Genomic DNA, 57,671 nt, shown 5'->3' on the forward strand with positions numbered 1-57,671 from the left:
GCAGACGTTGAGAAGTTCCTGAAACTCTTCACCATTCTGCCGATGGACGAGATCAAGCGCCTCGCAGTAATGGAAGGTGCCGGGATCAACGAAGCCAAGAAGGTGCTGGCCACAGAAGCAACCGCCCTGCTCCATGGCCGCGAGGAAGCTGAAAAAGCCGCCGAAACCGCTCGCAAGGCCTTTGAAGAAGGCGCAAACGCTGCGGGCCTGCCAACCATCGAGATTGCAAAAACGGAGCTGACCGAAGGCCTCGGTATCCTCAACCTGTTTGTGACAGCAGGCCTGTGCGCATCCAACGGGGAAGTGCGCCGCAACATCAAAGGCGGCGCCGTGCGCATCAACGACAAGGCAGAGCAAGATCACACCCGCACCGTGACACAGGCAGACCTGACCGACGACGGCGTGGTCAAGCTCTCTCTTGGCAAGAAAAAGCACGTTCTTCTAAAGCCGGTCTAACCAGCTGAGCCATAATGAGTTTGAAAAAGCCGGGCCTCACACCCGGCTTTTTTTGTGTCCGCAAGACCCATGCAAATTTATGCAATTACATCCAGCGGCCTGCACTTTGAACTAGGCCATTTATCCTAATCTGCCCCTTTCGTTTTAAGGGAATCCACATGGCCAAGCAGAAGTGGAACGCACAGAACTATCTAGAGTTCGCCGCCTATATCACCAGCTTCGGACGGGACACCTTGGAGCTGCTCGCCATACAACAGGGAGAGAGCATTCTGGATCTGGGATGCGGTGATGGAACACTGGCGCAGGAGATCCAGAGCCGCGGCGCTATCGTGACCGGCATTGACATCGCGCAGGATATGCTTGCGCTGGCAGACGAAAAAGGCATCAAGACCCTTCGCACTTCCGCTGAAAACCTTGATTTCGACGGAGAGTTCAACGCCGTATTCTCCAACGCAGCCCTCAACTGGATGCAGGACTATAGAGGCGTTATTCGCGGCGTGAAGAAAGCCCTGAAACCGGGAGGCAGGTTCGTCGGCGAAATGGGCTCTGACAAGAACTGCCGCATCATCCGATCTGCCATGGAGCACCTGTTCGCGGAAAACCCGGAATTCGGCCCCTACAAAAGCCCTTGGATTTTCCCACCGCCGAGCACCTATATCCGCGCGCTGAAAGAGGCAGGCTTCTCGATCATCTATCACACTGAAATTGACCGCAGAACAACGCTGGAAGCCGATATGAAGGGTTGGCTGGAGCTCTTTACAGATACCCTAACCCAGCAGCTGAACGAACCGCAGAAGAAGCGGTTTTACAGGGACCTCGTCAAACGGCTCGAACCGCAGCTATATTCAAGCGAGAAAGGCTGGGAGGTGGACCACGTCTGCATGCGCTTTGCAGCCTACCTGCCACCCCTTACCTGAACTCAAAGATACGGCGGAACACGCCCGGAGCGATCGCAGAGACCGGATTGACGTGGAACCTTGGATTGTCAAAGTTGCCATCCAGTTTGTAGGTCACCCCAAACAGCCCTTCATCAGACGAACCGCCGCCAAGAATAAGGCCGACCACCGGAAGTTTCGCAAACAGGTTATTGATTGCGTAGGCCGGCACAAACGTACCTGTCACATTAAGATTGCGGCTCTTCAGATTGGCGCTACCACTAAAGGTCCCACCAATAATGGCCCCGCTCAACGTTCCCTTGGAAACATTAATCTCATCGCCACGGCGTGTGAACTGCATCCGCATCTTGTGGAACGAAGCCTCACCGGAACTAACCGCAGCCGAATAAACCTCGTTATTGTGGGCTCCGCGAATATCCTCTGGCCTGATTCCTCTCAGCGCTTTAATCGCAGGATCTTCCGTAATGGAGAAGTCTGTGACCGTCAGCTGCCCCTCCCAATTGGTGTCAGTAGGCATTTGAATATCCAACTGCCCGGTACCACCCCGCATACGTGGGAAGACGTCCACAAACCGCAAAAACTCGCCAGTGTTGTTCATCTTGCCTTTCGCAAAGCGATGCTGTCCAGACCCACCAATGGTAAAGCTGAACTGCCCGCGGCTCGACGTTGCACCTGAAACAGTCAGATCAACGGGGCTCCCGCCGCGCAGTAGGCCATCAACCCGCACATTTTGAGCCTGAACACCTCTAAAGCCGATCAGCCGTGCGATATTCAAAGTAAGCCCAATCGACGCCTGATTATTCTTATCCGAAGCCTTGCCATGGTTCGCCCCAAAGGAATCAAAGAGGGCACGTCCGTCAAACCGTTCAGCATCCATAACAACATTGTAGCCACCGCCAGAACGCGGGCGGACAGTCATCTTGGCCTTATCATTAGGACGCAGGTTAAACGAGGAGAAGTCGGCCAGTGTCAGATTACCGGCCCCATCAATCTTCAGATTGCCCCGCACCTCAACGCCTTCTGCAAGGAAGGAAAAGTTATGAAGCGTCTTGGAATTACCGGATTCTGTCAGGCGGAACCGGGCAATCGCTTGTACACCCGGTGCTTTGCGCCAGCCCACTTCTGGAACATTAATTGTCGCTTTCGACAGGTCCAGCTCAAATGTCTTCGCACCGCTGAGATCTTCATAATTGACCTTCACAGCGCCCGTTACATAGTCTTGAAGATCAACGCCGTATTCTTTCAGATCCTTGGCATCAGCGACAAACGTCACGTCCTGCCTGTCATCGGCACCGCTTCCATCGCGACTGGCGCTAAAATCAATCTCGGACACAAAGCCATTCAGCTTGCCCTTACCTGAGACCAGCGTTTGTTCGTTATCAGCCTGAACAATCAGGTCTGCATTTTCGATTATCTGCCCGGAGATCTTCGCCGTACTGGTAAAATCCTTCAGGTCCAGACTGGCACGCCACTCAACATCGTTTACCGAGACTTGCCTGGTAAGTGGGAACGCGGCTTCTGCCCGAACTTCCCCCGTGCCGGTAAGATCAGCCGGCACCACACTAAAGCCATCCAGCGCGTTAATTGGTTCAGAATCAGCAAGCACAGCCAGATCATCAGCATTCCCCTGCACCCGCACCGACAATTCGGCAGTCTGGATACCAGGGCCAGCAATCCGTTGGACCCCAAACTGAACTTCCGGGATTTTCACGATATTACCGTCTTGCATACGGAAGTGGCCATCATGTCCGGTGATGGAGAAATTCTCATTCTCGATCTTGCCCGTGCCGGTAATATCCCGTGCCACCGGTAAAGAGTTCAGCGCCTTGACCGACCCGTCAATAACGTCAAACGATGCGGTAAGGCCATTGCCCTGCCACGCAGGTGTGCTGCGATCTCCGTCAAAGGCTGCCGGGCCAAGCGCCATATCCAACGAGATGTTATCAGCGCGGCCGGTTCCGATCTGATTAATCAGCCAGGTACGAACCCTTGGAGCAGTAATCGTCGGCCAGACTTGCAGCACTTCTCCAAAACTCAGGCTTGGGCTGAAAACTGAAAGCGCAAGCGACGGCCCTGGCTTGCCATAGTAAAACGAGCCAGCCAGATTGATGTCAGCATCAAGACCAACGGCACGCGCACGTTCAATAGAGATCAGCGAGTTTGTCGGATCAAACGTACCCAATGCATAGGCATCCGGGAACACCAGTGGCGGTGACTTAACATCATCCGGCGCTACCACGATTTCTCGCGAACCAAGCGTATAGTTCCACTCCGCACCTTCTGTGACCGGTGGCTGCAAAACACCGCCAAAGACGATACGGGTGTCCTTGCGGCGCAAATGAGAGCGCCCGATAACAATATCTGGGTTGTCACGCTGCAAACTGAGTGCCAGAAACGCTTCGTCGATTGTAACCGAGTTATCTGGCGCAGTCCGGATGAAGATGGGCGTGGTACGAACGTTCATGTCCGCTTTGACGAATTCACCTGTCGGCCAGAGCTCCGCATTTGCTTCAAAAGACAAACGCGTATTCGCCAGCTTGTTATCCTGCGCAAAGCTATGTGTTGGCAGCAAATCCCTCAAAGAGGCATCGTTCAACGTGACCGAAATGTTTCGCGTCCCGGTTTCCGGTGTCACAGTGCGCTTCAGATCCCAGGACCAATCCCCCTCACTGCCCACGATCTTCGCGTTAACGGCAAAGGACAGGTCATCAAGCAGCACAGCATTGGCATCAATACCGTCGGCAACAAACTCTTCGCTCGGTGTATTGATCACCAACCGGCCATATTCAATATTGACCGTCTCAAGATGCCAGCGTTTCAGCTCTTCAACCGCAATCACACTGAACTTGTCGATTGCCACAACGCGGTTTTGAACCCGTGGCAAAGGCTCGGAGCCACCAGCAAGCTTAATCGTCGCTGATGGGCGTTCAAGTGCAACGCTGGTCACTTCCAGGTTTCCGGTCAAAAGGCCGAAGAGATTCACCCCCACTTCGGCATGCGGAAGCAACACGGTCGCAGAAGTGCGCCCGTTGACACGGACCAGTGAATCCTCAAGGATTATGCTGCTTCCATTTTCACCAAACAGGTCGAATTGCGCGCGGCCAACTGTTACGTTGAGCGCTTGACTTTCAAATTGCCTGATTGCCCAATCCACTACATAAGGGATTGCAATCGGGCCACTCGCCAGCCGATAACCACCAAAAATGAAGATCAGGGCCAGAAAAACGCCTACAAGACCCCATATTACGCGGCGCTTAAAACGACGCGTAACAGAAGAGCTTTTAAGCTCTCTAGAATTTCCAACGTCGACGGCCAGATTCCTCATCCCTGTCTTAGTGGTACGTTCGAGTTTGCCCGAATCATAACCTGCGCTAGCATTGCGTGATCAAAGGTGCTCCGCAAGATAAATTGCTTTATTGCACCATACACAAAAAAGTACCGTCCCGAGAGACCAACTGGCACCCCAGGAGCAAAAAAGAATGCCTGACACGAAAGATGCAACACCGTCCGTACAGCTGGAAGGCATGCCCGCACCGGATTTCACCCTACCCACAGATTCTCAAGAACAATTCACCCTATCAGGACAAATTGGTCGGTTGGTAGTCGTTTATTTTTATCCAAAAGATGACACGCCCGGTTGCACCAAAGAGGCGATTGCCTTTACCGAACACGCAGCTGAGTTCCAAAAGCACGATGCTGTTATCATCGGCATTTCTCCCGATACACCATCAAAGCATGACAAGTTTAAGGCAAAACACGGTCTTACTGTCACACTCGGCTCAGATACCGAAAAAGAAGTGTGCAACGCCTATGGTGTCTGGGTAGAAAAAAACATGTACGGAAAGAAGTACATGGGCGTTGAACGCTCTACATTTCTCATTGATAAGACTGGTAAGATTGCCAAGATCTGGCGCAAGGTCCGCGTTCCCGGCCACGTCGAAAAGGTCTTGGAAGAACTAAAAGGTCTGAGCCAGTAAGAAATGCTAAAAATACCGGGCAACAACGAAGCAGATGCGTTTGCAGGACAAGCGCATCTGTCTCTCCCTGAAAAAACCAGTGTAAAGTCTCTAAGGGATGGCGCCCGCCAGATCCTGGAAACACCTGATCTGGAGTTAAAAGTAGCGCTTGCATACTACGTTGCAAATCAATGGTTTAAAGGCGCACTCTCTATCTCACGTGGTACAGGCGAAAAGCCCATGCCAGACCGCCCGGGTCGCCCGGCAAAACCGGAGTTACTACCACCACGAGATATGCCGAAGCGCGCTGTTGGCGGTAAGAATGGCAAGGTCGCGTTGCTCCACTCGCTGGCGCATATCGAGCTCAACGCCATTGATCTTACATGGGACCTGATTGGCCGCTTCACCCACGTGCCCATGCCCCGCTCCTATTACGATGACTTTGTGCGTGTCGGTCTGGAAGAGGCAAAGCACTTCACCCTTATTCAGGAAAGGCTCGCCCGGCTCGATCATTCCTACGGTGACCTGCCCGCCCATGACGGCCTCTGGCAGGCAGCTCAGTCAACAGGCAAGGACCTGATGGCTCGTCTTGCCATCATCCCATTGGTGCTTGAAGCTCGCGGCCTCGACATCACCCCGTCCATGATTGAGAAAGCAAACGCGACAGGAGATGAGGAAACAGCCAGCGTCCTGCATGTCATTTACCATGATGAGAAAGGCCATGTCGCCTACGGTGCAAAATGGTTCCGTTTCATGTGTGACCGGCACCGTGCTCGTCCTGAACCAAGCTTCCAGCAGCTTGTAAAAAAGCATTTCAAAGGGCCACTAAAACCCCCGTTTAATGACAGGGCAAGATCAGAGGCAGGCCTGACTCCGGGCTTCTATCGTCCGCTCATCAAGCTCACCTAAGGATACACTGCAGTTAGAATTTATTAACTATAACAAACTTTAATTGAATTTAATGAAATCTTTCTAGCGGGCAAACTGAGCAAGTGGTCATCCAATGAACATTTCTAGCTGCAGTGAGTTTCTGAGTAGTTACAAGCAATTGAAGTTGGGCAAGCCTATCCGGTTTGCGCGCATCACATCACAGCTGCGCGCAGTTCCGCCCATTGCCTATTGGGTATCTGGTTTGGTGGTTACCGCACTCGTATCGGCAGTATTAGCTAGCAGTTTTCAGCAATCACTTAACGAGATGCGACTGAGCTCCACATTATCCCGAGAAAGGGCGCTTCGGGAAAACTACGAGAGTGAAATCCGGAACCTGAAACTCCAACTCGGAGAATTACGCGGTCGGCTGGATCAGGATACCTCGGAGCTGAATGCCACCAGCAGCAGACAGCAAGAACTGCTGGAACAGCAATTCCAGGAAATCGAGGCTTTGGTAGCACTGGCTGAGCAGTCAAATCTGCTCCTGTCAGCCATTCCCCCCTCACCAAAGCGAAAGCCATTGAGGCGCGGAGCTGAAGCGGTATCCGCAAACAGCCTGTCATACGCGCCGCAACTCATCAATGCAGCACCGCTGGATTTTCTTACGACGCTCTCGGGTAAGCCCAATAGCACGGTTCAACCGGAAGTAACTAGAGCTCGGGATCCTGCGATTTCAAAGCAGGAGCAAGGCCGCCTCCTGCTCATCGCATACACGCAGGCCGCATTGGATGACGTCAAACGCACGCTGACCCTGCTCAAAAAGGCAGGTGTCTCACATCCAGCCTTGCTTACTCAAAACTCATCCGCCGGCGGTATCTATCAGGATATTGGATCCGCAGATCTGGGCACCAGCATAGTTGCAGCGCGCCGGATGATTGAACAGCGCCTCCAACTGAACGCGAAAGTTAACGCCCTCCCCTTCGGGCGCCCCCTCTCCAGCTTCAACGTATCAAGCTCATTTGGCCCAAGAACGGACCCATTCCTCGGCGAAACCGCAATGCACACCGGCCTTGATTTCAGGGCCAGTCGAGGAACACCGATAAAAGCAACCGGGTCCGGCATCGTGGCCCTTTCAAGGTACAACGGCGGCTACGGCCTTTCCGTGGAGATTCTCCACGACAACGGCTTAGTAACCCGCTACGCCCACATGAAAAAGCTGCTCGTCAGCCAAGGGCAGCGTGTAAACATTGGTGACATCATCGGCACAGTTGGCAACACAGGACGCTCAACTGGCCCCCACCTCCACTACGAAGTGCGCCTCAACGGCAAGCCAGTCAATCCAATGCATTTCATTCGCACCGGTGACAGGCTTGCTGCCATCTTCAAGCGCAAACAGAAAACCAAAATCGCTCTCAATCTTCCATGAGCCTCTTAAGACAACAAAAAGCCCCGAAACTCAGTTCCGGGGCTTTTTCAATTTCATTTCGCAAGTTCTGAGTTAGTCCAGATCTTCGACTGCAGCAGGTGCATTGCCAAAGGCGCGGTGCGCCAGTGTCGCTTCCATGAACTTATCCAGATCGCCATCCAGAACGTCAGAAGGTGCTGTGCTTTCCACACCGGTGCGCAGATCCTTTACCAGCTGGTACGGTTGCAGAACGTAAGAGCGGATCTGATGGCCCCAACCGATGTCGGTTTTAGACGCAGCATCCTTACTCGCCTGCTCTTCACGACGCTGCAATTCAGCCTCATAGAGACGCGCGCGCAGCATATCCCACGCAGTTGCGCGGTTCTTGTGCTGTGAACGTTCGCTCTGACACTGAACCACAATACCGGTCGGATTATGCGTGATGCGCACAGCAGAGTCAGTGGTGTTCACGTGCTGACCACCGGCACCAGAAGCGCGGTAGGTATCAATACGGCAATCGCTTTCGTTCACCTCAATATTGATGCTGTCATCAATAACCGGATAAACCCAGACAGACGCAAAGGACGTGTGCCGGCGCGCATTGGAATCGTAAGGCGAAATACGAACCAGACGATGAACACCGGCTTCGGTCTTCATCCAACCGTAGGCATTCTCACCCTTAACCAGCAAAGTCGCAGATTTAATACCCGCTTCTTCACCGTCATTGTATTCCATCAGCTCGACCTTATAGCCGTGCTGCTCACCCCAACGACGATACATACGCAGCAACATACTGGCCCAGTCCTGACTTTCAGTACCGCCGGCACCGGAGTTGATCTCGATGTACGTATCATTTCCGTCGGCTTCACCAGAAAGCAAAGATTGCAGCTGCAGCTTGTTGACCTGCTCCAGCATGGCCTTCAAAGCAGTCTCAGCCTCGTCAACGACAGACTGATCCTCTTCCATCTCGCCCATCTCAATCAGTTCCTGATTGTCGGCAAGATCCTGCTCAAGCTTGCGAACACCGCCAATGCTGTCATCCAACTGCTGGCGCTCACGCATCAGTTTCTGAGCATTCGTCGGGTCATTCCAAAGATCCGGGTCTTCAGAAAGCGCGTTGAGTTCATCTAGACGGACAAGTGCAGTGTCCCAGTCAAAGATGCCTCCTCAGCAGGCTTATGGCCTGCTTGATTTCGTCGACGATGGCCTCCATTTCGGCGCGCATCGGATACCTCACTTTTTTGAAAAACAATCATGCAGTTAATACTACTGCCTTGGGTGCGAACATAGTCGCAGCAATTCATTTCCGCAATCAGGCAGACCACAGAAACTGTGGGCTGGCCACGCAGTTAACGTGGCCAGCCCGCAATGTGTTTTAGTAAAGTCCGCCAGTACCGGTCATAACCGCTTCTCCAGCTTCAGGAGAAAGATTCTGTCGGATCCCGATCTCGTCCTGGAACCCGATGACAGAATAGCTGTCAGGTGGCGATGTGCCAGGCTTGAAGGATTCCAGAATGGTTCCTGGATCCCCGGCATTCGCCCGCAAGCCCGTACGACGGTTGATGGACACCAAGCTCAGGCCATTTGGAACACGGAACTCCAGAGGAGGAGTATCCTCTAATGCGTCCTCCATGAAGGAGGTGAAGATCGGCGCAGCAACCACGCCGCCCGTCGCACCACGGCCCATTTTGCGGGGCGTATCGAACCCAACAAACACTCCAACAGTCAGCTCCGGCGTAAAGCCAACGAACCATGCATCGCGCTCATCATTCGTGGTACCGGTTTTACCGGCAACAGGACGACCAACCGCTTTAACGCTCGTCGCGGTACCGCGCTGGACCACACCCTCCATCATAGAGGTGACCTGATAGGCAGTCATCGGATCCAGCACCTGGTCACGTGTATCGATCAACTGAGGCTCGGCCTGATGATCCCAGTATTCTCCGGAACAATCGGTGCAAACCAGCTGGTCGTTCTGATAGATGGTCTCACCATACCGGTTTTGAATGCGGTCAATCAGGGTCGGCTTCACACGTCGCCCACCATTGGCAATCATGGAGTAAGCCGCAGTCATGCGCATAACGGTGGTTTCGCCAGCACCGAGGGACATGGACAGTACTGGCATCATATTGTCATCGATGCCAAAGCTACGCGCATACTCGGCGACCAAATCCATGCCCATATCCTGAGCAAGACGAACCGTCATCACGTTACGGGAAAGCTCAATACCTGTGCGCAAGGTGGAAGGCCCATAGAACTTGCCGCCGTAGTTTTGCGGTTTCCATGTGTCCAGCCCCGGCCCCTGCTCGATCTCAACCGGCGCATCCAGCACCACAGAGGATGGCGTATAACCATTATCCAGTGCTGCTGCATAAACGAACGGTTTGAAAACGGAACCCGGCTGACGCCATGCCTGCGTTGCGCGGTTGAACTGGCTGTCTGCAAAGCTAAATCCGCCAACAAGTGCCAGAACACGGCCCGTATGTGGATCCATTGCCACAAGCGCACCGGAAACTTCCGGAACCTGACGCAGCACATACTTGCCGGTCGGCATCCGCTGAACGTAAATCACATCGCCCGGTGTCAGAACTTCCTGCACATTGCGCGGAGCACGGCCATCAACGCGGGCCCACTTCATATCGCTCAGGTCCAGATCAGCTCGCACGCGCTCAGTCGACAGCTTCCGGTTCGCCAACTTTTCTGGACGAAGGCCGACAACAGCTTTCTGATTGCTCACGGAAAGAACAACTGCACTCGTCCACTCGGGTACATCATTCAGCGTTTTAACCTTGTCGAGCGCCGCACCCCAGTCATCGGAGGAGATTTCAATCGTGCTGATCGGGCCGCGCCATTTGCCGCGCTGGTGATCAAAGTTGACCAAACCATCACGCAGAGCCTTACGCGCCTTCAACTGCATGTCCGGGTCAAGCGAGGTCCGAACGGACAGACCATCTTCGTACAGCTTCTCTTCGCCGTATTGAGAGGCAAGTTGCCGACGTACCGCTTCTGAGAAGTACTCAGAGCCTCTCACAAGGTTTCCGGTTGGGCGCAGCTTCACTGTCAGTGGCTTGGCTTTTGCTTCAATGCCTTCCTGAACGGATGCGTATCCATTTTCAACCATCCGGTCGATAACCCAGTTACGACGCTCAATAGCACGGTCCCGGTAACGGTATGGGTGATAGTTCGAAGGTCCCTTAGGAACAGCAGCAAGATAAGCAATTTCTTCCAGCTCAAGCTCATGAACGGATTTATCAAAGAGGATCAGGGAAGCAGCTCCAACGCCATACGCTCCCACACCCAGATAAATTTCGTTCAGATACAACTCAAGAATTTCATCCTTGGTGTAAGCCTGCTCAATACGCAAAGCTAGCAGCGCTTCCTTGATCTTGCGTTCGTACTTCTGCTCGCTGGTAAGAAGGAAGTTCTTTGCAACCTGCTGGGTAATCGTGGACGCACCAACAAGACGGCGCCCGGAACCACTGTTGCGCAGGTTCGTAATCAGCGCACGGCCAATGCCCCACGGGTCAAGGCCAATGTGGTCATAGAAGTTCTTGTCTTCAGCAGACAGGAAGGCTTGCTTGACGCGATCCGGAATAGCCTGGATCGGAATAAACAAACGCCGCTCACGCGCGAACTCATACATAAGATGGCCATCAGCAGCATGCACGCGGGTCATCACTGGAGGCTCGTAGTCCTTCAGTGCGGTATAATCCGGCAGATCCTTGGTTATGTCATTGAGATAAATCCACAGTCCGGCAGCTACGACTAGCCCCAGAACAACTGAAATCCCAAAGAGATATCCAATGAACTTCAATAATAATCTCATATTCGGGCTCGTTTGCTTTCCCGCTAAGAAGGTTCGTTTCGTGAAGCCAGCATTCCAGAGCCAGTTTCAAACGCCGTTCCTGATGCATTTCCCGTGTTGGGTCAAGAGGTCTTGCCCGGAATGAAAGCAGCAGAACCGAATCCAGACTTCACTGTTACAGTTTGGCACTCAATCGCTCTTCATTATGGCAAAGCTGAGGCAAGAACTTAGCCTTTATCCCACCGCAGCAGCGACACATAAGCACCTGAAAAACAATCATACCAAACAGCTACTGCTGCGCAATTTTGGCCCGAAAGAAACTGTTCGTTGCCTGAACAATTGCATCCGACACACGCTCCCTCCACTCATCCGAACCTAACATTTTTTCATCCAGATTATTGGACAGAAATCCAAGTTCGATCAAAACGGAAGGAACATCGTGACTTTTAAGCACCTGAAATCCCGCAGCACGGAGAGGATTTTTAATAACCGTTGTGGCGCTTTTAAGTTCCTCAACCACCAATCGTGCAAAATGAATCGAAAAATTCTTCGTTTCGCGGCGCGTCAGCTCCACCAGAATATCCGTAACCTCTTCTGGTTCATCAGAAAAATCCACTCCGCCGATCACATCGGAGTAGTTTTCGCGCCGCGCTAATGCTGCTGCCATCCGGTCCGATGCCTTCTCCGAAAGCGTGTAGATTGAGGCGCCTCGGGTGGTCTCTGCCCCATTTGTGATCGAATCTGCATGGATCGAAATGAAAAGGTCAGCGCCCTTCCCCCGTGCCAGTTTGGTCCTCTTCCCAAGAGAGAGAAACCTGTCGTCATCACGGGTTAGGTAAACCTCATAATATCCCAGCTTATCCAGTTTTTCTTTCAAAAAGCGACCAAAGTTCAGAACGATCGCCTTCTCCAGCGTGCCGTTGCTACCAACAGCACCTGAATCAACCCCGCCATGGCCTGGGTCAATCACAATCACCGGTAGATTACTTTGGGCGGGCCCTGCCTGCGCCTCAACCCCCTGCCCCTGTGGTACAGAACCAGTCGCGCCCACTGGCAGCGTTTGCGCGATAGCCTTACCAACTGCCTCTTCAAACTCTTCAGGAGAAGATTCGGTCAGGTCAATCACCAACCGCGTCGGCTGCCCCTGCACCCCCGGAAGTAGGAATGTCTTATCCAGCGTAACCGGCGCATTCAGATCAAGCACAACTCGCGAACGGCCTTTGGAGATGGAACCATAGCGCCATGATTTCACGAGCCCGCGCCCTTTTGGCACGAAGTCACCTGGAAATTTAAAGGCAACAGATGGCAGGTCAATCACCAACCGATAGGGACGGGACAAGAACGACAGGCCGTAACCAACCTCGCCGTCCATATCCAAAATAAAACGTGTGCGCGCCATATCACCGGCAACACGGGCATCGGAAACCACGGAAACCGCGTTTTGCGCAAAAGCTGTCGGATTGACGTAAAGAACCGCGACGAGAGAAAACGCTAGACAAAAAAATCTGAGAGCACCGAACCTAATTGCGTGACTGATGCGGCCCACCTTTTCACTCCCCCATTCAAACGCTGGCAATTTAGTTTAAATCAAGTTGAACGATTAAATGACGATTAAGCGAAAGTCACCCTGCCAAACCCATCATTAAGCATTGATTAACAACTGCAGCTTTGGGACCAGTGCACCCTCAGAACGATTTTCCCAAGCTTGCCAAGTGTCTCTATGAATCGTAAAAGGAATATTAGGACTTCGATTTGGAACTGTTCTGTAAAGTTGTGAGCCGTATTCTTTGAAGCAGATATCCTGAGATTTTCGCAGTTTTCAAGCTGCTCAGAATGCTTCAAGACCCTTTATGAGCTAATTGTGCCGTTTCCGGTTTGTTGATGAGGATGCGGTATAAACCAACTGGAAGAGCAGTCTGCTCGAGAACCAAGACAGATTTTTGCCATACCATTTTAGGCTATGGCGGGTTGTGAACAGATTTTCTGTTGCTTGGGATAAATGCTTTTTCTCCGATTTTTCGGTGAGATAAGCCAGCCAGGAACAGGGATAGACGTTTACAGGTTGGAAGCCTGAAGAAGCGCTTCCGTTGGATGCATACCGCCTTACGGGCGGTCAAAAAAGAGATCATTAAGGGCGAACGGTTTGTCAAAGCTACGCGCAAATACAAATGAGCATACTGCAAGAAGCAGTGCGCCGACGATTAAGTCGGCCCCTTCTTGCCGTGGTCATGCGCGCCGCCGTCCCGCCTTTTCTACTAGCAACTTACATAACAAGTTGACCGACCTGACGATGTACAATTCTCAGCGCCACTCGCGCCGTCTTCAGGGTTTGGTCCTAAGGAACTCACTTCATGGCAAACAAGATGCTGATAGATGCGACCCACCCGGAGGAGACCCGGGTTACGGTCGTACGCGGGAATCGGGTTGAGGAATTTGACTTTGAGGCTGCAAACAGAAAGCAGCTTCGCGGAAATATTTATCTAGCAAAGGTTACACGCGTCGAGCCTTCACTTCAGGCCGCCTTCGTTGAATACGGCGGCAACAGACACGGTTTCCTCGCGTTTAGTGAAATCCATCCGGATTACTACCAGCTTCCGAAAGAAGATCGCGAAGCTCTAGAAGCTCAGCTCGCCGCCGAAGCAGCAGCAAATCAGCGCGAACGTGAGCGCAGAGAGCGCGAAGAAGCACAGCGCGAAGCCGAAATCCAAAAAGCAGCATCAGCCAAGGCAGCAGAAGCTTCTGAAGACGTAGCCGCCGAGCTCGTCGAAGCGGAAACCAGCGCACTGGAAGCAGAGCATGAAGCCGAAGCGCTTGCCAGCATGGACGCTCCTTTCCAGGACGACAGTGTCGAAGATATCGACGCTGTAGACGATCTGGACGACAAACCGGCAGCAGACGAGAAAGCCTCCACAGAAGCTCAGGTAGAAGAACAGCCTGTAGAAACCTCTGAGGAAGCTGCGCCTGTAGAAGCAACAGAAGAAGACACAGCCGAGGCTGACGAAACGGAAGAAGCCGAAGACGAAGCACAGGAAGAAGTTGCTGTCCGCCCTCGCCGTCTGCGTGACAACTACAAGATTCAGGAAGTCATCAAACGTCGTCAGCTATTGCTGGTGCAGGTCGTCAAGGAAGAGCGCGGCAACAAAGGCGCAGCTCTGACAACATACCTGTCACTGGCTGGCCGTTACTCTGTTTTGATGCCAAACACGGACCGCGGTGGCGGGATCTCCCGCAAGATCACCAAGCCGGTTGACCGCAAGCGCCTGAAACAAGTCGCGGGTGACCTTGATGTGCCAAACGGCATGGGTGTCATCCTGCGGACCGCAGGTGCAAGCAGAACCAGAGCAGAAATCAAGCGTGACTTTGAATACCTCCTGCGTCTTTGGGAAAACGTCCGCGAACTGACCCTTGATTCAGCCGCCCCTACCCTCGTTTACGAGGAAGGCAGCCTGATCAAGCGCTCTATCCGCGATCTTTACAACAAAGACATCGACCAAATTTTGGTTGCAGGCGACCACGGCTACCGTGAAGCAAAAGACTTCATGCGTATGCTGATGCCTAGCCATTCCAAGAATGTTCAAAGCTATCGCGACGCCACACCAATCTTCACCCGGTTCGGCGTAGAAGCACAGCTTGACGCGATGTTCTCACCGCAGGTCACGCTCAAGTCAGGCGGTTACATCGTCATCAACCAGACCGAAGCTCTGGTTGCGATCGATGTGAACTCCGGTAAAGCAACCCGCGAACAGAACATCGAAGACACCGCCCAGACAACCAATCTGGAAGCGGCTGAAGAAATCGCACGCCAGCTTCGTTTACGCGACCTCGCCGGTCTTGTGGTTATCGACTTCATCGACATGGAGGAAAACCGCAACAACCGTGCTGTTGAGCGTCGCCTGAAGGAATGCCTCAAATCTGACCGCGCTCGCATCCAGATTGGCCGCATCTCACACTTCGGCCTGCTGGAAATGTCACGTCAGCGCATCCGCACCGGCGTGCTTGAAAGCTCATCTGTTGTTTGCCCGCATTGTCACGGCTCGGGCATTGTCCGTTCAGTGGAATCCGTTGCGCTTCATATCCTCCGCTCTCTGGAAGATCAGCTGCTGCGTGGCTCCTCTCATAACCTGAACCTGCGCACACCAAACGAAGTGGCAATGTACATCCTGAACCAGAAGCGCCATCACCTGATGGATCTGGAACGCCGCTTCGGCCTGGAAATCTCCATCTTCGGAGATGACAGCGTAACTGAGCAGCACTTCACGATGGAACGCGGCGAACTGGCAACCCCAAGTGAGCGCACTCAGCCATTGCCTGCGACCGTACAACCGGACACCATTGCTCCGATTGAAGACGAGCAAGACGAAGCAGAAGCTATCGTTGAAGAGACACCGGAAGAGCAGAAACAGGACGCATCGGAAGAAGAAAACAGCGATGGTCGCCGTCGCCGTCGTCGTCGTCGCCGCCGCACAAACGGTGACAAAGCTGAGACCGAGCAGAAGCAGGAAACCGCAGAAGCATCCAATCAGCAATCATCCGAGGAAGAAGCATCTTCTGAAGACAAATCCGAAGACACCGTTGAAGCAACAGAGGATGAAGAAGACCGTCGCCGTAAGCGTCGGCGTGGTCGCCGTGGTGGCCGTCGCTCTCGTCGCAGAAACGCATCTGAAGAAGGCGCTGAAAGCAATGAAGCTTCCGAAGAAGCTGAGCGTTCCGCTGAAGGTACCGCAGACAGCGTTGAAGAGATAATCGCAGAGGCAAAGTCCGAAACGCCTGAGGACGCAGCAGCTTCTGAAGACACCGCAAAAGCTACGGAGACTTCCGAGCCAGCAGAGGCACCAGCAACTTCTCAGCCTGAAGACGCCGCAAAGGAAGAAGCTCCAAGCGAGGAACCAAAGAAAGAAGCCCGCAAACCACGTCGGCGCCGCAGAGCAAAAGCTGCACCTGCGGAGGCAGCAGAGAAGGAAACTTCACCAGAGACAGCTGAAGCACCAGCTGCGAAACCTGAAGCAACCGATACTCCTGCTGCTAAGCCTGAAGAAGCCGCTGATGTGGCTGTGAAGGAAACACCGGCAGAAGAAGCGGAAGCTAAGGCTGAAGAGCCAGCGAAAACTACTGCGGAGCCAGCCAACGAGCCAACTGAAACCGTTGCCGAACCACGCAAGGAAGACGCTCCAGCTGACGATATCAAGACTGAAGCGATCAAGGTTGAAGACGTTAAGTCTGAAACCAAGGAAGAAGCAGCCTCTGCAGCCGAGGCCCCACAGGCTGAAGCAGCCACCGAGGCTCCTCAGATTGTAGAAGCTGAAGTACCTGCCAAGGCAAAGGCGTCAACCAAACCAGTCGTGACCTCTCACAAGGTCGTTGAGGGTGAGACCGTCGCAGTTGATAGCGACGAGGAATCACCACGCCGGACTGGCTGGTGGCAGCGCCGATCCTTCTTCTAAGAAGACCTGAAGTCACAAAAAAGCCCGCTCAACTGAGCGGGCTTTTTTATTGCCTATTATTTGACCCAGTCCTTCAACCGCTCCACCGCAAGTGCAATATCACTCTCCTTACCCGCAAAAGAAAAACGCATATACTGGTGCCCGCGGGTCAGATCAAAATCCACACCGGGCGTCACTGCAATATGGGTCTCTGCCAACATTTTTCGGCAAAATGCCATGGAGTCGTTGGTCAGGTTCGACACACCCGCATAGACATAAAACGCCCCATCAACCGGCAGCACATCAAAACCAAGTTGAGGTAGATGATCGAGCAACACCTGCCTGTTCGCAGCGTAGCCAGCCTTGATCTTCTCGTAATCCGCCACTGCCTCGAATGCCGCAGCCGCTGTCACCTGCGCAAGCTCAGGCGGTGAGATGTAAAGGCTCTGCGCAATCCTCTCAACCGGACGCACAAGAACCTCCGGCAGCACCATCCAGCCAATACGCCAGCCGGTCATGCAGTAATACTTGGAAAAGCTATTGACGATAATCGCTTTATCCGTAAAGCGAAGGGCCGTCTCCTCCTCCATATCATAGGCAAGCCCATGATAGATCTCGTCGGAGATGAACCACAGATCCATCGCTTCACAGGCCTCAGACAACGCCTTCAGCGCTTCAGGAGACATCATGGTCCCGGTCGGGTTTGCAGGGCTCGCCACAAGAACCCCCTTCAGAGGCTTCTCGTTATGCACCTCCTCCAAAATCTCTGGCGTAAGCGACCAGCGCGTCTCCGGGCCAACTTCGATCTCCACGCACTCCAGACCCAAAACCTCAATGATGTTCCGGTAAGCCGGATAGCCCGGAGAGGTAATAGCAATCCGGTCCCCCCGGTCAAACCCTGCTAGAAACGCAAGGTTGAAGCCCGCAGAAGAACCGGTGGTTGCAAATATGCGAGATTCAGGGACGGTTAATCCAAAGGTTTGCTTGTAGTAGCGAGCAATGCTCTTCTTTAGCAATGGAATGCCTTGCGCTTCCGTATAGCCCAACCGGCCAGAAGACAGATAGTCATGCGCAACCTTCAAAACCGAATCTGGAATCGGAGCCCCCGGTTGTCCAACTTCCATATGCAGCACATGCGCACCGTCTTGCTCAAGCCGATTAGCAGCATTCAGCACTTCCATAGCTTGAAAAGGTAGGACTTCACTACGTTTTGATCCCATTAATACTGACAAATATAGTCCCTCTTATTTCTTTGTCTGTGGCCCTGTGCTTTAATTTTTGGGGCTACTTGGCAATTTTGCCTAATAACTGCCTATCTTGGGTGGTTAAGGCTTATTTGAAAGTCTATGTAGTACTTTACGTGCGAAACGCTCTGCGCCTGCCAAGCCAACCAAGGGGACTTGACGTGCAATTTCGAAACTGTGCATTGAAACGCGTGATTGATCCAGTCAAATCACAAGCAACAAAGTTTGCGCGCAATTTTCTTATTACAGCAACCGCACTTTCTCTGGTTGTACCTAATGTGGCAATTACCACAGCTCAAGCTCAACAAAAGACGGGTCTCCCTCTCGTTCGCGATGCAGAAACAGAAGATTTGCTGCGCGAATACGCCAAACCGATCTTCCGCGCAGCGGGGCTTCCAGCCAATCAGGTCGAGATCATTCTGGTCAATGATAAGAGCTTTAACGCGTTCGTGCCCGACAGCCGCAGGATGTTCATCAACCTGGGCGTGATCATGGAAGCCAAAACGCCGGGCGAAGTTATTGGCGTGATCGCACACGAAACTGGCCACATCGCAGGTAACCACCTGGTCCGCATGCGTCAGGCTGCGTCCAGTGCCCAGATCATGTCAGTCATTGGCATGATTTTAGGTGCAGGCGCCATTGCTGCAGGTGCAACAACCGGTAACAGCTCCATCGCCCAGGGCGGTGCAGCAGCCGTAACCGGGAGCGGCGGCCTCGCACAACGAAATTTCCTGTCCTACCGTCGCTCAGAAGAATCTGCAGCCGACCAGGCAGCACTGCGTTACCTTGACCGCGTTGGCGTTTCTGCTCAGGGCATGCTCACAACATTTGAGCGCATGGCAGATCAGGCACTGTTCTCAGCGCAGTACGTAGATCCATACGCCCTCAGCCACCCAATGCCACGCGAGCGTTTCAACGCGCTCCAAACCAAGGCAAAGAAGGGCAAGCACTTCGCAACCAAGGATTCTGAGCGCCTTCAACTCAAGCATGACATGGTCAAAGCCAAACTACTGGCCTTCACCAGTCACAGAAACACAGTTTACAGGGCGTACCCGGAAAAAGACAAAAGTCTGCCTGCGCAATATGCCCGCGCAATTGCCAGCATGAGATCGGATAAGGCGTCAAAAGCCGTCAAAAAAATCGACGCCCTGATCGCACAGGCCCCACAATATCCATATTTTTATGAAGTCAAGGGACAGGCATTGCTAGAAGGCGGGAAACCGCAAGCAGCTATCGCACCGTTCCGCAAGGCTCTGGCTCTTTATCCCGGCAACCCTCAACTCGAGATCTGGCTGGGCTTTGCGATGGTTGCATCCAATGACAAGCGTTATCTGAAAGAGGCGAAAACCCTCCTTACCAGAGCGCTGCGAAAAGATCAGTATTCCATGAATGGATACGCTCAGCTCGCAATTGCCAACGCCCGTCTTGGCGACACGGCTGGTGCAGATCTGGCAACCGCACAAGGTCATATGGCCCGCGGCGATGTCCGCAGTGCACAGCGCTACGCCAAGCGCGCTCAAACAAAATTGAAGGTGGGTTCACCCGCCTGGCAGCAAGCAGACGATATACTGTCAGTTAAAGTTCGCCAGCTCGGACGCCGTTAACACATCAAACAGAACAAGCAGATAAAAGCAAACACCCGAACAGGGTTAGAGGAGACGTCATGCTAAAACTCATTCGCCGGGCTGCCATAACAAGTGCAGCAACGCTCGCTCTGCTGCCAGCATCCTTCTCTGCGCAGGCAGATCCAGTGGACCGGGCCGAAGTGGAAACAATTATCAGGGAATACCTTGTCCAGAACCCCGAAGTCGTCTTCGAGGCCCTGCAGGAACTTGATATGCGCCGCGTCGCCGAAGAGGAAAGTGCTCGCCAGAACGCCATCGCCGAACTTGAAGATGAGATCTACAACAGTGAGTATCAGGTTGTCCTTGGCAACCCGGATGGTGATGTCACGCTGGTAGAGTTGTTCGACTATAACTGTGGCTATTGTAAGCGCGCCCTTGGTGACATGGTTCGCCTCGTTGACGAAGATGACAACCTGCGTATTGTTCTCAAAGAATTCCCTGTTCTCGGTAAACCTTCTCAGGACGCCGCACGCGTTGCAGTTGCTGTTGCCGAAATCGCGCCAGAGAAATACGAAGACTTCCACCTTGCCCTTCTCGGTCAGCCGGGCCGCGCAAACATGGAAAGCAGCATGAAGGTCGCAACCGATCTGGGCATCTCTGAAGCGGATCTCGAAGAGTCCTTGGAATCTTCCCGCGCAGCGGAAACTTTCCAGGAGGTCTTCACCATCGCAGAACAGCTCGGCATCACCGGAACTCCATCTTACATTGTAGGCGATGAAGTGATTGTTGGCGCTGTGGGTTATGATGCCCTGAAAGAGAAAATTGCCGCTGAACGCGAGTAGATTGTCCGCAATCGCGCATTTCAACGCATTTTCGCCGCTTTATCCTTAAGAACTCAGCTCAGAGCGGACAAAGGTCTTTTCCTTGGTCCGCTCTGACCATATAAGAGGGCCTGTTATGTTTATTTGACAGGCCATGCTTTACCAATACGTCAAGTAAACTTAGCTCATTACACAGAGTTCTTGAGAAAAGATTGGTTGCGTATCTCCAACTTCCTCTCAGTACTTCTGGGTAAATTAAAGAAAATGTGCCTTTCTGCGCTGATCAACATGATATTGCCTTATGCGCAGCCTAGGCACCGGATGCATTCTTTTTTGGAAGGCGGCATCTCGCAACTAGAGAATTAATGGCTATCTAAGCAGCTAATGACTAACTGCTTGCTAGTTCATTCAGTCAGAAAATTCTGATTCTGCTCTGAGCAATCGAATTTTCGCAGATTATTAAAAGGCCATCCTTGCTGCACAATCGCTTTGGGGGCCAAACCGAAGGCTTCTGGCATTTACCAGAGCATTTCGAACTGGACGATGAAAACGATGACGAAAGAAACTAAGTTTGATCAGGAACTGATCCGCCAGCTCGCAACTCTGCTGGACGAAACCAACCTGACCGAAATCGAGGTAGAACACAAAGATCTCCGTGTTCGTGTCGCTCGTCAGCTGACAATTAATGCAGCAGCCCCTGTGGCTCCTGCCCCGGTTGCAGCACCTGCACCAGCCGCAGCTCCGGCGCCTGCTCCTGTAGAAATCGCAGTTTCTGCTGATCCTGCAAACCACCCGGGTGCAGTCACCTCCCCAATGGTCGGCACTGCATACCTTGCTCCAGAGCCAGGCGCTTCAGCTTTTATTGAAGTCGGTAAGTCTATCAAAAAGGGTGACACAATTCTGATCGTGGAAGCTATGAAAACCATGAACCAGATCCCTTCACCTAAATCTGGTACCGTGACTGCGATTCTGGTTGAAGATGGTCAGCCAGTAGAGTTCGGCGAACCACTTATCATCATCGAATAACAGGCGAAGTCTCCATGTTCTCTAAGATCCTCATCGCAAACCGCGGCGAGATCGCACTCCGCATCCTTCGAGCCTGTAAAGAGCTTGGCATCCGCACTGTAGCGGTCCACTCTACTGCCGACGAAGACGCAATGCATGTGCGCCTAGCTGATGAAAGCGTATGTATTGGACCGCCAGTCGCGCGCGACAGCTACCTCAATATCCCGCAGATTCTGGCAGCCTGTGAAATCACTGGCGCCGACGCTGTACACCCTGGTTATGGGTTCCTCTCCGAAAATGCCCGCTTTGCGGAAATTCTCGAAGCGCACGGAATCACCTTTATCGGCCCAACCTCAGAGCACATCCGTGTGATGGGCGATAAGATCCAGGCAAAGACCACAGCAAAAGAACTGGGCATTCCAGTTGTGCCTGGGTCTGATGGTGGCATCACCTCTGAAGACGACGTCCATGCAATCGCTAAGGAAATCGGCTTTCCGGTTCTCGTGAAAGCTGCTGCTGGCGGCGGCGGTCGCGGCATGAAAGTGGCAAAGACTGCAGAAGATTTGGACACCGCGATTTCAACCGCACGCTCCGAATCCAAGGCAGCCTTCGGCGACGATGCGCTGTACATGGAAAAGTACCTCGGCAAACCACGCCACATCGAGGTGCAGGTTCTGGGTGACGGTCAGGGCAACGCAATTCACCTTGGTGAGCGCGATTGTTCCTTGCAGCGCCGCCACCAAAAGGTATTCGAAGAATGTCCTTCCCCTGCTCTGAACGAAGAGCAGCGTCAGCAAATCGGCGAGATCTGTGCGGACGCAATGCGTAAGCTCAAGTATCGCGGTGCGGGCACCATCGAATTCCTCTATGAAGACGGCGAGTTCTATTTCATCGAAATGAACACCCGCCTGCAGGTGGAACACCCTGTAACTGAAATGGTAACCGGCATTGATCTTGTGATCGAACAGATCCGCATCGCTGGTGGCTCTACCCTTTCAATCAATCAGGAAGATGTTCGCTTTACCGGCCATGCCATTGAGTGTCGCATCAACGCCGAGCACCCGCTGACCTTTGCGCCCTCTCCGGGCACAATCACCTACTACCACCCACCAGGTGGACTGGGCGTGCGCGTGGATTCCGGCGTTTATCAGGGCTACAAAATTCCTCCGCACTATGACAGCCTGATCGGTAAGTTGATCGTTCATGGCCGCACCCGTGTGGAATGCATGATGCGCCTGCGTCGTGCTCTGAGCGAGTTCGTGGTTGATGGCATCAACACCACTGTGCCGCTCTTCTCAGAGCTTCTGGACAATCAGGATATCGCCAACGGCGCCTATGATATCCATTGGCTGGAGAAGTTCCTGGAAGCACACATCGCAGCACAGAACAACGAAGAAAACTAAGGAGAACCAGAGAGGTCAGCAGCGGTCGCGCATGGAATTTAAGATTACCCCAGAGATTCTGCTTAAAGCATATGCTTGTGGTATCTTTCCAATGGCCGAGACTGCTGGCTCCACTGAACTTTTCTGGATAGACCCCGAGCGGCGAGGCATCTTGCCGCTCGATTCGTTTCATATCCCCAAACGCCTCGCAAGAACCGTACGGTCCGACAAATTCATCGTACGAGCCTCCTGCGATTTCAAGGGCGTCCTCTCCCATTGCGCAAACATCACAGCTGAGCGCAAGGAGACCTGGATCAACGCCGAACTCAAGAAGCTCTACACCGAGCTGTTCGCGATGGGTTTCTGCCACACAGTTGAGGTCTATAACGCGGACGAGGAACTCGTAGGCGGGCTTTACGGCGTCTCTTTGGGCGGAGCCTTCTTCGGGGAGAGCATGTTCTCAACACAGCGCGATGCCTCCAAGGTTGCCCTTGTGCATCTTTATGGCCGCTTGCTCTACGGAAACTTCCAGCTGCTCGATGCCCAATTCCAAACAGAACATCTGGAACAGTTTGGCGCTATGGAAGTCACAAAAGAGCATTATGGCAAACTTCTGCAAAACGCACTGAGGCATGAGGGCGATTTCAACGCCCTGCCCCAGGAGACCTCGGGCAAAGTGGTATTGCAAATCATCGAGGATATGCGACCGCCCCGCGGTAAAAAAAACGGCCTCTACTAAGAGGCCGCATCGCATTAATTCAAGGTCGCAAGCACCTTCGGCCGTGGGACCGGAATTTCACCTGAAGAAACAAAGTCATCGCCAGCCAACTCATCTTCTTCGGAAACGAGCTCAACAGCTGGCCCTGCATATCCTTCTGGCGGAGGAACCGAGGTGGAAGTCTTGCAGTTAATCAGCCAGATGTCATAAACGCTGTGCTCTACCGCATGTACACCCGGATTACTTGCAAACATCCAGCCACTGAAGATCCGCCGAACTTTGCTGTCCAGCGTGAGCTCGTCAACCTCAATAAACGCAGTAGTTTGCGAAGCTTCGGTCAGCGGACGGGAGTTACAAACACGCGGGGTAACCTGCAGCGCTCCAAACTGAACAGTCTCGTCAATATAAACATCAAAAGTGGTGACACGGCCGGTGATTTTGTCCAGCCCTTTAAACACTGCAACCGGGTTCTGGATTGGTGTCTGAGCTTGTATAGGCGATACAAACGCAACCCCACCAATCAACGCAGCAAGTGCGCAAGATGCAGCACGCCCAAGATATCTACGCATTGTAAAACCCATAAAACTTTCCAGCAGCTAATGATTCAATCGCCCGAGCTTTAAAGGGCTTAGCACTGGAATGCTACGGGGAAAAGGCAAGAACGAGGCAAACAAGCGGCAAAGCCTGAGGAATCTCCGCTAACCCACAGGCGTTGCGCAGATGTCACGCAACTTGGCACAGGCACCTCGCAAATTTTACTCAAATCCCAACCTACCAATTGTTCAAATCCTCGTTTGCGGCTGGTTTCATAACCAGTGATGTCAGCAACAACAAGAAATGCAATGCACGCAAAGCAAACCCGACCCGTCACAACCGACCAAAGTAAAACGCAAACCATACTGCACGCAGTTTGCGCGATTTTGCGTTGTTTGTGTCTGACAAAACGTTTTTTTGCGTTTTTTTGCGTTGTTATGTTTGTGACGCTCCCCACGATGGCTTCAGCACAACCATTTAAAGAGTACATCACGCAGCAGCACATGCAGGCACCAGCACCTCCCGAGAAGAAACCCGAGGGTGCGGGCCAAAATCCAAATTTGCAAGAACCGTTGCGCATGCCAGCAGTGCCTTTTATGGAATTTCACGCGGAAGAAATCATTGATCGGTTCCCGCTGACACCCGCCGACACCAGCTCGCCCAGAGCAACACTACAGAGCTTTATCGACATCATGGAGGAGACCAACGATCTCATTATGGAAGCTCACGAAGAGAACGCCGGGATGGTTGGGTTCGCGATGGATGTTATGGGTATGGGAGGAAACCGCAATAATGTTGAAAAGAAAATAGCCATTGCCGAGATCCTTCTGGAACGAGCAAGAGGCTCCTTCGACCTTTCCGAGCTCCCTAGCGCAACACGAAAGCGAACCTCCGTTGAGCTGGCATTGCAGTTAAAGGAGATACTCGATCGTATTCCACTCCCTGCTCTGGAAGATATCCCCGGAAGCGCCGCTGGAACCTACGACTATAACCAAGGTAATCTTGAAGACAGCTGGACGATCCCCTTTACCGAAATCACACTAACCAAAGTGAATGAAGGGCCCAATCAGGGAAAATATCTCTTCTCTGCCCAAACTGTAGACCGCATTCCCGAGTTTTATCATAGCGTGAAAGAGCTCCCTTCCCGGTTCGAACACAACAAAGACCTCTACAGTTTCTACGCATCCAGCCCCGGACAGCTCCTGCCGCCCGCATGGTTCTCATTCATCGAACAGCAGCCTGCATGGATACTGGATCTCTACTACGGACAAGCTGGATGGCAGTGGATCGCGCTGATTATCGTCACCTCGCTCACGCTGATTGTGCTGCTTCTGTTTATCAGCGGCATGCAGCGCATACCCAGCCAAAACAAACCTCTGAGGCGACAGCTGATCAGCATCATCAACACCGGTGTCGTCGTAAGTGCGCTCATGTTCCTGCGATATCTGGCGGATAATCAGATCAATATCGGTGGCCAGCTGCTTCAGGTATACGACCTGACCATCGAAACGCTGGTCTGGATTGGTGTTGCCTTCATCGCGTACAAGGCAATTCGCCTCTTAAGCGAGCTGGTGCTCATCAGGGATCGTGCCGTCGCCTCCATCGACCACAGCCTCATCCGCACAGCAACACAGCTTGTTGCAATCCTGTGCGCCCTGATCCTGCTTACGTTTGGTGCAACCCGCCTGAATCTCCCATTGTATGGAATCATTGCCGGTCTCAGTCTGGGCGGCCTTGCCATCGCATTTGCGGCCCAGCCCACGCTGGAGAACCTGCTTGGCGGGCTCATCATTTATGCAGATGGAATTGTCCGTGTGGGTGACTATTGCGAGTTCAACGAGATCCGTGGTCACGTTGTTTCAATCGGCATGCGCTCAACACGCGTCAGAACCTCCGATAGAACGCTCGTCACGATCCCCAACGCCGACCTCGCAAAAATGAATTTCAAAAACTTCACTTTGAAAGACCACTTCCGCGTCGTTCTCAGGCTCGCCTTAAAGTACGACACAAGCCCCAATCAGCTTGAAAAGCTCGTCAGCAAAATAAAGCAGATGCTTGCAGGCCACCCTCTTTCGCTCCCTGACACAACAAAAGTGCACCTGGAGAAAATTGATGAAACCGGCATCCTGCTGAAAATCGAAGACGGCGTGAAAGTTTCAACCCACGATGAGTTTTTAGTCGCTCAGGAAGACATCCTTCTGCGAACGCTTAAACTCATCTCAATGGAAAATATCGAAGTCGCTCACCCCTTCGTGTCCAACTATGAGGGCGCCGTCAGCCCGCCGCAAAATGATGACACGCCCAATCCGCAGACTGCGGAAAAGACCAAGCCTAAGCCAAAAGCGAAATCCAAAGTAAAGAAGGCCAAATAAAAACGCGGCCCCGAAGAGCCGCGTTTTAAAGAAATCACAATGAGCGAAGTGCCTCAGCCAAGAGCAGCGAGGCGATCAAGAGCCTCAGTCATCTTCTCTTTGCGCTCGGCAAGCTCCACCACTTTTTCTTTTTCAGCTGCAACAACATCTTCCGGCGCTTTTGCAAGGAAGCGTTCGTTTTCCAGCTTCTTGGAGATCTTGGTGAGTTCACCAACGATCTTGTCCAAAGACTTACCAAGACGGGCCTTTTCCGCATCCAGATCGATAACACCAGCCAGCGGCAGACAAACGGTCGCTTCGCCAACAACGATCTGAGCGGAACCCTGCGGAATCTCGTTAGCGGTGGTCACGCTTTCAGCACGCGCGTTCTTGATGATCGCTGCTTCGTGGATTTCCAAACGAGCCTTGGTCTGCTCAGAAGCACCGCACAGCACCACAGGAACTTTCGCACCAGCCGGAACGTTCATTTCAGAACGCACAGAGCGGATCTGAACAATCATATCGATCAGCCAGTTGATCTCCGCAGCCGCTTCCTCGTCTTCACCAATTGGAGTTGGCCAGGAAGAAAGAACAAGCATGTTGTCACGCTTGTTTTCCGTGTCTTCAACGGTACGCTCCCACAGCTCTTCAGTGATGAATGGCATAAACGGATGCAGAAGCTTTAGGATTTCATCGCGAACCCAAGCCGTGGTCGCACGAACTTCAGCCTTCGCGTCTTCATCATCAGAGTAGAAGATCGGCTTGGTCAGCTCCACGTACCAATCACAGAAGGTGTTCCAAACAAAGCGGTAAGCACCACCAGCCGCATCATTAAAGCGGTAGGTATCAATCGCTTCAGAAACCTCGCGAATAGCACGGCTGGCTTCAGTCACAATCCAGCGGTTCACAGTCTGCTTGACCAGCGCAGGATCAAAACCCTCAACCGAATGACACTCGTTCATTTCCGCAAAGCGGCAGACGTTCCAGAGCTTGGTCGTAAAGTTACGGTATCCAGCGACACGAGAGGTTGCCAGCTTAATATCACGGCCCTGAGCAGCCATCGCAGCAAGAGTAAAGCGCAAAGCATCAGCGCTGTATTCTTCAACCAGTGCCAGCGGATCAATCACGTTGCCCTTGGACTTGGACATCTTCGCACCCTTCTCGTCACGGACGAGGGCGTGGATGTACACCGTGTCGAATGGCTCGGTCTTCATGTAATGGTTGCCCATCATCATCATCCGGGCAACCCAGAAGAAGATGATGTCAAAGCCAGTCACAAGAACGGATGTTGGGTAGTAGCGTGCAAGCTCAGGTGTCTTATCCGGCCAGCCGAGTGTAGAGAACGGCCACAGTGCGGAAGAGAACCAGGTGTCCAGAACGTCTTCATCACGGTACATAGCAACAAAGTCAGCTTCGCCTGCATCGTGTGCAGCCAGAGCTTCGTTCTGCTCCATCAGCTTGACAGGCTTGCCGTAGAACTCAGAAGCTGCCGCCAGTGCTTCTTCTTCAGTCTTTTCAACGAAGAACTTGCCTTCAGGGCCATACCATGCAGGGATACGGTGTCCCCACCACAGCTGACGGGAAATACACCATGGCTGGATGTTTTCCATCCACTCATAGTAGGTCTTATCCCAGTTTGCAGGAACAAACTTGGTCCGGCCCTCACGAACAGACGCAATCGCAGGCTGAGCCATGGTCTTGGCGTCAACATACCACTGGTCAGTCAGCATCGGCTCAATCGGCACACCACCACGGTCACCATGTGGAACCATGTTCAGGTGGTCAACAACCTCATCAAGGAAACCGCCCTCTTCGAAGATCTTTACGATGAGCTTGCGAGCTTCAAAGCGCTCCATACCATGAAGCTGCTCCCAGACGCCGCGCTGTAAATCGGTAGGTTCAAGACCTTCCAGATAATCGTCATTTTCCAGAAGCACGATGTTAGCTTCACGGTCCATGATTGAAATCTGACGAAGAGAATGACGCTTACCAATGTCAAAGTCATTGAAATCATGTGCAGGCGTCACTTTCATTGCGCCTGTACCAGTTTCAAGGTCAACATAGTCGTCAGCAATGATTGGAATACGGCGGCCAACAATAGGCAGAATAACATCCTTGCCCTGCAGCTCTTTAAAGCGCTCATCATCCGGGTGAACGATGACAGCCGTATCACCAAGCATGGTCTCCGGACGAGTGGTCGCAATCACGATGTAATCGCGGGTCTCAAACTCGGTCGCCTTGCCTTCGTCGTCAAATGCAACTGGATGCTCGTAGGTCACGCCATCCGCCAGCGGATAGCGGAAATGCCACATGTTGCCCTGCATTTCTTTCTGCTCAACTTCCAGATCGGAAATCGCAGTCAGCAGCTTAGGATCCCAGTTCACAAGGCGCTTATCCTTGTAAATCAGGTTCTCTTTGTAAAGAGAAACAAAGACTTCCAGAACGGCCTTGGACAGACCCTCATCCATGGTGAAACGCTCACGGGACCAGTCACAAGACGCACCAAGGCGCTTGAGCTGGTTAAAGATCATCCCGCCGGACTCACCTTTCCACTTCCAAACGCGCTCTACAAACGCCTCGCGGCCAAGGTCGCGGCGGGTCATGTTACCGCCCTCAGCAGCCATCTGACGCTCAACAACCATCTGCGTGGCGATACCCGCGTGGTCCATACCCGGCTGCCACAAAACATCACGGCCACGCATACGCTGGTAGCGAACCATAATGTCCTGCAGGGTGTTGTTCAAAGCGTGGCCCATATGCAAAGAGCCTGTCACATTAGGCGGCGGAATCACGATCGAGTAGGTCGCAGCTCCATCTTCTGCGCCCGCACCTGCCTCAAAGGCTCCTGCCTGTTCCCAGGCTTCGTAAATCCGCGGCTCAACGGAGGCCGCCTCATATGTTTTATCCAGCATACCTAAAGCTCTTCCACTTATGGAGTTTGTCTGGTGTAAATCGGATGCACTCGCCTAAGTCAACCTTTCATGCCGCCTGCAGACACATTTGAGCGACAAATACCCAAACCGCCCACACCGCAGCTAAGTTTTCCTAAGGTTTCACACGAAGGGAGTCATGAACTCCGGGCAATCCGAGGGGAGCTGACCTCCCCTCTGACCCGAAAGATTATTTGCGCGAGATACGGTCGATCTCTTGGCGCACAAGCCGCTCCACCACACCCGGCAGATGCTGGTCGAGCCAGCCTTTCAGCATTGGGCGTAGCATCTCGGCCACAAGGTCTTCCAGCGTACGGGCGTTCTTGGACAGCACCGTGTTGGCCAGACCATTAAAAGCACTGGACACAACCTGATCCGTGGTGCTTGAAATAAGTGTTTCCATTGGATCTTGCGCATTAGCAGGCTCTAAGATGTCGTCCTGTTCCGCGCTGCTCAATCCAAACGCCTCAGGTCCCAGCGGATCAATAAAGGCGACATCTCCATCACCCCCATCGGCCTTTTCCGCAAGACCTTCAACCATTTTTACCGGGGAGGATTGCTCGTCAATCTTCTCTTTTTGCGTCAGCTCCAAAACTTCACGCTCTGCTTCCTTTGCCTCTTCAGGCTCAGGTGCGGGAGCTGGCTCCAGTGCCGCTGGCGCATCATCAAAGAGTTTATCCAGATCGTCCTGAGACAATTCGCGATTTGCGTCCGCTTCACTCAATACATCATCTGTCATTTGCTTAGCGCCGCTCGCTTCGTCATCCGAAATAATCTTGCGGATCGAGCTAAGGATATCCTCCATGGAAGGCTCGTTACCCTGTGAAACAGCTCCCATGATTGCACTCCACTTCTATTCGCGTCTAATCCGCCGGCTTTCCGACTCAGTTAATTAATAAATACTTACTCAAATATAAGAGAAAAGCCGAGCCGCCCGACAGCCAGACAGCTCGCAAAACGCCAATTCCCACAAGGAAAACTGGCAATCCAGCAGGCACCCCAATAAAAAAGGGAGCATTACCTGCTCCCTTCTCAAAATTCTTCATTATATCAGAGGAACTTAACGTCCATCTGGAGTCCGCAGACCAATCCACTTGTCGCGTACCAGCCGATAGTGCTCCGTTGGATCGTAACGCGCACCACTCAGACCAAGATTATCAAAGTCAAGACGACCAACGGCTGAAAGCACTGCATAAGCAGCAACCACACGGTCGCGCTGAGAGGTTACAAGCGTCACACGCGCATCAACCAGATCACTCTGTGAGTCCAGTACGTCCAGTGTGGTCCGCTGCCCAACACGCTGCTCTTCAATCACACCTTCCAGAGCAAGACGCGCTGCCGCGACTTCTGCTTCTGACGCTGTGATCGAGGCAATAGACGCATTCAGCTGCCCCCATGAGGAGATGGCCTGCGCGCGAATACTGTCGCGGGACACATCAACCATAAGCTCGGTCCGACCCAAATCTTCCTTCGCCTGACGAATTTGAGAGTACTCACCACCGCCTTGATAGATCGGAATGGTCACGCGACCAAAGATTGAAGCTGTCACGCTTTTACCACCGCCCTGAGCACCAATTGGAAGGGAGCGATCATTATAGAAAAATTCACCATCCAGATCTGCGGATGGCAGCAACACGCCCTCTGCAGTCTTCACCGCAAATTGGGCTGCATCAACCATGAACTGCGAGGTCTGGATAGAAGGATGCTCTTCCTGACCAATGGAGATTGCAGCAGATACCGTCTGTGGCAACAAACTGGATATATTGGTGCGTGCACTCAGGTTTGTTGGATCAATGCCAATGACCTGACGAAAGATCGCGCGGCTGGTGTTCAGGTTTGCCAGCGCAGTATTCAACGCAGATTGCGCACGTGCCCGACCAGCTTCAGATTGGGATACATCCGTCCGCGTACCTTCACCCACATTAAAGCGGTCGACGGAAGCCCGGACCTGTTCTTCCTGGAAGTTCAAATCGCTCCGGCGTAGGGAGACCAGCGCGGTATCACGAATAACATCCATGTAAGCGGTTGCAGCCTGAAACAGGGCCGTTTGTTCCTGAAAGCGCAGATCTTCACGCTGCGCACGCACAATCGCCTCAGCCTGACGTGTAGAATTTATCGTCCTGAAGCCCCGAAATAACGGTTGGTTCAACGTCGCGACAAAACGGGATTCAGAAAATGTTCGTGTCGAACGAGAAGCTACACCAAGGGTCTGATCAATAGTATCGGCCTCCTCCCACTGGCCACCATAAAGCGCCGAAGCAGAAAGGGTCGGGCGCCACCCGGACAACGCCTGTGGCACACCTTCATCCGTCACGCGAAGCTGTGCACGCGATGCGTTCAATGTCGGGTTATTTTGATAGGTAGCAGCCAATGCTTCCTGAATAGTAAGGGCATTTGCACCCTGAGCACTCACAAGCAAGCCAACTGCGGCTACTGCACCCGCTAACGTTTTCCGAGAAACCACTTCATATGCCTCAAACAAAGGTCAATCTTACGAACCGCAAACCCAACACGTTTGCCGAAAAATTTATCATATTCGACGTTTTCCGACCCCCGCGATCAAACCGGTTTCGAAAAAAAATAAAAACTGCGACGAACAGGCAACATCTAATTGATGCAATTAACTAGCCCATGCGCAGATATCATTCCCCGAAGGCACACTAATTGAACCATTAAGATTTTACTACTGTTTTTTCACCCAATAATTGATACGTGGATATCTCTTTATGGACGGCAAATCAGTCTGCACCCACTAGCAGCTTTCCCTTGATCCAAACTGAACTGGCCCTGCCTACAAACAGCAGGACCGGCAAACTGTAATTCACATCACGAAAACCAAACTCAAGCAGAAAACTGCACAGAAAAAACAAAAAAGGCGAAGGTTTCCCCTCGCCTTATATCTCCACACAACAAATACAAGTTTTAAAACTCAAAGACTTCCGGCTTCTCAAAACCAGGAAGCGCACAGGCATGCGCATTAAACGCAAATACAGCGCTCACATTATCGCCAGATCGGGTGTAGCACCGCGCAACGCCCGCATTACTTTCACCTTCAACAACAACAAGACGGCCACCGTCTTTCAGCTGTGCAGTCAACGCTTCTGGCAGCACCTCAACAGAACCGTTCACCAGAATAACATCATAGGGGGCGTCAGCCGCATAGCCCTTGGTCAGGTCACCATCAATCACTGCAGCATTCTCAATACCGAGCTGCTCCAGATTGGCAGAGGCAGCTTCTGACAACGCCACATCGGCTTCCAAGCCAACAACAGATTCGGCAAGGTAAGAGATCACCGCAACGCCATAACCAGAAGCAGCCCCCACAACCAGAACCACATCCTTGTCGGTAATATCAGCCAGCTGCACAAGACGACCAAAGATGTGTGGCTTGAGCATCTTGCGCTCACCTTTTTCATCCACCACCACATCTTCGTCTATATAGGCCAGCTCCCTCAGATTTTCCGGAACGAACTTTTCGCGGGGCACCTTGCCCATGGCACCAATAATGCGCAGGTCTGTAATATCATTGGTTCGCAGCTGATTATCGACCATCAGTGTTCTTTGTTCCGCGAAGTTGACCATCCTGTCCTCACTGTCTCGCAAGATTCTTTGGCTGAGAAATATCGTTCATGCAGCACAAACACAAGCTGCCACATCCCTAAAAATAAACGGTACCCTCTGTTGTTTTTCTATTTTTGAATTTTGCAACGCAAATATGAACTTTCTCATGAAGGCAGAAGACAAAAAGAAAGGCAGATTGACATCTACCTAGTCAGGTAAACCCCATAGATTTCGGTGTTTTACACAAGAGTGATAGCAGAATCGAAATTGCCCGCTTGACTATCGGGGCCAAATATCAGAAAAGCCCTCTCACACCACACGGGGCCTCTTGGCGGAGTGGTGACGCAGCGGATTGCAAATCCGTGTACGCCGGTTCGATTCCGGCAGAGGCCTCCACTTTCTTCTCCCCATTGTTTTCATTATATTTATTTGGGTTCTTCCCGCACTTTTAGTGCTATTGGAAAAAGTGAGGGATTTGTGGACGCTTTATGCGCCATGAGCTTGGCGGTCTAGTGCAAAGCAACGTTGCAGACGCAAAATCGGTGGCCACTTCTCAGCGTTATGCGCAAGTATTGAAACTGTGCTCTTTTGGTACCCCTTGCAAATCAAGAATACTCTTCCAAACCATGCAGAGCGCGGCTGCAAATGTCCGCTGGACCAGACCACACTGCCTTTGTCTGATCGATACAAACTAAGGATTAAGATTATTCATTTGAGCCGCTTGGCAAACAGTCCTATCTTCCAACGTGGTTGTCGGTGAAGTCTTGCAGGAACATTGAACGTATGAAGCGGTTTTCGGTTTTTACACTCGTTCTGTCATTATTGCTCGCATCGGCTCAATCCGCCTCCAATGATGAGGATGAACTTGCGAGACAATTCGTAGAGCAATCCCAAATGCTGGAGTTGATGAGTGAGAGAACCCTGCTGGAATTGAGCCCAATCGTCTTCAACATTTACAAGAAGAAAAATTCAGACACAGCTAAGGAACTTACCGACAGCCTCATCTCTGAGATGGCAGAGAGGTTTGCGAGGAGCAGAACTGACCTATCCACACAGCTCATCACACGTCTCACAAACAAGTTTTCAAAGGACGAACTAGAGCAGCTATTACAATCAGGCCATACCTATGAGCAAGATTTTCATCTCTTAAACGTCAAGTTGGAGTTTGACACCAACTCAAAGACTTTCCGCTTAGTTGATGTTCCAGATTAAAACTTCACGTTGCTAAGCTCAACACTAGCACTCCAAATTCGACGCACCATCCCCGTTTCACGGACTACCGAGAAAGAGCTCACGGACGACCTTTGAAGCCCCAGTCACGCTCAGGTGGTTGTTATCGACGTAATAGAACCCACCCGCATCTGCCATTTGGCAGTTTTGCCCCTCACAGAGCACCGACTTCAAATCTGCAAGCTCGACAAAATCATATTTGTCAGCAACCATTTGCAGCGTCCGGTCCAGCCGAAACTGCCTGTCCAGATCATCCATTTCCCTGAACTTGCAAGCAGGTTCATAAACCTCCCTATCCCGATACAGATACAAGATCCGGCATGGCTTGAGCCTTTGTGGGCTGACCGCTTCCGGTACTTGAGTAGCTATCACAACACTCTTTCCCAGGCGCCCGAGAAACTGAAGGCTCTCCTCTAAATGCACAACTTCAGCAGGAAGGATGGAGGACTGTGCGGCGGATACATCCGTCTCCTCCCCTGCACGCGTCAGGTTCAGCAAGGAGTGCCAGCGCGCGGCAATCACCACCGTTTTTGCCTCTGGAAATCTGCCAAGCTGTCGGCCTACGGTTTCCCGGTTAAAATGAGCACACTTGGCAGCAGAGTTTTTGTAGTTGTACAGATACGGACCACAGGCAGGCGTTTGAAAAACAACAGCTCGCAGTTTTGCAGCCTCAAACGCCTCACTCATCCCAAGACCAAGCACGCGCGCATGAGAATCTCCCCAAACAAACAGCGATGGTTTAGCCTCCTCAAAACCAACATCACAGGTAAATGTGCGCTGCGGTCCACTCAGTTGCCGACAGTGGTCTTCCTCAAAAGAATGATCCTGCTGCAACTGTAACGTCATCTCTAAAACATTGTCGGGAATAAACGCACGAAGGAGCTGACTATTGTTGATCACCACAAGGCTAAATAGCACCGTCAACGCCGTCATGGCCGTCAACCACCGCTTATGAACCGGGACCGGTTGCCTCCCACAAACTCTGAACGGTTTCTCAACAAGCCAGTAAAGTAGACAAGCCAGCAGGAGCGAGAGCGCCACCCCCATGTGCGCTCGCACAAACAGGCTTTCCCGCATAGGGTCCATAATGTGCATGAGGACAACTATTGGCCAATGCACCAAGTACAAACTGTAGGAAATCCGGCCCAACGCCCTTACGGGAGACAACTCTAGTGAATATGCGGTCACCTTATTCCCAGCGACACCCTGCCAAAGCAACACGGCTGTTGCCAATGTCGGAACGAGCGCCACAAAACCGGGCCAGCCTGCTTGCGGAGCATAAAAAGCGCAGACAGCAAGCGTGAGGATGCCAAAGGCCGAAACCAGATTTGAGCTGATTGAAGACTGCCTGACGTCCTTCTCTTGCGACACAATCGCGATAAGGCCACCCACGCAAAACTGCCAGAGCCGTGTGAGGATTGAGAAATAGGCAACTTCCGGATCATGCACCGCAAGGATCACAGCGCTGATGAATGATACCAGCGCCACGGAGCCAATCACCGATACCTTAAAAAGCAGCGACCTCTTTGAGATTATAAACAAAAGCAGCGGCCAAAGCAGATAGAACTGCACCTCAACCCCAAGTGACCACAAATGCAGAACCGGCTTCTCAATTGCCGCAATATCAAAGTACCCCGCCCCCGAAGACGGCGCATAGATGTTGTAGGAAAACAGCGATGCATAGAGGAAGGAAACCGGGAAGTCATAGAGAAGAAACTCTGAGGGGTAGCTGAGAAACAACAGCGCAAGAGCCGCCAGTACCACATAATAGGCCGGTGCAATGCGCCAAAATCGTTTCCGATAAAACCTCCCAACCCCATGTAAAGACCAATCAAACTGCCGCCCAAGCACAATCTGTGTCATGAGAAAACCAGAGAGGACAAAAAAGATATCAACCCCGATAAAGCCACCAGCGACACCCGGCAGGTTGAAATGAAAGAGCACGACAAAAGCAACGGCGAGCCCCCGTAAACCTTCAATATCAGGCCGATAGCCCAAGCGCTGGTTCTTTGTGCTCGTCATGAAAATCTTCCAAACTGCAACACGATAGCTATGCCGCAATCATCCGATTTTCATTGTCACGGACAATCTTTCGATTGTGTATGGTGATAATTCCTAGCAAATACCCAGATGGCCCCGAAAAGCCAGAATACCTCACCTACCGCGCATGGAACGCAGCCCACACAGACCCAAAGGTTGCACAATACGAGCCGATCTATTATTTAGCACGCAAAGGTAGCACTTAAGCAAACCCATAGACTCTCGCTTAAAATACCGAGTAGTAGACATGTTTATGTGCACATGAAGAAAAACAACAAATAATAAAAACTTCATACTACTGAACTAGAGGCAGATTCAGATGGCTTCTATTGACAAAAAAATTCAAAAACTGATTGTAAAATTTTTGTGCTTATCAACAAAAGACAAGGAAGCGCGACGATGGAAACGCTCCTTTCTTATGACACTTGGACTTCTTGACCTCTTTCAATCCCCCTTAATGCTCCTGAAAACCATCGGAACGCGGTTCACAAAGCCCGATTGTTACATAATCGAACTGAACCCCTTCCATATGGAATGCTTATACGCAATACACCGCTATATCAAAGACGGGAATCACAGCACCGTCATCTTGACAACACCGCAGAACGCCAGCTTAAACCTGTTCCCAGAAGACGTGAAAGTTATCCCAATACTGCCCGTTTTTGTTAAATTGCTTGATAGGCTCAGCTTTTTTAACGGAACCAGATTTATCTTTGCTGGCTCCTATTACATTACATATAGCCAGACAACTATAGAAAGCTTCCTACCTAACTACATAGCATCAAATGCCAAGGTTCTGGTTATCGATCATGCGCCCGGGGTATTTGCGGCGATTAAATCTTCTTCACCTAACGTACATAAGTTCGTGCTGGCGGAATTTCTCTCTGAGAAACACAACCTGCCGTTTGTGTATACCTGCATGTACCCCGGTGGAGAGGACCATAAGAGAGAGAAAGATCTGCTATCTGTGGGTATTGTAGGACAGCCAAAACGTCGGGACATCGATTCCCTAATCAATATCATTGATGAAAACGAAGATATCTTCACCTACATCATCGCGTGCTGGATCGATCCAAAATATAAAGAACACTTCAACACACTAAAAAATGTTGCTTACTACGAGAATGCAAGCTTTGCGAGGCTATTTGACTGCTGCCGCAAGGCAACTTTCATTCCGTTCCTAATCCATGATGGCAATGACTATTATTTCAATGCCATCAGCGGAAATTTAAATCTATCAATCGGCTTTGGTCTCATTCCAATAATCGAAAGAGAGTTAGGTACACTCTATGGATTTGATGAAACCATGGCGATCTTTTATGAGAGCAAAGCAGATTTAGCACGCGCGGTAGAAGAAGCACGCTCGATGAGTAGAGAAACAATCAAAAACTATCGATTGAACCTACTGAATTACAAACAAGAATTGGAAGCTAGGTCATACCAGAACATCGTCAGCGTTCTAGAGCAGAACTCCTCTCCCGAGAAGCCTGAGCGTCCACCTCTAGATTAACTTCTGGATGATCCCGTTCTGGCCCCAACCGCCAGAACCTGTGCAGTACCACGTCACCAATGTGTCCTAGCCCTTTCTTCCCCATTAGACTAGACGGAGAAACGATCGCAGCGATGCCGCTTTGAAGGGAAATACACCGCATGGGTGATATAGATGAGCTTCCAGCCAAGCCCAAGTCCCCTCCTCGCCGCAAGAAGAAGCGCAGGAAAGCCACCTTTGCCTCAGAAAGCGAAATGTGCACGCACTTCATCAGCAAGCTGCCTGTAGAGTGGATCGCATATCCTGAATGGGGCAATTGGGATATTCTGCTGGTAAGGCATTCCGACGGTTTTCAAATCGGCATTGAGGCAAAGCTCCGCCTCAACGCCAAAGTCATTTCACAAGCCGCTGAAAATGCCTATCAATGCGACAAGCCGGGGCCCGACTGCCGCGCCATCCTCATCCCCAAAGGCTCCAATCTGGATTTCCAGCCGGTCTGTAACATCCTGTCCTTGCAAATCATTGAGATTGAAAGTGAAAGCTCTAAGAGCCCAAGTACGGTCAATTGGTATCGCCCTAAATTACCTAACCCGGACCGCGCCTCTCCGGCAGGAAATTTCAAAGAGTTTTACCCCACCGAGCGCCTGGAACTGCCCGAAATCATCCCCATTGTGGAAGCTGGCAAACCCTCTCCCATTAAACTGACACCTTGGAAAATCAAAGCCATCAAGCTTGATGTGCTCCTCAAAAAGCATGGCGTCGTCACCCGTAAACTGTTCAAGGCACTCAATCTCAGTACCACCCTCTTTCTCCACTCCGGAAACGACTGGATGCGCAAAGGCACTGCGCGCGGAGAGTGGGAGCGCGGCGCAAACTTCCCCAATTTCAGAGCAGGATGCGAAGAAAACTACGACGAGTTGGAGAAGCGTTACAAAACCTGGGCGAAAACTCTGCCTCTCGAAGACATAGTAAAACCAGAACGCGAGGAAGAACCTGTCACATAAGTGCCAGGATTTCCCTGTAGGGTTGCAGATTGAACATGCCCTCAAAACAACAGTGTTTTACTTGACGCAAAAAGCTGCTAACTTACCGTTAGGTAAACCTAGCAACTGGGAGGGAGCGATGGTTTTTAAAACGCAGGACAGTTCAGGCAATTTCACAACCTACAAAGACGCAAAGCGGCATTACTGGCTGATCGCATATTTTGGCAGCAGTATCACAGTATTTAGCGTGGCACTCTATGCGTACACACAGGTCACGGCGACACTATTTCTTCCTCTTTTCTACTTCTTCATCATCATCCCCGGACTTGATGCCCTCCTTGGCGAAGACCCATACAATCCACCGGATGATGTACTGGCCCAAATGTCAGAGGACCCGTATTACAGCCGCCTTGTGCGCTGGCTCGTCCCCTACGCATGGATCAACCTATTTGCAGGTGTCTGGCTCGCCGGCACTTACGACCTCCCGCTCTGGCTCATTGCTTTGTTTGCCTTTGGCATGGGCCTGTTCGGCTCTGGCACCATCATGCTGGCCCACGAACTAGGCCACAAAACCAACAAAACCGACCAGCTGCTCGCCAAATTTGCGCTCGCAGTTGTCGGCTACGGCCACTTCTGCATCGAGCACAACCGCGGCCATCACATCCACGTGGCAACACCTGAAGATCCGGCCAGCGCCCGCATGGGAGAAAGCGTCTACGCCTTCGCATGGCGCGAGATCCCCGGTGCATTTGTAAGGGGCTGGCAGAACGAAAAGATGCGTTTGCAAAAGAAAGGCTTAGGCACTTTCTCCCTGCAAAACGATATCCTTCAAGGCTACGCCATCACGCTGATTGTTTTCGCAATATGCACTGCTCTCTTCGGCTGGACGGCTCTTCTTCTGCTCGTCATTCAAGCCATTGTGGCCTGGTACGGCCTCACGCAGGCAAACTATGTTGAGCACTACGGGTTGCTGCGCCAGAAGGACGAAAACGACAGGTATGAGCGCTGCCAGCCGCGTCATTCATGGAACACCAACCACATCTTCTCAAACCTGAGTACGTTCCACCTACAGCGGCATTCAGATCATCACGCCAATCCATTGCGCCCCTATCAGACCCTAAGAAACTTCCCTGATCTGCCACGCCTTCCAAGCGGGTATCCGGGCTGCTTCGCATTGGCTGCAGTTCCCTCACTCTGGTTCAGAACCATGGATCCCAAGGTGATGGAATGGGCAGGCGGCGACATCAACAAGATCAACCGCGTTGAGGGCTATGAACCTGCAGGCAAATCTACGCTCAACACCTGTTGAAACACACAGAATACCAGTACAACTCATAGCAATCGAAAGGTCACCCCGCTAAAACAGAAATAAGTTTTCAAGCGGGGTAAGACCAATGCAGCACGGTGGTGATCTTTCAAAGGCAATTGCCGCGTTTGGCGGGACCGAAAGCGACTGGATGGACCTCTCCACCGGCATCAACCCCGTTGCCTATCCAGCAGCAGAACACATCACCGCCCGCGGTCTGACAGATCTGCCGGGCGAACGCGCCGAGAATGCGTTGATCGAAGCAGCTCGACAAGCCTATAACCTCTCTCCCAATTCCGCTATCGCAGCCGCGCCGGGCACACAGGCAATCATCACAGCCCTCCCCTATTTACTGGGCGCTAATTGCTCCATATCCATCATTGGCCCAACCTATTCCTCCCACGAGGAGAGCTGGAAAGGTGCTGGCGCAACAGTCCAGTGCATTTCCAAAGAGCAAGCACATGAAGCCACCACAGATCACCTGCTGCTGGTAAACCCAAACAACCCGGACGGTCATATCTTCACAAGGGAAGAACTGCTGAAACTTGCGGCTATCAAACAACAAAACGGCGGCTACCTGATCGTCGACGAAGCCTTCATGGACCTTTACCCGCAAGCTTCTATCATTCCGCAGATCAAGGACCTGCCCATTCTGGTGCTGCGCAGTTTCGGCAAGTTCTTCGGCCTTGCGGGCTTACGCCTCGGCTTTCTGGTCGGCCCAAAAGAGGTAACAGAAAAGCTGCAAAACCAGTTCGGCAGCTGGGCAGTATCAGGCCCCGCACTGGACGTTGGCCGCGCCGCCCTAGCGGACCTGAACTGGCAAACTGAAATGCGCAGCTCCTTGAAGAGCGAAATGGGCCTCTTCAGCACACTGCTGAAAGATCAAAACATTTCAATTGTAGGCCAAACGGATCTTTACATCCTGATCGAGCACCCATTAGCCCACCCACTCCACAATGCCTTGGCAAAGGAGAGGATCTGGACGCGGGTGTTCGACTTCAGCGAAAACTGGATGCGGCTGGGACTGCCCGCCGCTGATTCAGACCGGCAACGCTTTGCCAAATCCTTTAAAGATGCGCTGCAGACGGTAGAAGACCATGCTGCTTTTTGAACATACGCTCTGGATCGTCCTGCTCGCCATCCTGCTCGACGCCGTCATCGGTGATCCTGACTGGCTCTGGTCAAGGCTTCCCCATCCGGTCACGCTGATCGGCAAGCTCATCTCCTTTATGGACCGCACATACAACAAACCTGAGTTCCAGCGCAGCGTACGCAAGACCAACGGTATCTTCGCGCTTGTTGCTCTGCTCATCTGCGCCGCCCTTGCAGGCTTCATCCTACAGGCTGGACTAAGCTACCTGCCCTTCGCAGATGTCCTGATCGCACTGGTTGGAATGACGCTGATCGCGCAAAAAAGCCTCTACCAACACGTGGCAAGAGTCCGCGATGCCCTACGATACTCCGGGCTCACCGAAGCGCGTAAACAAGTCTCCATGATCGTCGGCCGCAATCCGGACTATCTGGATGAAGCTGGCGTCAGCAGAGCAGCAATTGAATCATGCTCTGAGAATTTCTCCGACGGGATCGTCGCCCCCATCTTCTGGTTTGCAGTGCTCGGCCTGCCCGGCCTCTTCATGTACAAGTCCGTCAACACAGCCGACAGCATGATCGGTCACAAAAACGAGATTTACCAAGACTTTGGCTGGGCCTCCGCCCGCTTTGATGATCTCATCAACCTGCCCGCCTCACGCTTATCTGGCCTTCTCATTGTGCTGGCAGCGTTGGTTTCACGCCGCCCCTACAAAGCCGCAACTGAAACCATCCTCAGAGAAGCAAAGAACCACCGCTCCCCTAACGCAGGCTGGCCAGAAGCCGCAATGGCCGGCGCACTGGGCGTGGCACTGGCAGGCCCACGCCAATACGCAGAATACAGCGTAGATGACCCATTCATGAATGCAGAGGGGCGTAAAGAAGCGAATGCAGACGACATCGACAGTGCGCTAAAACTCATAGCAATTTCCTGCACCCTGCTGGGACTATTTATCGCTGCAGCAGCATTGATCCTTTAGACACGCGACTGCGCAATACCCCAAAGCGCGTCCAGATCAAGGTGCGTCTCAAGATGATCAGCAAGCGCATCCAAAGCCTGCTCCACCCTGTGCTCGTAGCTCAGTTGAGAAACTGCGCCAAACCCTTTCAGGAAGGCAGCGCGAAACGCATCGGAGCCAAAAATCCCATGCATGTAACAGCCTGAAATCAAGCCGTCTTTCGAGATTGCTCCATCCACATGATCGCCAAGATCAACAAAAGGCCGCTCACAATCCGCACCTGTCGTCCGGCCCACATGGATCTCATAACCAGTAACATTCTCCCCACTCGGTATGTGTCGCCCGGTCTTCTCAGTGGTTTCTTTGTGAGGTGTCAGAATGGTCTCAACATCCAGCAATCCGAGCCCCTCGACAGCGCCCGCCGCTCCCTCGATACCATCAGGATCAGCAATCCTCTTGCCAAGCATCTGGTAACCACCACAAATCCCCAGAACCTGACCACCACGGCGCACATGCGCGTAAAGATCGATATCCCAACCCTGCGCACGAAAGAACGCCAGGTCTCCAATGGTCGATTTTGTTCCCGGCAGTAGAACCACATCCGCATCAGCAGGAAGTACCTCGCCCGGCAGAACAAACTCAAGCGAGACATCAGCCTCCATGCGCAATGGGTCAAGATCATCAAAATTAGCAATGCGGCTGATGACCGGAACGACCACCTTCAACTTGCCATAGCTAGTGCTCTCAGAAAGATCCAAAGCATCTTCAGCTGGCAGGTCCATTACTTTAGGAAACCACGGCACAACCCCGTTGCACGGCCAGCCGGTCTTTTCTTCAATCGCCGTCACACCCTTATCAAAGAGCGAAGGATCACCGCGGAACTTATTGATAAAAAACGACTTTATGCGCTGCACCTCAGCTGGTTCCAGCACTACATGGGTCCCAACAAGCGAGGCAATGACGCCACCGCGATCGATATCCCCGCACAGCACCACAGGAATATCCGCTGCATCCGCAAAGCCCATATTGGCAATATCACCAGCACGCAGATTTATCTCCGCAGGCGAACCTGCCCCTTCCACCAGCACCAGATCAGCCTTTGATTCAACCTGCGCAAAACTCTCCATAACATATTGGATAAGCGTGCTTTTCTGCCTACCAAACTCAGCCCCGCGCATCGTTCCAAACCGCTTGCCCTGCACAATAACCTGCGAGCCGCTGTCGTTCTCCGGCTTCAGCAAGACTGGATTCATATGCACACTTGTTGCAACCTTCGCACCCCGCGCCTGCAAAGCTTGAGCGCGCCCGATCTCGCCGCCGTCAGCAGTGACAGCAGCATTGTTGGACATGTTCTGCGGTTTGAAGGGCTGCACGGAAAGGCCGCGCCGTGTGAAAGCGCGGGCCAGTCCGGCGACAAGAACACTCTTGCCAACATTGGAGCCGGTGCCCTGTATCATCAGGGCCGGCTTTTTTATTCCCGTTTGTGAGGAAGGCACGATCTAGAATTCAACCCCTTCCTGAGGCTTCACACCGGAGCGGAACGGGTGCTTGATCTGGCCCATCTCGGTCACAAGATCCGCAATCTCGATCAGCTCTTCCTTCGCATTACGGCCAGTGATAACCACATGAACATCCTCAGGTTTTTCGTCGCGCAGGTACGCAACAACCTCTTCAAGCGGAATGTATTCATAACGCAGCACAATGTTCAGCTCATCCAGCAGAATCATCTTGTGCTCACGCGAACTTATCAGCTCTTTAGCCGCATCCCATGCAGCGCGTGCAGCATTAATATCCCGCTGCCGGTCCTGCGTTTCCCACGTAAAGCCTTCGCCCATACGCTTGATGGTGACCAGATCAGAGAACCGGTCCAGCGCCATGCGTTCGCCGGTTTCCAGACGACCTTTCACGAACTGCACAACAGCAACTTTGTGACCATGGCCAAGGCTGCGGAAGATCATACCAAAACCAGCGGTGGACTTGCCTTTCCCCTTACCGGTGTGGACGATCAGCAACCCTTTCTCAATGGTTTTAGTCGCCATGATCTTGTCACGGGCCGCCTTCTTCTTGCGCATCTTTTCTGCGTGGCGGGCGTCCAGTTCCTGTTCACTCATGTCAGCTTTAGTTACCATCTTATTCCCCTCGGTCCATGAGTGCGCGTCGCAACTCTAACAAATCATCATAGGCGCTGTTTCGTTTCGGCACCCACATATCTCGTTGAATGACCTCTAAGAATCGCTCGGTCATTTCCAAAAGCGCTGCGGAATTCTTCTCCGCAATAAAGTCTCTCACCTCATCATCATAAAGATATGCATCATATAACTGATCGAAGTGATGGTTTGAGACAGCATTGGTTGTCGCCCCAAATGCAAAAAGATAGTCCAGTGTCGCCGCCATCTCAAAGGCACCTTTATACCCATGGCGCATCACACCGGCGATCCATTTTGGATTGGCAGCTCTCCCCCTGACAACCCGTCCAATTTCCTCAGAAAGCGTGCGAATGACAGGGCGCTCCGGGCGAGAATGGTCGTTGTGGTAGATGTGTGGGGCTTCACCTTTGAGCGTTTCAACAGTCGCCGCCAAACCGCCCTCAAACTGATAATAGTCATCAGAATCAAGGAGATCGTGCTCTCTGTTGTCCTGATTATGAACCACTGCATCAGCATGTGTGAGCCGGGTGACCAGATCGTCCTTGGCCTGTTCTCCTTCTTGTGAACGACCATAAGCATAGCCGCCCCATTCCAGAAAACTCTCCGCAAAGTCCGCACGGTTATCCCACAGCTTCTCATCAATCAGTGCCTGCAGGCCAGCACCGTAAGCCCCCGGTTTACTTCCGAAAATCCGCGTGGATGCCCGCTTGCGTGCCTGCCCTTCTTCAACACCTTTAGCCAGTAGTCCCCCAAGTTCTGATCGGAACCGGGCTGCCAGCGGATTGGCCTCTTCCGGTTCATCCAACTCCGAGATCGCTGCAACTGCCGCATCGAACAGATGTATGAGTTGCGGAAACGCATCGCGAAAAAAGCCGGAAATTCTGAGGGTTACGTCGACTCGAGGGCGCTGGAGTTCGGAAAGTGAAACAATCTCGAAACCAGTGACACGACCAGAGGCCTCTTCCCACACAGGGCGAGCCCCAATCAGGGCCAGCGCCTGTGCGATATCATCCCCGCCGGTGCGCATATTTGCGGTTCCCCAGCAGCTCATGGCGATGCTTTGCAACCACTCGCCGTGCTCCTGAAAGTGACGCATAATCAGAGCACTAGCGCTTCGTTCTCCCAGCTTCCACGCGACTTTTGTGGGAACGGCTCGAACGTCAATAGAATAAAAGTTACGCCCGGTCGGCAGCACATCTGGCCGCCCACGGGACGGCGCACCTGATGGCCCAGGGGGGACAAACCGTCCTGCCAGAGAGGATAACACCCCCTCCACCTCTGCAGCCCCAGAGGCATCCACAGACCGTGCAATCTCTTGCTCCAAGGCCTCCAACACAGCACAAGTCGCTGTAAACTCGACAGGAACCGCCGTTTCACCAGAAACAAACGCCAGTGCCAGCGCTTCCAGCCGCTCCACCGTGTCACCGCAGCTACGCCATGGCGCGTCAACAAGCTCCTGCAGCAGAGCAGGCCGTTCGCCGGTCCAGTCCTGCTCAAAGGCACAGTCCAGCGGGTCGAACCCAAGCAGATTCAAATCCTCAGCATGTGCGCGTAAGAGACTGTTCTCATGAGGCTTTTCACCACGCGGCACACGCAATAAAGCCACCAGCAGCTCTGCCCGCTGTTCCCCGGTTGGCGACTGCCCCAAAATGTGCAGCCCGTCGCGGATTTGCAGCTCTTTCAAGTCACACAGGTACGCATCAAGCCGCGCCAGACGGGTGTCCTCATCCATGTCAGAGGTCAGGCCAATATCCTTGTCCATCCCTTCGCGCGCAGCAACGCCAAGTATCTCTTTTCCTAGCGCTTTCAGACGGCGGTGGTCCACTCCGGCGGCGATGTAATACTCATCCAGCAATGCCTCCAGCTCCAAAGCCGAACCATGGCTCTCAGCGCGGGCCAGTGGAGGGGTAAGATGATCAATGATCACCGAGGATAACCGACGTTTCGCCTGCGATCCTTCACCGGGGTCGTTCACGATGAAAGGATAGATGTTCGGCGTTGGGCCAATCACCGCCTCCGGGTAGCAAGCCTCTGATAATGCAAGAGCTTTTCCCGGAAGCCATTCCAGATTTCCGTGTTTACCAAGGTGAATAAGTGCGTCCGCACCAAAACTGTCACGCAGCCACATGTACCAGGCAAGGTAATGATGCGGAGGCACCAGCGCCGGATCGTGATAAGTCTCTTTAGGATCAATGTTATAACCACGTGCAGGCTGAATACCGACGGTAACATTGCCGTAAGTCTTCAATGCAAGCCGGAAAAAACCACCCACGATATGCGGATCTGCCTCCGGCGCACCCCAGCGCTCCTCAATCCCCTCACGCACTGCCAAAGGCAGCTGGGAAAACAACTGCTTATAACGCTCCAACGAGAACTCTTCCCCGCCTTTGCGTTGCTTTGCGTCGTTAAGTGCGTTGGTAGGCCCAGCGAGAAGGTCCTCTATCAACGCCTCGGAATTCTCAGGCGCCCCGTCAACAACCCCATAACCTTCTGTTTTCAAGGCCGAAAGCAGGAGTGCGCAGGAAGCAGGCGTATCCAGCCCAACCCCGTTTGCTATACGCCCATCCTTATTGGGATAGTTTGCGAGGATTATGCCGATTTTGCGTTGGTTTGCGTCGGTATGCTTCAGCCGAGCCCAATTGGCCGCCAGTGCTGCCACAAACTGCACCCGATCCGGTTTTGGTACAAACCGAACAAGCGAACATTGTGTCTTGCTATCACGGTCTCCCTCTTCCTTAAACGAGATCGCCCGCGTCAAAAGACGGCCATCAATTTCCGGAAGCACCACATGCATGGCAAGGTCACGCGGGGATAAGCCCTGATCACTGTCTGCCCAGCCCTCTTCCGAGGACGACGACAGCACGATTTGCAAAACACATGCACCTTGCTTGTCCAGCACCGTGCCGGAATGAACAGCACCAGCGCTCGACAATGCAAACGCAGTCGCGTTCAAAACCACATCCGGCGGGCAAGCATCAAACACGCTGGAAAGAGCGGCCGCGCATTCCGCTTGCTTCAGGCTGGCCACATAAAGCACCAGCGGATTAATCCCCTGTGCCTCCAACTCGTGGCATAATGCCTGCACTGGCTCAATGGCTCCGCTCTGGTAAAGCGCACGGTAGAACACAATGGCGGCAACTGGTCGGCTGGGGTCTTTCCAGCTCGCCCGCACATCATCTAGGGACGGCAGTGAATGACCCTGCAATACCAACCCGGCACGCGGCAACGCCATCGGCTCAGGTGGTGTCTCAACAGGCAGCTCCGCAATCTGCGCCGCATAAAGCAACGCACCGGAAAGGTTTTCTGCACCACCTTCAATCAGGTAGCGCCACATCATCTGCGCAGCTTCAACCGGAACAGTCGAACGGCTGACCAGCTCCTCATCCCACTTATCGTCACCGGGCAGCAGAACCAGCTTCACGCCCTCTGCACGGGCAATCGCTTCCAACCGCTCAACGCCATAACGCCAGTACTCAACGCCGCCCAAAAGGCGCACCACCACAAGCTTGGAGGCCTGAATGGTCTGTTCCACATAAAGATCAACGGAATACGGGTGCAACAACGCCAGAAAGCTGGCAAGGCGCAGAGAGTATCCTTCATGCTGGGCATGAGCCGCCGCAAGGCCGGCAAGCTCCGTGTCCGCTGCGCTCAAAAACACAACATCCGCTGGCGCCTGCCCAAGATCGACGGCCTCTTCTCCATCATCCAATCGGCGTGATTGTCCGACAAGTACGTGCATCAGACATAAACCACGTCAAATGTGCTCAAAGCTGACTGCACACCGTGCTTATCGAGCCCCGCAAGTCCAATCACAACCAGCTTGGAGTGGCTCTCGCTGCCAGCTGCAAACCAAGCCTCAACCCGTGGCCCAACCGCCTGCACCAAAACAGGAGCCGTTTTGCCTTCAACCACCACGCTGCCTTTAATGCGCAGGACACCAGAAACCCTCATGGCAGCTTCAACCTGGCTCCTAACCTCGTCCAACGAGGCAAACCGGCGGGTTGGCAGCACAAAGCTCTCAAAGTCATCATGCGAATGATCGTGATGATGATGGTGGTCGTCGTGGTCGTGGTCGTGGTCGTGGTCGTGAGCATGCTGCGCTTCATGGTGCGAAAGCCGCAAGTCCATATCATCTTCTGCGCCCGCATCACGTCCAAGCAGAACATCCAGCGCCAACTCGCCATGAGAAGCGGCAACAATCTCAACTCCGTCACGCACACGGCCACGAATGGTCTCTTTCACAGCTGCCAGCTCGGCTTCGCTCAAAAGGTCGGCTTTAGAAAGCACCACCAGATCCGCACAGGTCAGCTGATCGGCAAACAATTCTTCCACCGGGCTTTCGTGGTCCAGCGCCTCATCAGCCGCCCGCTGCGCCGCAACGGCCTCTTCATCAGAAGCAACCTTTCCGGCAGCAACTGCAGGCGCATCCACCACGGTCACCACACTATCCACGGTCACGCGCGGCTTGACAGAAGGCCAGTTGAACGCCCGCACCAAAGGCTGCGGCAGCGCAAGACCAGAAGTCTCGATCACAATCACATCCGGCGTCTGCTCCCGCTCCAGAAGCATTTCCATGGTTGGCAGAAAGTCATCAGCAACAGTGCAGCAGATACAGCCATTGGCCAGCTCAACCACTTCATCGGCAGAACAATCCGGGTCTGCACAGCCATTGACCAGCGATCCGTCAAATCCCATCTCGCCAAATTCATTGACAATGAGCGCGATCCGCTTGTCCTTCGCTCTCGTCAAAAGGTTGCGCACCAGCGTTGTTTTGCCCGCCCCGAGAAAACCAGTGATGATCACCGCAGGGATCTTTTTGGAAGGAGCAGCAAAGAAGGAAGTCATAGGGAAATCTCCGGGAAAACAGAAGGCTTCAGCTGCAAGGGCTGACCTGCTGCAATAAACAGAACATAATGGCAAAGTTCAGCAACACGCTGATTAAGGCGTCCCGCCTCATCTCTAAAGGCGCGGGCCATGGCATTTTCAGGCACAATACCCATGCCCACCTCATTGCCAACAAACACAACAGGGCACGGCAGACTGGCAAGAACTGAGGCAAGTTTGTCCAGCTCCACTCTCCAGTCTCGTTCCGCATGCATAAGGTTTGAAAGCCAAAGGGTCAGGCAGTCCACCAGAATGGCGCACTCTGTGTTGGCATGTGCCTCCAGCACCCGCACAAGCTCCAAAGGCTCCTCAACAGTGTCCCAAAGGTCGCCGCGCTGCACCTTGTGCTGCGCAATACGCGCCTCCATTTCACCGTCAAAGGCCTGGCCTGTAGCGATATAGATCGGACGTCGTCCACTGCTCAAAACCAGCTTCTCGGCATATGCGCTTTTCCCGGAACGGGCACCGCCCGTTACAAGACAATGGCGAGGATCACGCTCGCCTCTCTGTTCAGCCATCAGGTTCAGCTGGCCAAAGCGCGCAGGGAAGCCGCAGCTTCTAAGGAAGGGTATGAAAGTAGAGCAGCTGTCTCACATGGAGACAGAAAAACATGTGTCATGAGCACCTCTCGCCGTCCACCCGACAGCTGTGTAATGTCAATTCTATCTCCAGCCGGTCTCCTGGCTCGCGGCTTAACCGACCATAGCCCCTTCCCAGCCCCTCAAAGGCCAGTGGGATTCTCGCAATGGTCTCGCCGCTCACAGTTGCGGGGGCAGCTGCGGCATACTTCCATAAAATGGAACCGCATTCCCGTTTCATCTTTTTACATTCCGCATGCACAGATCATAAAAAGAAACTGGAGGTCTTGCCTTCAGTGTTGGGCGTAATTCGCGCGCCTGTCAATTGACTTTGTGTGAATTCCAACATCCTCAGAAGATCAAACCCGCAAAAATCGCGGGTTTTAGTGATCTCTGGCTAACCCACTTGGATATCTCAATAAAAAAAATGAGAAACTGTCCACAAATCGAAAAATTCCTAAAAAACGACTTGGCAAACACACCATGCCTCTGTAAAAGCCTCCTCACGCAAACGGCGAGGCAAACTCGCAAGGGTGTCATGATCCCCGGTAGCTCAGTGGTAGAGCAAGCGGCTGTTAACCGCTTGGTCGCTGGTTCGAATCCGGCCCGGGGAGCCATCCTTTTTCGTTTGCAGCCATACGGCAAGATCATCGTGATCCCCGGTAGCTCAGTGGTAGAGCAAGCGGCTGTTAACCGCTTGGTCGCTGGTTCGAATCCGGCCCGGGGAGCCACTCTTTTTTGATTGCAGCCATATGGCAAGGACATCGTGATCCCCGGTAGCTCAGTGGTAGAGCAAGCGGCTGTTAACCGCTTGGTCGCTGGTTCGAATCCGGCCCGGGGAGCCATCCTTTTCTAAACATCCCTCCCTCTCTTCTTAAGCTTAGTTTCTCCTCACAAAACACGTGCGTTCGCGTCTATCCAAAAAACAAGAAAAAGAATGGGTAGAAAACCATGTTCACACGAAGCGAAGTGGGAGCACTCTCAAGTGCCGCTGGCCGCAGAAACGGCATCCATCTGGGTAGAAGTCTCTTCCGCACAAAAGCGGAGGCTCTCTATTTTGCAGCAAAGATAACCCTGATCCTGCACATGGCCACCCATTAACCCTGACAGCGCCTCCCTCAATTGTATGGGAGGTTCATATTGGGGTAGCTGCGCAGCAAATAACGCGCGTCACAATGCAGCCCAATCGCACTCAACACGCCAAAAAACCTGCTGAAATGAGCGGTCACCCTCTTAAAAACAGGAGTTTTTTAGAATTTTTGAGATTTTTTTTCAATCCGCTTCCGTAGTGGTATTTATCACAATCCTATCCAATTCATATTGCCAATCAGCACAATGAAAATTTTACATAATAACAACTAAAGAATCTTCAAGTATTAATACGAGAACTCTGATTTACATACAATTATTATGACATAGATACTCTAAGTAAATAACTATACCCCTAATGTATCGGGTACACACTGTTACGATATTTACTGTCTGACAACTGTACTGCCACACATAAAAAGGCACCCCTCTGGGTAAGTTGCTGCGTGAAAGTCAGGGAGCCACCAATGAGTAGTCTGTTCACACACCGCGCTTTGCCGCGCGTCTTGAATCCCCGCAATGTCGGCACCGGGCTTACAGCCGCATGCATGGCAGCTCTGCTCGCATTTGCCTCGCCCTCACTGGCCGAAACACCACCAGCAACGGACCAAGGCGCATCTGAACCAAAACTGATCGGAAAGTCTGAAGCTGGCCACACCTACGCCATGCCCGAGGACTTTATCGCCGTCACCGTTGCACCACCCGTTGAAACACCGAATGCAGACCCTCTGGAGAGTGAGCTGTCCATCTGGGTGGGGGCAGTTGAAATTCAGGGCCGCGAGACCCTTTGGGTCGAACTAATCGACGAGCATGGTGAAGTGATCTACGATTCCGAGGTTCAGCCCAACGAAACCCACCTGCTGCCCGATGGCCGCGCCATCGCCGTGGCTATTATGACGCCGGACATCCACCCCCAGTCCATGCAGTCCGCTCAGGTTTTAAAAGACCAGACCCGCGCACCCATGCACGAGCGTTTTGTTGTCACCAGCAAAGCAGCCTTCAGCCCGGCAATGGATACGCAAGTCACCTTGCTTGAGGTTCAGCCCGCCCCTGAGGAAACCGATAACTCCTTCATGCTCAAAGCTGGTGAAAATGGTGAGACCATTTGGAACGCCACCAAAGGCGCTGTCACATGGCTGGAACGTGAGTAACGGGCACAGGCAACACGCACGCAAATCGATACTCTCATAAATCCCATTTAGCGTGACTATTCGAACTGCGTGCGCATCATCAGAAACTTTATTCTCACGAAATTTCATAGCTAGAAAAATATCCTAATCTCACTCACGCTTTGGCAGGTCATTTCTTGTCCTCCTCAGACCGGCACAGTAGCGTGGTCTAAAAGCTGTCGAAGACGCACATTTAAAATTTATGCTCATTCCACTTATTTGAGAGAGACTATGGACACGCGCGCCTCTGCCATCGAAGCTATTGGCAACACCCCCCTCATCCGCCTGAAGGGCCCATCCGAGCGAACCGGCTGTGAAATCCTCGGCAAAGCCGAATTCATGAACCCGGGTCAGTCCGTCAAGGACCGTGCAGCCCTCTTCATCATTCAAGATGCAGTCAAACGCGGCACCCTCAAACCCGGTGGCATCATCGTGGAAGGTACCGCTGGCAACACCGGCATCGGCCTTGCACTGGTCGGCAACGCTCTGGGCTACCGCTCTGTGATCATTATTCCAGAGACCCAGTCCCAGGAAAAGAAAGACATGCTGCGCATCGCTGGCGCAGAGCTGATCGAAGTTCCGGCAGTTCCCTACAAGAACCCGAACAACTACATCAAAGTCTCCCAGCGCATTGCAGAAGAGCTGAACAAAACCCACCCGCAAGGCGCTATCTGGGCCAACCAGTTTGACAACACCGCCAACCGTCAGGGCCATATTGAAACCACCGCTCAGGAAATCTGGCAGCAGACCGACGGCAAAGTGGATGGTTTCATCTGCGCAGTCGGCACCGGTGGCACTTTGGCTGGCGTCGGCATCGGCCTGAAGCAAAAGAACCCGAACATCAAGATCGGCCTTGCAGACCCACACGGCGCAGCGCTTTACAACTACTACGCCCACGGCGAACTCAAAGCGGAAGGCTCTTCCATCTCCGAAGGCATCGGCCAGGGCCGCATCACCGCCAATCTGGAAGATGCCCCCGTCGATTTCCCATACCGCATTTCCGATGAGGAAGGCCTGCTGATCAACTTCGAGCTGCTGGAACACGAAGGCCTCTGCCTCGGCGGCTCCTCCGGCATCAACGTGGCTGGTGCAATCCGCCTCGCCAAGGAACTCGGCCCGGGCCACACCATCGTGACTGTGCTGTGTGACTACGGCACCCGCTATCAGGGCAAGATGTTCAACCCGACCTTCCTGCGCGAAAAAGGCCTGCCAGTACCGGAATGGATGGAACGCAAGTCTGACATCACCATTCCATTCGAGCCAGCCTGACCTGTCAGGACTTTTCGCAATCCGCTGACACCACTAGGGGTTACGCAGAACTAGGAACAAACCCTAAAGTCGGTTGGGCTTTAGAACAAAAGTACCAACCACTTTAGGGAGAAGTCCTTGCAAAATTCGCCAAGAGGTTTTGACCAATCCTCTTGGCACGGCTATAAATGGACCCTCGCCTTACAGGAGTTGTAACGCTTGGAATCCTCATTCAGCCTCCTCTCCCTGATCGCTCTTTTCAGCGTACTTTTCTATGCATTGGCAGTGATCTGCGCCGTTCGTGAGATCATGTACTCACGCACCGCACAAGGCAGCATTGCCTGGTTGCTCTCTTTGTTTTTCTTGCCCATGCCTACGGTCCCGCTCTATTTCATCTTCGCATGGAAGAGGCTGGACGATTACATTGAGGTCCGCGACGACATCTCCCAGATTGAAGCGGATGTGCTCAATCGGCACACACCCTATGTGGACGGCACCGCCAGCAGCAATTGGCCGGTGCACACCCGCGTCGCCTCTGTACCTTTTCTGGAAAACAACGAGTGCAAATTGCTCATTGATGGCCCGGCCATGTTCGCCTCCATCATTGAAGGTATCCGCAACGCCAAAAAACATGTGCTTGTGCAGTTCTTCATCATACGCGAAGACAGCATCGGGCTGGAGCTGGCCGACGCCCTTATTGAGCGCGCCAAGGCTGGCCTGCATGTTTGCTTGCTCTATGACGACATCGGCTCACGCTCCCTCACGCCTCAATACCGTGCGCGCTTGCGCGATGCGGGCGTGCGTGTCAGCGCCTTCAACAGGCGCCACCGCCTCATGCGCATGCTGGGCCCTATGCGCCTCAACTACCGCAATCACCGCAAAGTAGTGGTCACCGACGGCATGCACTGCTGGATCGGTGGACACAACATCGGTGAAGAGTACCTCGGCCTCTCGCAGGAGTTTGGACACTGGCGCGATACCCACGTCAAAGTCACCGGCCCAGCCGCATTGGCAGCAACCCTCTCCTTCAGCGAAGACTGGCAGTTCGCCACCGGCAAGGCCCTGCAACTGGAACTGCCCGCCAGCTACCCCCAAACCAGCGGGGAAAGCGTCATGGTCATGCCAACGGGGCCAGCAGACGCTCAGGAAGACTGCGCCATCACCTTTGTGGAGAGCATTTCACGCGCCAAGGACCGCCTCTGGATCGTCAGCCCCTACTTCGTGCCGGGTATTGAGGTCCTCACAGCACTCTATGCAGCGGCTTTGCGCGGCGTAGACGTACGCATCCTACTGCCCGAGAAAGCCGACCACTGGCTCGTCTGGCTGGCCAGCTACGCCCACGCAGACAACCTCGCCAGACACGGCATCAAGGTCTACCGCTATCTGGAAGGCTTCCTGCACGAAAAAGTCATTCTCATCGATGATGAACTGGCAGGGATTGGTACAGTCAATTTCGACAACCGCTCCTTCAACATCAACTTCGAAATCACGCTTTGGTTCACCGGCAAAGACATGATCAAAAGGACCGAAGAGATGCTCTTGCTGGATTTTGAAGGAGCACGCCAGACCGACCGGCTCGAGCTCAACAACCGCCGTTATGCCTTCCGCGTTCTCGCTCAAGCAGCGCGCCTGTTCTCACCGGTGCTCTAAAAGTCATGCCCACCAGAATTGATGAGTACACTTCACTGGACTTACGTGAGCCCACTGAAATACGTTAGGCCCAATTGATAAGAAGAACATGGAGGGATTCTTTGTATGTCATTTGTACCTGAGCTGAGCGTGCTAGCGGGGTTCACCTTGGCTGCCTTCATCCTGACGATCACCCCAGGCCCGGACATGACGTTCTTCATGAGTAAAACACTCACGCAAGGTCGCAAAGCCGGTCTGGTTGCTATTGCCGGCACCACAAATGGCAGCATGATCCATGCACTTCTTGCAGCCGTTGGCATCTCTGCCCTGCTCGCTGCCTCTGAATTTGCGTTCCTGATCCTCAAAACGGTTGGCGCTCTTTATCTGGTTTACATTGCCTATCAGCTCCTGCGCAACGGCTCCTCTTTCTCACTGGAAGAAGGCCAAGCGCCCTCCGAAACATCACGGGTAATCTGGGCCAAAGCAATCATGATCAACCTGCTGAACCCCAAGGTCGTACTATTTTTTGTGACCTTCCTTCCCCAGTTCGTGTCCGCCACTGACCCAAACGCCACTGCAAAGCTGCTGTTCCTCGGTTTCTTCTTCGTTTTTCTGAGTATCCCGAGCTGCCTCGCCATCATGTTCAGCGCGTCTGCCGTTTCCAACTTCCTGCGCAGTTCGCCGCGTGTCATGCGCCTGCTTGATTACTCTTTTGCAGCCATCATGGCAGCCTTTGCCGTCAAACTGCTTAGTGCCCGCTCAACCGCTTAAAACCAACAATTGAAGGTGTATGAATTTATTTTAAACGCACCTCCCCGCCATATGAGATAATTCTATGACCGAACACCTATACCGAGACGATGCCTACCTACGCAGCAGTGAAGCCACTGTGAGCGAGATCACTCCGGAAGGAGGCATCATTCTGGACCGAACTTGTTTTTATCCCAATGGCGGCGGCCAGCCCGGTGACTGCGGCTCCCTTGAGCTGGAAGATGGAACCCGTATCCCAATTGCAACGACCGTTTATTCCAAAGACCGCTCACAAATCGTGCACATACCAGCAGAAGGCGTAGAACTGCCTCAGGATCTGGGCGCAGGCACCAGTCTCACAGCCCATATTGACTGGGAGACCCGCTACAAGCGTATGCGCGTGCACACAGCCTTGCACCTGCTCTCTGTGGTTCTGCCCTTCCCGGTGACCGGTGGTCAAATCAGCGACGGTACGGGCCGTCTGGACTTCGACATCCCGGAAGCAACGCTGGACAAGGAAGAGCTGACCGTAAAGCTTCAGGATCTCATTGCAGGCGATTATGCTGTCACGCAGGAATGGATCACCGACGAAGAGTTGGAGAGCAATCCCGGCCTTGTTAAAACCATGAGCGTAAAACCACCTATGGGCAGCGGTCGGGTCAGGCTGATAAGAATTGGTGAGGACGTTGATTTGCAGCCATGTGGGGGAACTCACGTCTCTCAAACCGCACAGATTGGCAAGGCTGCGATCACGAAGATTGAGAAAAAGGGCCGTCAGAACAGACGCGTTCGCATTCAGTTGGAGGATTAATACATGACGCAGGATCCGATTGTCTCAACAAGCTGGCTCAAGGAACACCTGAATGCGCCCGATGTGGTGATCATTGATGCCTCCTGGTACCTACCAGCAATGCAGCGCGACGCCAAAAAGGAATATAATCAGGAGCATATTCCCGGCGCCCTGTTCATGGACATTGACGAAGTCTCCGACCAGACCTCAGACCTTCCGCACATGCTGCCGGAACCGCACGTGTTCTCTTCCCAAATGCGCCAGATGGGTATCGGCGATGGCCAGACCATCGTGGTCTATGACGGTGCTGGCCTCTTCTCCGCAGCCCGCGTCTGGTGGATGTTCCGCGCCTTCGGCGTAGAAAGCGTCTTCGTGCTCGATGGTGGCTTGCCCGCATGGAAAGCGGAGGGCAATCCTGTCACCGATGAGATTCCGGCCCGCCTGCCACGCCATTTCACCGCCATACTGAACCACGACATGGTGCGTAGTCTGGATGAAGTGCAGGAAGCGTTGGACACGAGCAGCCACCTCGTGTTGGACGCCCGCTCAGCACAGCGTTTCAATGGGCAATCACCAGAACCAAGAGAAGGCGTGCGCGGCGGCCATATGCCAGGCGCTTTGAACGTGCCACATAACCTTGTGCTGGATGACGGCAAACTGCGCAGCAAAGAAGAGCTACTGGACATCTTCCGGCAGACTGGCGTTGACGCCTCCACCCCGGTGATTACCTCCTGCGGCTCCGGCGTAACAGCTGCCGTGCTCTCATTGGCGTTGGAGCATGCGGGCTTTACCAAGACCGCGCTATACGATGGCGCATGGACCGAATGGGGCACCAACAAAACCACCGAGGTCGTCAGCCATCCCGCCTGACTTAAACCAAAACAATAATCTCAACAAAGCCCTGCAAATAATTGATTTGCAGGGCTTTTATATTAAGCAGCAATCACTTCCTGCTTGGCAAGTGCATCCTGCGCGCCCAATTGGGCAACCTCAGAAATCCACGCAGCGCGCTCCTCTTCACCCGCAGAAAACACCGGCGAGAACATGTGCAGACGATGCTCCTCGAACCCGACAAAATCGAGGATCTGTCGGCTCATCACCTTGTCATGCGCATGATCATAAAGCTCCTCATAATAATGCGCGGCTGTATCACTGGTGATCAGAACCCGAGCACTGCGCCCCTTCAAAAGCTTGGCAGGCAGCTCTTCCCCTTCCACCATGCGGAAGGCAAACCCCGGCAGCAAAGCACGGTCCAGCAAGCCCTTCATCAGCCCCGGCATACCACCCCACCACAACGGGTAGACGGGCACCCAATGCGTGCACCACGTCAGGTTTTCCTGAAATGCCACCACATCGGGCTCCAGCGCTTGCT

At 52.9% G+C, this 57,671-nt stretch carries 42 protein-coding genes, 4 tRNA genes and 1 riboswitch (2 of these 47 running past the window's edge); of the genes, 29 read left to right on the plus strand and 17 right to left on the minus strand.

Annotated features, from left to right (window positions below; translation table 11 throughout):
- A protein-coding gene (gene tyrS / locus IE076_RS13425; RefSeq protein WP_189437283.1) for a tyrosine--tRNA ligase crosses the window boundary here: on the plus strand, nucleotides 1-456 show its end. The gene continues 798 nt to the left of window position 1, outside the view; the window shows 456 of its 1,254 coding nt (coding positions 799-1,254); its start codon lies beyond the left edge, outside the window; the stop codon is at nucleotides 454-456.
- Between the two features lie 158 nt (nucleotides 457-614).
- The gene (locus IE076_RS13430) at nucleotides 615-1,373 is read left to right on the plus strand and encodes a class I SAM-dependent methyltransferase (RefSeq protein WP_189437284.1); all 759 of its coding nucleotides are present in this window, start codon (nucleotides 615-617) and stop codon (nucleotides 1,371-1,373) included.
- On the opposite strand, the gene IE076_RS13435 is transcribed toward IE076_RS13430, so the two are convergent.
- Nucleotides 1,366-4,677 carry an AsmA-like C-terminal domain-containing protein gene (locus IE076_RS13435; RefSeq protein ID WP_209009091.1) on the minus strand — a complete coding sequence of 1,104 codons (3,312 nt, stop codon included), beginning with the start codon at nucleotides 4,675-4,677 and terminating at the stop codon, nucleotides 1,366-1,368. The two genes, IE076_RS13430 and IE076_RS13435, sit on opposite strands and share 8 nt — an antisense overlap.
- A 154-nt stretch (nucleotides 4,678-4,831) precedes the next feature.
- Here IE076_RS13435 and bcp point away from each other — a divergent pair, with 154 nt between their 5' ends.
- From bcp to IE076_RS13450, 3 genes are all read left to right on the plus strand, one after another.
- Nucleotides 4,832-5,329 carry a thioredoxin-dependent thiol peroxidase gene (gene bcp / locus IE076_RS13440; protein ID WP_189437285.1) on the plus strand — a complete coding sequence of 166 codons (498 nt, stop codon included), beginning with the start codon at nucleotides 4,832-4,834 and terminating at the stop codon, nucleotides 5,327-5,329.
- Between the two features lie 3 nt (nucleotides 5,330-5,332).
- Nucleotides 5,333-6,217, plus strand: coding sequence for a ferritin-like domain-containing protein (locus tag IE076_RS13445; protein ID WP_189437286.1), 885 nt, complete (start codon nucleotides 5,333-5,335; stop codon nucleotides 6,215-6,217).
- 94 nt (nucleotides 6,218-6,311) lie between these two features.
- Nucleotides 6,312-7,604 (plus strand): M23 family metallopeptidase, encoded by a 1,293-nt coding sequence (locus tag IE076_RS13450; RefSeq protein ID WP_209009092.1) that lies wholly within the window; start codon nucleotides 6,312-6,314, stop codon nucleotides 7,602-7,604.
- 72 nt (nucleotides 7,605-7,676) lie between these two features.
- Here IE076_RS13450 and prfB read toward each other — a convergent pair.
- The 3 genes from prfB to IE076_RS13465 all read right to left on the minus strand — a co-directional run bounded on the left by prfB (nucleotide 7,677) and on the right by IE076_RS13465 (nucleotide 12,934).
- A protein-coding gene (prfB, locus tag IE076_RS13455) for a peptide chain release factor 2 (RefSeq protein WP_189437287.1) occupies nucleotides 7,677-8,808 on the minus strand; the annotation gives its coding sequence in 2 pieces (ribosomal slippage) (nucleotides 7,677-8,738 and nucleotides 8,740-8,808; 1,131 coding nt in all).
- Nucleotides 8,809-8,958: 150 nt separating this feature from the next.
- A complete protein-coding gene (locus IE076_RS13460) occupies nucleotides 8,959-11,409 on the minus strand; it encodes a penicillin-binding protein 1A (protein WP_189437288.1) in 2,451 nt (816 codons plus the stop codon).
- 268 nt (nucleotides 11,410-11,677) lie between these two features.
- Nucleotides 11,678-12,934: an N-acetylmuramoyl-L-alanine amidase gene (locus tag IE076_RS13465; protein ID WP_244649671.1), complete on the minus strand. Its 1,257-nt coding sequence runs from the start codon at nucleotides 12,932-12,934 to the stop codon at nucleotides 11,678-11,680.
- An 805-nt stretch (nucleotides 12,935-13,739) separates the two neighbouring features.
- Here IE076_RS13465 and IE076_RS13470 point away from each other — a divergent pair.
- A complete protein-coding gene (locus IE076_RS13470; RefSeq protein ID WP_189437290.1) occupies nucleotides 13,740-16,829 on the plus strand; it encodes an Rne/Rng family ribonuclease in 3,090 nt (1,029 codons plus the stop codon).
- Nucleotides 16,830-16,885: 56 nt separating this feature from the next.
- Here the strand turns inward: IE076_RS13470 and IE076_RS13475 are convergent, their stop codons facing one another.
- Nucleotides 16,886-18,028 (minus strand): pyridoxal phosphate-dependent aminotransferase, encoded by a 1,143-nt coding sequence (locus tag IE076_RS13475; RefSeq protein WP_189437456.1) that lies wholly within the window; start codon nucleotides 18,026-18,028, stop codon nucleotides 16,886-16,888.
- A 185-nt stretch (nucleotides 18,029-18,213) separates the two neighbouring features.
- On the opposite strand from IE076_RS13475, the gene IE076_RS13480 reads away from it, so the two are divergent.
- From IE076_RS13480 to aat, 5 genes are all read left to right on the plus strand, one after another.
- Nucleotides 18,214-19,656, plus strand: a complete 1,443-nt coding sequence (locus IE076_RS13480) for a M48 family metalloprotease (RefSeq protein WP_189437291.1) — start codon at nucleotides 18,214-18,216, stop codon at nucleotides 19,654-19,656.
- Nucleotides 19,657-19,715: 59 nt separating this feature from the next.
- Entirely contained in the window at nucleotides 19,716-20,459 is a 744-nt protein-coding gene (locus IE076_RS13485; protein ID WP_189437292.1) for a DsbA family protein, read from the plus strand.
- A 522-nt stretch (nucleotides 20,460-20,981) separates the two neighbouring features.
- Entirely contained in the window at nucleotides 20,982-21,464 is a 483-nt protein-coding gene (gene accB / locus IE076_RS13490) for an acetyl-CoA carboxylase biotin carboxyl carrier protein (protein ID WP_189437293.1), read from the plus strand.
- Nucleotides 21,465-21,478: 14 nt separating this feature from the next.
- Nucleotides 21,479-22,846 carry an acetyl-CoA carboxylase biotin carboxylase subunit gene (accC, locus tag IE076_RS13495; protein ID WP_189437294.1) on the plus strand — a complete coding sequence of 456 codons (1,368 nt, stop codon included), beginning with the start codon at nucleotides 21,479-21,481 and terminating at the stop codon, nucleotides 22,844-22,846.
- Between the two features lie 31 nt (nucleotides 22,847-22,877).
- Nucleotides 22,878-23,564: a leucyl/phenylalanyl-tRNA--protein transferase gene (gene aat, locus IE076_RS13500; protein WP_189437295.1), complete on the plus strand. Its 687-nt coding sequence runs from the start codon at nucleotides 22,878-22,880 to the stop codon at nucleotides 23,562-23,564.
- A 14-nt stretch (nucleotides 23,565-23,578) separates the two neighbouring features.
- On the opposite strand, the gene IE076_RS13505 is transcribed toward aat, so the two are convergent.
- The gene (locus tag IE076_RS13505) at nucleotides 23,579-24,124 is read right to left on the minus strand and encodes a DUF2155 domain-containing protein (RefSeq protein ID WP_189437296.1); all 546 of its coding nucleotides are present in this window, start codon (nucleotides 24,122-24,124) and stop codon (nucleotides 23,579-23,581) included.
- 549 nt (nucleotides 24,125-24,673) lie between these two features.
- On the opposite strand from IE076_RS13505, the gene IE076_RS13510 reads away from it, so the two are divergent.
- The gene (locus IE076_RS13510; RefSeq protein ID WP_209009094.1) at nucleotides 24,674-26,449 is read left to right on the plus strand and encodes a mechanosensitive ion channel family protein; all 1,776 of its coding nucleotides are present in this window, start codon (nucleotides 24,674-24,676) and stop codon (nucleotides 26,447-26,449) included.
- 53 nt (nucleotides 26,450-26,502) lie between these two features.
- On the opposite strand, the gene IE076_RS13515 is transcribed toward IE076_RS13510, so the two are convergent.
- The 4 genes from IE076_RS13515 to IE076_RS13530 all read right to left on the minus strand — a co-directional run bounded on the left by IE076_RS13515 (nucleotide 26,503) and on the right by IE076_RS13530 (nucleotide 32,940).
- Nucleotides 26,503-29,340, minus strand: coding sequence for a valine--tRNA ligase (locus tag IE076_RS13515; RefSeq protein ID WP_189437298.1), 2,838 nt, complete (start codon nucleotides 29,338-29,340; stop codon nucleotides 26,503-26,505).
- 208 nt (nucleotides 29,341-29,548) lie between these two features.
- A complete protein-coding gene (locus tag IE076_RS23005) occupies nucleotides 29,549-30,196 on the minus strand; it encodes a PopZ family protein (protein ID WP_189437299.1) in 648 nt (215 codons plus the stop codon).
- A 222-nt stretch (nucleotides 30,197-30,418) separates the two neighbouring features.
- On the minus strand, nucleotides 30,419-31,840 hold the full coding sequence (locus IE076_RS13525) for a TolC family outer membrane protein (protein WP_244649672.1): 1,422 nt from the start codon (nucleotides 31,838-31,840) through the stop codon (nucleotides 30,419-30,421).
- A gap of 440 nt (nucleotides 31,841-32,280) precedes the next feature.
- Entirely contained in the window at nucleotides 32,281-32,940 is a 660-nt protein-coding gene (locus IE076_RS13530; protein WP_189437301.1) for a protein-L-isoaspartate O-methyltransferase family protein, read from the minus strand.
- Between the two features lie 301 nt (nucleotides 32,941-33,241).
- Here IE076_RS13530 and IE076_RS13535 point away from each other — a divergent pair.
- Both IE076_RS13535 and IE076_RS13540 read left to right on the plus strand, forming a co-directional pair.
- Nucleotides 33,242-33,315, plus strand: a tRNA-Cys gene (locus tag IE076_RS13535).
- Nucleotides 33,316-33,702: 387 nt separating this feature from the next.
- Complete coding sequence (locus tag IE076_RS13540; protein ID WP_189437302.1) at nucleotides 33,703-34,131, plus strand: hypothetical protein; 429 nt, start codon at nucleotides 33,703-33,705, stop codon at nucleotides 34,129-34,131.
- Between the two features lie 57 nt (nucleotides 34,132-34,188).
- On the opposite strand, the gene IE076_RS13545 is transcribed toward IE076_RS13540, so the two are convergent.
- Entirely contained in the window at nucleotides 34,189-36,171 is a 1,983-nt protein-coding gene (locus IE076_RS13545; RefSeq protein WP_189437303.1) for an acyltransferase family protein, read from the minus strand.
- Nucleotides 36,172-36,508: 337 nt separating this feature from the next.
- On the opposite strand from IE076_RS13545, the gene IE076_RS13550 reads away from it, so the two are divergent.
- The 5 genes from IE076_RS13550 (at nucleotide 36,509) to cbiB (ending at nucleotide 42,036) form a co-directional block, all read left to right on the plus strand.
- Nucleotides 36,509-37,699, plus strand: coding sequence for a hypothetical protein (locus IE076_RS13550; protein WP_189437304.1), 1,191 nt, complete (start codon nucleotides 36,509-36,511; stop codon nucleotides 37,697-37,699).
- A gap of 140 nt (nucleotides 37,700-37,839) precedes the next feature.
- Nucleotides 37,840-38,682, plus strand: a complete 843-nt coding sequence (locus IE076_RS13555; protein WP_189437305.1) for a hypothetical protein — start codon at nucleotides 37,840-37,842, stop codon at nucleotides 38,680-38,682.
- Nucleotides 38,683-38,800: 118 nt separating this feature from the next.
- Nucleotides 38,801-39,970: an alkane 1-monooxygenase gene (locus IE076_RS13560; RefSeq protein ID WP_189437306.1), complete on the plus strand. Its 1,170-nt coding sequence runs from the start codon at nucleotides 38,801-38,803 to the stop codon at nucleotides 39,968-39,970.
- 85 nt (nucleotides 39,971-40,055) lie between these two features.
- Complete coding sequence (gene cobD, locus IE076_RS13565; protein ID WP_189437307.1) at nucleotides 40,056-41,078, plus strand: threonine-phosphate decarboxylase CobD; 1,023 nt, start codon at nucleotides 40,056-40,058, stop codon at nucleotides 41,076-41,078.
- Entirely contained in the window at nucleotides 41,065-42,036 is a 972-nt protein-coding gene (gene cbiB / locus IE076_RS13570; RefSeq protein WP_189437308.1) for an adenosylcobinamide-phosphate synthase CbiB, read from the plus strand. Before cobD ends, cbiB begins: the two co-directional genes overlap by 14 nt.
- Here cbiB and IE076_RS13575 read toward each other — a convergent pair.
- The 5 genes from IE076_RS13575 to cobU are packed head-to-tail and all read right to left on the minus strand — an operon-like array spanning nucleotide 42,033 to nucleotide 49,564.
- Nucleotides 42,033-43,472, minus strand: coding sequence for a cobyric acid synthase (locus tag IE076_RS13575; RefSeq protein WP_189437309.1), 1,440 nt, complete (start codon nucleotides 43,470-43,472; stop codon nucleotides 42,033-42,035). The two genes, cbiB and IE076_RS13575, sit on opposite strands and share 4 nt — an antisense overlap.
- Nucleotides 43,473-43,514: 42 nt before the next feature.
- Complete coding sequence (gene cobO / locus IE076_RS13580; RefSeq protein WP_054664529.1) at nucleotides 43,515-44,144, minus strand: cob(I)yrinic acid a,c-diamide adenosyltransferase; 630 nt, start codon at nucleotides 44,142-44,144, stop codon at nucleotides 43,515-43,517.
- A 1-nt stretch (nucleotide 44,145) separates the two neighbouring features.
- Nucleotides 44,146-47,901 carry a cobaltochelatase subunit CobN gene (gene cobN, locus IE076_RS13585; protein WP_189437310.1) on the minus strand — a complete coding sequence of 1,252 codons (3,756 nt, stop codon included), beginning with the start codon at nucleotides 47,899-47,901 and terminating at the stop codon, nucleotides 44,146-44,148.
- Complete coding sequence (gene cobW, locus IE076_RS13590) at nucleotides 47,901-49,007, minus strand: cobalamin biosynthesis protein CobW (protein WP_189437311.1); 1,107 nt, start codon at nucleotides 49,005-49,007, stop codon at nucleotides 47,901-47,903. Before cobW ends, cobN begins: the two co-directional genes overlap by 1 nt.
- Nucleotides 49,004-49,564, minus strand: a complete 561-nt coding sequence (gene cobU / locus IE076_RS13595; RefSeq protein ID WP_189437312.1) for a bifunctional adenosylcobinamide kinase/adenosylcobinamide-phosphate guanylyltransferase — start codon at nucleotides 49,562-49,564, stop codon at nucleotides 49,004-49,006. Before cobU ends, cobW begins: the two co-directional genes overlap by 4 nt.
- Nucleotides 49,565-49,712: 148 nt before the next feature.
- Nucleotides 49,713-49,908: riboswitch (cobalamin riboswitch) on the minus strand.
- Between the two features lie 258 nt (nucleotides 49,909-50,166).
- Between cobU and IE076_RS13600 the strand changes: the two genes are divergently transcribed.
- The 10 genes from IE076_RS13600 (at nucleotide 50,167) to sseA (ending at nucleotide 57,169) form a co-directional block, all read left to right on the plus strand.
- Nucleotides 50,167-50,241, plus strand: a tRNA-Asn gene (locus IE076_RS13600).
- 39 nt (nucleotides 50,242-50,280) lie between these two features.
- Nucleotides 50,281-50,355 (plus strand) — tRNA-Asn (locus IE076_RS13605).
- A gap of 39 nt (nucleotides 50,356-50,394) precedes the next feature.
- Nucleotides 50,395-50,469 (plus strand) — tRNA-Asn (locus IE076_RS13610).
- Between the two features lie 106 nt (nucleotides 50,470-50,575).
- Nucleotides 50,576-50,725 carry a hypothetical protein gene (locus IE076_RS13615; RefSeq protein WP_189437313.1) on the plus strand — a complete coding sequence of 50 codons (150 nt, stop codon included), beginning with the start codon at nucleotides 50,576-50,578 and terminating at the stop codon, nucleotides 50,723-50,725.
- Between the two features lie 455 nt (nucleotides 50,726-51,180).
- A complete protein-coding gene (locus IE076_RS13620; RefSeq protein ID WP_189437314.1) occupies nucleotides 51,181-51,864 on the plus strand; it encodes a hypothetical protein in 684 nt (227 codons plus the stop codon).
- A gap of 249 nt (nucleotides 51,865-52,113) precedes the next feature.
- Nucleotides 52,114-53,151, plus strand: a complete 1,038-nt coding sequence (locus IE076_RS13625) for a cysteine synthase A (protein WP_189437315.1) — start codon at nucleotides 52,114-52,116, stop codon at nucleotides 53,149-53,151.
- 198 nt (nucleotides 53,152-53,349) lie between these two features.
- Entirely contained in the window at nucleotides 53,350-54,780 is a 1,431-nt protein-coding gene (cls, locus tag IE076_RS13630) for a cardiolipin synthase (RefSeq protein WP_189437316.1), read from the plus strand.
- A 105-nt stretch (nucleotides 54,781-54,885) separates the two neighbouring features.
- Nucleotides 54,886-55,530: a LysE family translocator gene (locus IE076_RS13635; protein WP_189437317.1), complete on the plus strand. Its 645-nt coding sequence runs from the start codon at nucleotides 54,886-54,888 to the stop codon at nucleotides 55,528-55,530.
- 64 nt (nucleotides 55,531-55,594) lie between these two features.
- Entirely contained in the window at nucleotides 55,595-56,320 is a 726-nt protein-coding gene (locus tag IE076_RS13640; RefSeq protein WP_189437318.1) for an alanyl-tRNA editing protein, read from the plus strand.
- Between the two features lie 3 nt (nucleotides 56,321-56,323).
- Nucleotides 56,324-57,169, plus strand: a complete 846-nt coding sequence (gene sseA / locus IE076_RS13645; RefSeq protein ID WP_189437319.1) for a 3-mercaptopyruvate sulfurtransferase — start codon at nucleotides 56,324-56,326, stop codon at nucleotides 57,167-57,169.
- 62 nt (nucleotides 57,170-57,231) lie between these two features.
- On the opposite strand, the gene IE076_RS13650 is transcribed toward sseA, so the two are convergent.
- Nucleotides 57,232-57,671, minus strand: the 3' portion of a protein-coding gene (locus IE076_RS13650) for an NAD(P)H-dependent oxidoreductase (RefSeq protein ID WP_189437320.1). The gene runs 172 nt beyond the window's last position; 440 of the gene's 612 nt are visible here — the last part of the coding sequence; its start codon lies beyond the right edge, outside the window; its stop codon occupies nucleotides 57,232-57,234.

The organism is Pseudovibrio japonicus (assembly GCF_014651595.1).
Taxonomy (GTDB): domain Bacteria; phylum Pseudomonadota; class Alphaproteobacteria; order Rhizobiales; family Stappiaceae; genus Pseudovibrio; species Pseudovibrio japonicus.

What these genes read in the sequence shown, in the direction of transcription:
- IE076_RS13430 (WP_189437284.1), top strand. Translation starts at nt 615, where the DNA reads ATGGCCAAGCAGAAGTGGAACGCACAGAACTATCTAGAGTTCGCCGCC.
- IE076_RS13435 (WP_209009091.1), bottom strand. Translation starts at nt 4,677, where the DNA reads ATGAGGAATCTGGCCGTCGACGTTGGAAATTCTAGAGAGCTTAAAAGC.
- bcp (WP_189437285.1), top strand. Translation starts at nt 4,832, where the DNA reads ATGCCTGACACGAAAGATGCAACACCGTCCGTACAGCTGGAAGGCATG.
- IE076_RS13445 (WP_189437286.1), top strand. Translation starts at nt 5,333, where the DNA reads ATGCTAAAAATACCGGGCAACAACGAAGCAGATGCGTTTGCAGGACAA.
- IE076_RS13450 (WP_209009092.1), top strand. Translation starts at nt 6,312, where the DNA reads ATGAACATTTCTAGCTGCAGTGAGTTTCTGAGTAGTTACAAGCAATTG.
- IE076_RS13460 (WP_189437288.1), bottom strand. Translation starts at nt 11,409, where the DNA reads ATGAGATTATTATTGAAGTTCATTGGATATCTCTTTGGGATTTCAGTT.
- IE076_RS13470 (WP_189437290.1), top strand. Translation starts at nt 13,740, where the DNA reads ATGGCAAACAAGATGCTGATAGATGCGACCCACCCGGAGGAGACCCGG.
- IE076_RS13475 (WP_189437456.1), bottom strand. Translation starts at nt 18,028, where the DNA reads ATGGGATCAAAACGTAGTGAAGTCCTACCTTTTCAAGCTATGGAAGTG.
- IE076_RS13485 (WP_189437292.1), top strand. Translation starts at nt 19,716, where the DNA reads ATGCTAAAACTCATTCGCCGGGCTGCCATAACAAGTGCAGCAACGCTC.
- accB (WP_189437293.1), top strand. Translation starts at nt 20,982, where the DNA reads ATGAAAACGATGACGAAAGAAACTAAGTTTGATCAGGAACTGATCCGC.
- accC (WP_189437294.1), top strand. Translation starts at nt 21,479, where the DNA reads ATGTTCTCTAAGATCCTCATCGCAAACCGCGGCGAGATCGCACTCCGC.
- aat (WP_189437295.1), top strand. Translation starts at nt 22,878, where the DNA reads ATGGAATTTAAGATTACCCCAGAGATTCTGCTTAAAGCATATGCTTGT.
- IE076_RS13505 (WP_189437296.1), bottom strand. Translation starts at nt 24,124, where the DNA reads ATGGGTTTTACAATGCGTAGATATCTTGGGCGTGCTGCATCTTGCGCA.
- IE076_RS13510 (WP_209009094.1), top strand. Translation starts at nt 24,674, where the DNA reads ATGGAATTTCACGCGGAAGAAATCATTGATCGGTTCCCGCTGACACCC.
- IE076_RS13515 (WP_189437298.1), bottom strand. Translation starts at nt 29,340, where the DNA reads ATGCTGGATAAAACATATGAGGCGGCCTCCGTTGAGCCGCGGATTTAC.
- IE076_RS23005 (WP_189437299.1), bottom strand. Translation starts at nt 30,196, where the DNA reads ATGGGAGCTGTTTCACAGGGTAACGAGCCTTCCATGGAGGATATCCTT.
- IE076_RS13530 (WP_189437301.1), bottom strand. Translation starts at nt 32,940, where the DNA reads ATGGTCAACTTCGCGGAACAAAGAACACTGATGGTCGATAATCAGCTG.
- IE076_RS13540 (WP_189437302.1), top strand. Translation starts at nt 33,703, where the DNA reads ATGAAGCGGTTTTCGGTTTTTACACTCGTTCTGTCATTATTGCTCGCA.
- IE076_RS13545 (WP_189437303.1), bottom strand. Translation starts at nt 36,171, where the DNA reads ATGACGAGCACAAAGAACCAGCGCTTGGGCTATCGGCCTGATATTGAA.
- IE076_RS13550 (WP_189437304.1), top strand. Translation starts at nt 36,509, where the DNA reads ATGGCTTCTATTGACAAAAAAATTCAAAAACTGATTGTAAAATTTTTG.
- IE076_RS13555 (WP_189437305.1), top strand. Translation starts at nt 37,840, where the DNA reads ATGGGTGATATAGATGAGCTTCCAGCCAAGCCCAAGTCCCCTCCTCGC.
- IE076_RS13560 (WP_189437306.1), top strand. Translation starts at nt 38,801, where the DNA reads ATGGTTTTTAAAACGCAGGACAGTTCAGGCAATTTCACAACCTACAAA.
- cobD (WP_189437307.1), top strand. Translation starts at nt 40,056, where the DNA reads ATGCAGCACGGTGGTGATCTTTCAAAGGCAATTGCCGCGTTTGGCGGG.
- cbiB (WP_189437308.1), top strand. Translation starts at nt 41,065, where the DNA reads ATGCTGCTTTTTGAACATACGCTCTGGATCGTCCTGCTCGCCATCCTG.
- IE076_RS13575 (WP_189437309.1), bottom strand. Translation starts at nt 43,472, where the DNA reads ATGATACAGGGCACCGGCTCCAATGTTGGCAAGAGTGTTCTTGTCGCC.
- cobO (WP_054664529.1), bottom strand. Translation starts at nt 44,144, where the DNA reads ATGGTAACTAAAGCTGACATGAGTGAACAGGAACTGGACGCCCGCCAC.
- cobN (WP_189437310.1), bottom strand. Translation starts at nt 47,901, where the DNA reads ATGCACGTACTTGTCGGACAATCACGCCGATTGGATGATGGAGAAGAG.
- cobW (WP_189437311.1), bottom strand. Translation starts at nt 49,007, where the DNA reads ATGACTTCCTTCTTTGCTGCTCCTTCCAAAAAGATCCCTGCGGTGATC.
- cobU (WP_189437312.1), bottom strand. Translation starts at nt 49,564, where the DNA reads ATGGCTGAACAGAGAGGCGAGCGTGATCCTCGCCATTGTCTTGTAACG.
- IE076_RS13615 (WP_189437313.1), top strand. Translation starts at nt 50,576, where the DNA reads ATGTTCACACGAAGCGAAGTGGGAGCACTCTCAAGTGCCGCTGGCCGC.
- IE076_RS13620 (WP_189437314.1), top strand. Translation starts at nt 51,181, where the DNA reads ATGAGTAGTCTGTTCACACACCGCGCTTTGCCGCGCGTCTTGAATCCC.
- IE076_RS13625 (WP_189437315.1), top strand. Translation starts at nt 52,114, where the DNA reads ATGGACACGCGCGCCTCTGCCATCGAAGCTATTGGCAACACCCCCCTC.
- IE076_RS13635 (WP_189437317.1), top strand. Translation starts at nt 54,886, where the DNA reads ATGTCATTTGTACCTGAGCTGAGCGTGCTAGCGGGGTTCACCTTGGCT.
- IE076_RS13640 (WP_189437318.1), top strand. Translation starts at nt 55,595, where the DNA reads ATGACCGAACACCTATACCGAGACGATGCCTACCTACGCAGCAGTGAA.
- sseA (WP_189437319.1), top strand. Translation starts at nt 56,324, where the DNA reads ATGACGCAGGATCCGATTGTCTCAACAAGCTGGCTCAAGGAACACCTG.